Origin of the sequence: Microbispora amethystogenes, assembly GCF_016863015.1 — a bacterium.
Taxonomy (GTDB): Bacteria; Actinomycetota; Actinomycetes; order Streptosporangiales; family Streptosporangiaceae; genus Microbispora; species Microbispora amethystogenes.
The window spans coordinates 1-56,845 of record NZ_BOOB01000024.1 but is presented as its reverse complement, the minus strand read 5'-3'; the positions used below and the strand labels follow the sequence as shown (position 1 = coordinate 56,845).

At 69.3% G+C, this 56,845-nt stretch carries 49 protein-coding genes and 3 pseudogenes (1 of these 52 cut by a window edge); 29 read left to right on the top strand and 23 right to left on the bottom strand.

The genetic code is table 11. The annotated features are described in order from the left end of the window. Positions 1-517 carry the 3' portion of a DoxX family membrane protein gene (locus Mam01_RS17245; protein ID WP_204286337.1) on the top strand. The gene continues 89 nt to the left of window position 1, outside the view, so 517 of the gene's 606 nt are visible here — the last part of the coding sequence; its start codon lies beyond the left edge, outside the window; it ends in the stop codon at positions 515-517. Between the two features lie 435 nt (positions 518-952). Here the strand turns inward: Mam01_RS17245 and adhE are convergent, their stop codons facing one another. Next, entirely contained in the window at positions 953-3,619 is a 2,667-nt protein-coding gene (adhE, locus tag Mam01_RS17240) for a bifunctional acetaldehyde-CoA/alcohol dehydrogenase (protein WP_204286336.1), read from the bottom strand. Positions 3,620-3,954: 335 nt separating this feature from the next. On the opposite strand from adhE, the gene Mam01_RS17235 reads away from it, so the two are divergent. The 6 genes from Mam01_RS17235 to Mam01_RS17210 all read left to right on the top strand — a co-directional run bounded on the left by Mam01_RS17235 (position 3,955) and on the right by Mam01_RS17210 (position 9,786). Continuing rightward, positions 3,955-4,908, top strand: a complete 954-nt coding sequence (locus tag Mam01_RS17235) for an Acg family FMN-binding oxidoreductase (RefSeq protein ID WP_204286335.1) — start codon at positions 3,955-3,957, stop codon at positions 4,906-4,908. Positions 4,909-4,962: 54 nt separating this feature from the next. Further along, complete coding sequence (locus Mam01_RS17230; RefSeq protein WP_204286334.1) at positions 4,963-5,367, top strand: type II toxin-antitoxin system VapC family toxin; 405 nt, start codon at positions 4,963-4,965, stop codon at positions 5,365-5,367. 130 nt (positions 5,368-5,497) lie between these two features. After that, positions 5,498-6,127, top strand: a complete 630-nt coding sequence (locus tag Mam01_RS17225) for an NYN domain-containing protein (protein ID WP_204286333.1) — start codon at positions 5,498-5,500, stop codon at positions 6,125-6,127. Positions 6,128-6,534: 407 nt separating this feature from the next. After that, a complete protein-coding gene (locus tag Mam01_RS17220; RefSeq protein ID WP_204286332.1) occupies positions 6,535-6,684 on the top strand; it encodes a hypothetical protein in 150 nt (49 codons plus the stop codon). 277 nt (positions 6,685-6,961) lie between these two features. Then, positions 6,962-8,416: a cellulose binding domain-containing protein gene (locus tag Mam01_RS17215; RefSeq protein ID WP_204286331.1), complete on the top strand. Its 1,455-nt coding sequence runs from the start codon at positions 6,962-6,964 to the stop codon at positions 8,414-8,416. A gap of 116 nt (positions 8,417-8,532) precedes the next feature. Beyond that, positions 8,533-9,786: a cellulose binding domain-containing protein gene (locus tag Mam01_RS17210; protein ID WP_204286330.1), complete on the top strand. Its 1,254-nt coding sequence runs from the start codon at positions 8,533-8,535 to the stop codon at positions 9,784-9,786. Between the two features lie 198 nt (positions 9,787-9,984). Here the strand turns inward: Mam01_RS17210 and Mam01_RS17205 are convergent, their stop codons facing one another. Together Mam01_RS17205 and Mam01_RS17200 are read right to left on the bottom strand one after the other, a co-directional pair. Further along, entirely contained in the window at positions 9,985-10,263 is a 279-nt protein-coding gene (locus tag Mam01_RS17205) for a DUF397 domain-containing protein (RefSeq protein ID WP_150937325.1), read from the bottom strand. After that, on the bottom strand, positions 10,260-11,123 hold the full coding sequence (locus Mam01_RS17200; RefSeq protein ID WP_204286329.1) for a helix-turn-helix domain-containing protein: 864 nt from the start codon (positions 11,121-11,123) through the stop codon (positions 10,260-10,262). The genes Mam01_RS17205 and Mam01_RS17200 overlap by 4 nt, the downstream gene beginning before the upstream one ends. Positions 11,124-11,453: 330 nt before the next feature. Here Mam01_RS17200 and Mam01_RS17195 point away from each other — a divergent pair, with 330 nt between their 5' ends. Next, positions 11,454-11,879 carry an ATP-binding protein gene (locus Mam01_RS17195; RefSeq protein WP_204286328.1) on the top strand — a complete coding sequence of 142 codons (426 nt, stop codon included), beginning with the start codon at positions 11,454-11,456 and terminating at the stop codon, positions 11,877-11,879. Here the strand turns inward: Mam01_RS17195 and Mam01_RS17190 are convergent. Further along, complete coding sequence (locus Mam01_RS17190; protein ID WP_204286327.1) at positions 11,853-12,518, bottom strand: endonuclease V; 666 nt, start codon at positions 12,516-12,518, stop codon at positions 11,853-11,855. The genes Mam01_RS17195 and Mam01_RS17190 overlap by 27 nt on opposite strands. A gap of 252 nt (positions 12,519-12,770) precedes the next feature. Between Mam01_RS17190 and Mam01_RS17185 the strand changes: the two genes are divergently transcribed. Together Mam01_RS17185 and Mam01_RS17180 are read left to right on the top strand one after the other, a co-directional pair. After that, positions 12,771-13,076, top strand: coding sequence for a hypothetical protein (locus tag Mam01_RS17185; RefSeq protein ID WP_204286326.1), 306 nt, complete (start codon positions 12,771-12,773; stop codon positions 13,074-13,076). 116 nt (positions 13,077-13,192) lie between these two features. After that, positions 13,193-13,681, top strand: a complete 489-nt coding sequence (locus tag Mam01_RS17180; RefSeq protein ID WP_239101384.1) for a GNAT family N-acetyltransferase — start codon at positions 13,193-13,195, stop codon at positions 13,679-13,681. A gap of 59 nt (positions 13,682-13,740) precedes the next feature. Here the strand turns inward: Mam01_RS17180 and Mam01_RS17175 are convergent, their stop codons facing one another. From Mam01_RS17175 to Mam01_RS17155, 6 genes are all read right to left on the bottom strand, one after another. Next, entirely contained in the window at positions 13,741-15,975 is a 2,235-nt protein-coding gene (locus Mam01_RS17175) for a heavy metal translocating P-type ATPase (protein WP_204286325.1), read from the bottom strand. A 26-nt stretch (positions 15,976-16,001) separates the two neighbouring features. Further along, positions 16,002-16,946, bottom strand: a complete 945-nt coding sequence (locus tag Mam01_RS17170; RefSeq protein WP_204286324.1) for a DUF8832 domain-containing protein — start codon at positions 16,944-16,946, stop codon at positions 16,002-16,004. Continuing rightward, a complete protein-coding gene (locus tag Mam01_RS17165) occupies positions 16,943-17,155 on the bottom strand; it encodes a heavy-metal-associated domain-containing protein (RefSeq protein WP_150937364.1) in 213 nt (70 codons plus the stop codon). The genes Mam01_RS17170 and Mam01_RS17165 overlap by 4 nt, the downstream gene beginning before the upstream one ends. Before the next feature lie 162 nt (positions 17,156-17,317). Continuing rightward, a complete protein-coding gene (locus Mam01_RS36725; protein WP_239101383.1) occupies positions 17,318-17,929 on the bottom strand; it encodes an MFS transporter in 612 nt (203 codons plus the stop codon). Further along, on the bottom strand, positions 17,818-18,342 hold the full coding sequence (locus Mam01_RS36720) for an MFS transporter (protein ID WP_239101382.1): 525 nt from the start codon (positions 18,340-18,342) through the stop codon (positions 17,818-17,820). Before Mam01_RS36720 ends, Mam01_RS36725 begins: the two co-directional genes overlap by 112 nt. Before the next feature lie 26 nt (positions 18,343-18,368). Continuing rightward, complete coding sequence (locus tag Mam01_RS17155) at positions 18,369-18,644, bottom strand: heavy-metal-associated domain-containing protein (RefSeq protein ID WP_204286323.1); 276 nt, start codon at positions 18,642-18,644, stop codon at positions 18,369-18,371. Between the two features lie 411 nt (positions 18,645-19,055). Between Mam01_RS17155 and Mam01_RS17150 the strand changes: the two genes are divergently transcribed. Further along, positions 19,056-19,676, top strand: coding sequence for a DUF305 domain-containing protein (locus tag Mam01_RS17150; RefSeq protein WP_204286322.1), 621 nt, complete (start codon positions 19,056-19,058; stop codon positions 19,674-19,676). Positions 19,677-19,725: 49 nt separating this feature from the next. Here Mam01_RS17150 and Mam01_RS17145 read toward each other — a convergent pair whose 3' ends face one another. Then, positions 19,726-20,706 carry a ferritin family protein gene (locus Mam01_RS17145; RefSeq protein WP_204286321.1) on the bottom strand — a complete coding sequence of 327 codons (981 nt, stop codon included), beginning with the start codon at positions 20,704-20,706 and terminating at the stop codon, positions 19,726-19,728. A gap of 148 nt (positions 20,707-20,854) precedes the next feature. Further along, positions 20,855-22,342: a hypothetical protein gene (locus tag Mam01_RS17140; RefSeq protein WP_204286320.1), complete on the bottom strand. Its 1,488-nt coding sequence runs from the start codon at positions 22,340-22,342 to the stop codon at positions 20,855-20,857. 231 nt (positions 22,343-22,573) lie between these two features. Here Mam01_RS17140 and Mam01_RS17135 point away from each other — a divergent pair, with 231 nt between their 5' ends. From Mam01_RS17135 to Mam01_RS17115, 5 genes are all read left to right on the top strand, one after another. Continuing rightward, positions 22,574-24,880 (top strand): heavy metal translocating P-type ATPase, encoded by a 2,307-nt coding sequence (locus Mam01_RS17135; RefSeq protein ID WP_204286319.1) that lies wholly within the window; start codon positions 22,574-22,576, stop codon positions 24,878-24,880. A gap of 168 nt (positions 24,881-25,048) precedes the next feature. After that, complete coding sequence (locus Mam01_RS17130) at positions 25,049-26,698, top strand: ABC transporter substrate-binding protein (RefSeq protein WP_204286318.1); 1,650 nt, start codon at positions 25,049-25,051, stop codon at positions 26,696-26,698. Then, complete coding sequence (locus Mam01_RS17125; protein WP_239101381.1) at positions 26,695-27,630, top strand: ABC transporter permease; 936 nt, start codon at positions 26,695-26,697, stop codon at positions 27,628-27,630. The genes Mam01_RS17130 and Mam01_RS17125 overlap by 4 nt, the downstream gene beginning before the upstream one ends. After that, the gene (locus Mam01_RS17120; protein WP_204286317.1) at positions 27,627-28,577 is read left to right on the top strand and encodes a carbohydrate ABC transporter permease; all 951 of its coding nucleotides are present in this window, start codon (positions 27,627-27,629) and stop codon (positions 28,575-28,577) included. Before Mam01_RS17125 ends, Mam01_RS17120 begins: the two co-directional genes overlap by 4 nt. A 108-nt stretch (positions 28,578-28,685) precedes the next feature. Then, complete coding sequence (locus Mam01_RS17115; protein ID WP_239101380.1) at positions 28,686-29,732, top strand: LacI family DNA-binding transcriptional regulator; 1,047 nt, start codon at positions 28,686-28,688, stop codon at positions 29,730-29,732. Between the two features lie 18 nt (positions 29,733-29,750). Here the strand turns inward: Mam01_RS17115 and Mam01_RS17110 are convergent, their stop codons facing one another. The 4 genes from Mam01_RS17110 to Mam01_RS17095 form a co-directional block, all read right to left on the bottom strand. Next, entirely contained in the window at positions 29,751-31,823 is a 2,073-nt protein-coding gene (locus Mam01_RS17110; protein ID WP_204286316.1) for an RICIN domain-containing protein, read from the bottom strand. Between the two features lie 34 nt (positions 31,824-31,857). Next, positions 31,858-33,801 (bottom strand): alpha-L-fucosidase, encoded by a 1,944-nt coding sequence (locus Mam01_RS17105; protein ID WP_204286315.1) that lies wholly within the window; start codon positions 33,799-33,801, stop codon positions 31,858-31,860. Positions 33,802-33,935: 134 nt separating this feature from the next. After that, positions 33,936-36,038: a cellulose binding domain-containing protein gene (locus Mam01_RS17100; RefSeq protein WP_204286314.1), complete on the bottom strand. Its 2,103-nt coding sequence runs from the start codon at positions 36,036-36,038 to the stop codon at positions 33,936-33,938. An 82-nt stretch (positions 36,039-36,120) separates the two neighbouring features. Next, the gene (locus tag Mam01_RS17095; protein WP_204286313.1) at positions 36,121-38,316 is read right to left on the bottom strand and encodes a cellulase family glycosylhydrolase; all 2,196 of its coding nucleotides are present in this window, start codon (positions 38,314-38,316) and stop codon (positions 36,121-36,123) included. 538 nt (positions 38,317-38,854) lie between these two features. Here Mam01_RS17095 and Mam01_RS17090 point away from each other — a divergent pair. The 7 genes from Mam01_RS17090 to Mam01_RS17060 all read left to right on the top strand — a co-directional run bounded on the left by Mam01_RS17090 (position 38,855) and on the right by Mam01_RS17060 (position 45,443). After that, positions 38,855-39,364 (top strand): NUDIX hydrolase, encoded by a 510-nt coding sequence (locus Mam01_RS17090; RefSeq protein WP_204286312.1) that lies wholly within the window; start codon positions 38,855-38,857, stop codon positions 39,362-39,364. A gap of 248 nt (positions 39,365-39,612) precedes the next feature. Further along, positions 39,613-40,644 carry an inorganic phosphate transporter gene (locus tag Mam01_RS17085; RefSeq protein ID WP_204286311.1) on the top strand — a complete coding sequence of 344 codons (1,032 nt, stop codon included), beginning with the start codon at positions 39,613-39,615 and terminating at the stop codon, positions 40,642-40,644. A 44-nt stretch (positions 40,645-40,688) separates the two neighbouring features. Further along, positions 40,689-41,093, top strand: coding sequence for an arsenate reductase ArsC (locus Mam01_RS17080; protein WP_204286310.1), 405 nt, complete (start codon positions 40,689-40,691; stop codon positions 41,091-41,093). A 250-nt stretch (positions 41,094-41,343) separates the two neighbouring features. Beyond that, positions 41,344-42,036, top strand: a complete 693-nt coding sequence (locus Mam01_RS17075; protein WP_204286309.1) for a hypothetical protein — start codon at positions 41,344-41,346, stop codon at positions 42,034-42,036. 23 nt (positions 42,037-42,059) lie between these two features. Then, the gene (locus Mam01_RS17070) at positions 42,060-43,289 is read left to right on the top strand and encodes a metallophosphoesterase family protein (RefSeq protein WP_204286308.1); all 1,230 of its coding nucleotides are present in this window, start codon (positions 42,060-42,062) and stop codon (positions 43,287-43,289) included. A gap of 71 nt (positions 43,290-43,360) precedes the next feature. Beyond that, positions 43,361-44,806 (top strand): MFS transporter, encoded by a 1,446-nt coding sequence (locus Mam01_RS17065; RefSeq protein WP_204286307.1) that lies wholly within the window; start codon positions 43,361-43,363, stop codon positions 44,804-44,806. Between the two features lie 31 nt (positions 44,807-44,837). Further along, a complete protein-coding gene (locus Mam01_RS17060) occupies positions 44,838-45,443 on the top strand; it encodes a class I SAM-dependent methyltransferase (RefSeq protein WP_204286306.1) in 606 nt (201 codons plus the stop codon). A 233-nt stretch (positions 45,444-45,676) separates the two neighbouring features. Here Mam01_RS17060 and Mam01_RS37675 read toward each other — a convergent pair. Then, positions 45,677-45,790: pseudogene (locus Mam01_RS37675) on the bottom strand (hypothetical protein); the annotation flags it as partial. A gap of 103 nt (positions 45,791-45,893) precedes the next feature. Here Mam01_RS37675 and Mam01_RS17050 point away from each other — a divergent pair. Next, positions 45,894-46,502: pseudogene (locus Mam01_RS17050) on the top strand (sugar phosphate isomerase/epimerase family protein); the annotation flags it as partial. Between the two features lie 76 nt (positions 46,503-46,578). Here Mam01_RS17050 and Mam01_RS17045 read toward each other — a convergent pair. The 3 genes from Mam01_RS17045 to Mam01_RS37360 all read right to left on the bottom strand — a co-directional run bounded on the left by Mam01_RS17045 (position 46,579) and on the right by Mam01_RS37360 (position 52,136). Further along, positions 46,579-50,196 (bottom strand): RICIN domain-containing protein, encoded by a 3,618-nt coding sequence (locus tag Mam01_RS17045; protein WP_204286305.1) that lies wholly within the window; start codon positions 50,194-50,196, stop codon positions 46,579-46,581. Between the two features lie 561 nt (positions 50,197-50,757). Then, complete coding sequence (locus Mam01_RS17040; RefSeq protein WP_204286304.1) at positions 50,758-51,879, bottom strand: hypothetical protein; 1,122 nt, start codon at positions 51,877-51,879, stop codon at positions 50,758-50,760. Positions 51,880-52,013: 134 nt separating this feature from the next. Continuing rightward, positions 52,014-52,136, bottom strand: coding sequence for a hypothetical protein (locus Mam01_RS37360; protein WP_275409017.1), 123 nt, complete (start codon positions 52,134-52,136; stop codon positions 52,014-52,016). Positions 52,137-52,283: 147 nt separating this feature from the next. On the opposite strand from Mam01_RS37360, the gene Mam01_RS17035 reads away from it, so the two are divergent. From Mam01_RS17035 to Mam01_RS17020, 4 genes are read left to right on the top strand one after another with little or no spacing between them, the layout of a single operon-like run. Beyond that, a complete protein-coding gene (locus Mam01_RS17035) occupies positions 52,284-52,421 on the top strand; it encodes a hypothetical protein (RefSeq protein ID WP_204286303.1) in 138 nt (45 codons plus the stop codon). Next, positions 52,418-52,648 carry a hypothetical protein gene (locus tag Mam01_RS17030; protein ID WP_204286302.1) on the top strand — a complete coding sequence of 77 codons (231 nt, stop codon included), beginning with the start codon at positions 52,418-52,420 and terminating at the stop codon, positions 52,646-52,648. Before Mam01_RS17035 ends, Mam01_RS17030 begins: the two co-directional genes overlap by 4 nt. Continuing rightward, the gene (locus tag Mam01_RS17025) at positions 52,632-54,287 is read left to right on the top strand and encodes a ferritin-like domain-containing protein (RefSeq protein WP_204286301.1); all 1,656 of its coding nucleotides are present in this window, start codon (positions 52,632-52,634) and stop codon (positions 54,285-54,287) included. The genes Mam01_RS17030 and Mam01_RS17025 overlap by 17 nt, the downstream gene beginning before the upstream one ends. After that, on the top strand, positions 54,284-55,024 hold the full coding sequence (locus tag Mam01_RS17020; protein ID WP_204286300.1) for an alpha/beta fold hydrolase: 741 nt from the start codon (positions 54,284-54,286) through the stop codon (positions 55,022-55,024). Before Mam01_RS17025 ends, Mam01_RS17020 begins: the two co-directional genes overlap by 4 nt. Before the next feature lie 764 nt (positions 55,025-55,788). Here Mam01_RS17020 and Mam01_RS37670 read toward each other — a convergent pair. Together Mam01_RS37670 and Mam01_RS37665 are read right to left on the bottom strand one after the other, a co-directional pair. After that, positions 55,789-56,106, bottom strand: coding sequence for an integrase core domain-containing protein (locus Mam01_RS37670; RefSeq protein WP_425563123.1), 318 nt, complete (start codon positions 56,104-56,106; stop codon positions 55,789-55,791). Then, a pseudogene (locus Mam01_RS37665) lies at positions 56,089-56,375 on the bottom strand (transposase); the annotation flags it as partial. The pseudogene Mam01_RS37665 and the gene Mam01_RS37670, both read right to left, overlap by 18 nt. On the opposite strand from Mam01_RS37665, the gene Mam01_RS17010 reads away from it, so the two are divergent. Beyond that, positions 56,374-56,640, top strand: coding sequence for a hypothetical protein (locus Mam01_RS17010; protein ID WP_204286299.1), 267 nt, complete (start codon positions 56,374-56,376; stop codon positions 56,638-56,640). The pseudogene Mam01_RS37665 and the gene Mam01_RS17010 sit on opposite strands and share 2 nt — an antisense overlap. A 64-nt stretch (positions 56,641-56,704) precedes the next feature. Here the strand turns inward: Mam01_RS17010 and Mam01_RS17005 are convergent, their stop codons facing one another. Beyond that, positions 56,705-56,839: a carbohydrate-binding protein gene (locus tag Mam01_RS17005; protein ID WP_275409024.1), complete on the bottom strand. Its 135-nt coding sequence runs from the start codon at positions 56,837-56,839 to the stop codon at positions 56,705-56,707. Positions 56,840-56,845 lie beyond the last annotated feature (6 nt).

The window sequence follows — 56,845 nt, the reverse complement described above, 5'->3', positions numbered from 1 at the left end:
GAATGACGAGACGCTCCTCGCCGCCACCGGCGCCGGCCCGGTCCGGTACGTGTGGGCCGCCGCCCGGATCGCGATCGGCTGGGTGTTCCTGTGGGCCTTCCTGGACAAGCTGTTCGGCTGGGGATTCGCCACCCCCGCCGCCAAGGCGTGGATCAACGGCGGCAGCCCGACCACCGGCTTCCTGAAGGGCACCGCGGACAGGACCTTCGGCGACCTGTTCGGCGCCCTCGCCGGTCAGGCCTGGGTCGACTGGCTGTTCATGACCGGCCTGCTCGGCATCGGCGCCGCGCTCATCCTCGGTGTGGGCATGCGCATCGCCGCCGCCGCCGGCGGGCTACTGCTGGTCATGATGTGGGCGGCCGAGCTGCCGCTGACCACCAACCCCTTCATGGACGAGCACATCGTCTACGCCATCGTCCTCGCGGGCCTCGCCCTGGGCGGAGCCGGCGCCACCTTCGGGCTCGGCAGGATCTGGGCCGCCACCCCTCTGGTCCGCCGTTTCCCGATCCTCAAGTGAACCAGGCCTGATCTCACGATCGGCTCCAGTGCCCACCCCCGGTCCCGGGGGTGGGCACTGGCATGTCCGCCCGGGGGTGGGCACTGGCATGTCCGCGATGCGAAACTTCGCAGTGGACGCCACCTACGACGTGCCCGCCGGGATCGCCCGACACCTGCTCGCCGTCCTCCGCGAGGCCCTGTCGAACAGCGGTCCGCCGCACCAGGGCCACCCGCGCCGCCGTCGTCGTCCACGCCGGGGACGGCCGGCTGGTCCTCGTGGTGGAGGACAACGGCGACGGCATCCCAGCCGAGATGACGGATGACAGGAGTGGATGAGTGTGGCGGGCGACGCGGCGGCCCCCGCGGTCGGCCGCGATGTGGAGGCCGAGCGCGGGGGCCAGGGTGCGGCGGACGGGATACAGCGGATGGAGTGCAGCGCCGCGTTGGCGGGTGCCTACTCCGGGGAGGACCCGTAGTAAGCCGCGCGCATCAGCGCCTGCATGTCCTCCAGCATCGGCATCCGGGGGTTGGCCGGCGCGCACTGGTCCTCGTACGCGTTGAGCGCCTGCTGCGGGAGCGCGTCGAGGAACGCCTTCTCGTCGACGCCGATGTCCCGGAACGACCGCTCGATCCCGACCGCGTCGCGCAGCCGCTCGACCGCCGCGGCGAGCGACTCGACCCCTTCAGCCGGAGTGGCCGCGGGCAGGCCCAGCGTCTGGGCGATCTCCTGGAACCGCTCGGGGGCGCGGTAGTCCTCATACTTGGGCCAGCCCGACAGCTTCGACGGGACGGTGCCGTTGTAGCGGATGACGTGCGGCAGCAGGACGGCGTTCGTGCGCCCGTGGGCCACGTGGAAGGTGGCGCCGAGTGTGTGGGACATGGCGTGCACGATCCCGAGGAAGGCGTTGCCGAAGGCCATTCCGGCGATCGTGCCGGCGTTGTGCATCTTCTCCCTGGCCTCCGGGTCGGCCGCGCCGCGGGTCACGGCGCGCTCCAGGTAACGGAAGATGATCCTGATGGCGTGCAGGGCGGGGCCGTCGGTGAAGTCGCTGGCATACACCGACACGTACGACTCGATCGCGTGGGTGAGGGCGTCGAAGCCGCTGTCGGCGGTGACGACCCGGGGCAGGTCGGCGGCGAGGACCGGGTCCACGATCGCGACGCTGGGGGTGAGCGCGTAGTCGGCCAGCGGATACTTCTTGCCGGTCGCGGTGTCGGTGATCACTGCGAACGGCGTGACCTCCGCGCCCGTGCCCGAGGTGGTCGGCACGCACACCAGCCGGGCGAGCTCACCCAGGGCCGGGAACCGGAACGCGCGCTTGCGGACGTCGAAGAACTTCTCCTTCATGTCCGCGAAGACGACCTCGGGGTGCTCGTAGCGCAGCCACATGACCTTGGCCGCGTCCATCACCGAGCCGCCGCCGAGAGCGACGATGGTGTCGGGCCGGAACGCGCGCATGACGTCGGCGCCCTTGTCGACGGTCGCCACGCTCGGCTCGGGCTCGACGTCGTCGATGATCTGCAGCGCCACCCGCTCGGGGCGCCGCCGCAGCACGTCGACGACCCGGTCGACGTACCCCAGGCGGGTCATCACGGCGTCGGTCACGATCGTGACGCGGTGCACGTCCGGCATGTCCGCGAGGTAGCGGATCGCGTTCGGCTCGAAGTAGATCTTCGCCGGCACCTTGAACCACTGCATGTTGTTGTTGCGCCGCCCGATCCGCTTGATGTTGAGCAGGTTGACCGCGGAGACGTTGTTTGACACCGAGTTGTGCCCGTAGCTGCCGCAGCCCAGGGTCAGCGACGGCAGGAACGCGTTGTACATGTCGCCGATGCCGCCCTGGGAGGCGGGGGCGTTCCAGATGACCCGCACCGCCTTGACCCTGGTGCCGTACCTCTCGGCGAGCGCGGCGTCCTCGGTGTGGATGACGGCGCTGTGCCCGAGGCCGTCGAACTCGACCATGCGCTCGGCGAGGACCAGTCCCTCCTCCCGGGTGCGGGCCCGCAGCAGGGCGAGCACCGGGCAGAGCTTCTCTCTGGTCAGCGGCTCGTTCGGGCCGACCTCGTCCACCGGGACGAGGATCAGGGAGGTGTCCGGCGGCACGGCGAACCCGGCCCGCTCGGCGATCCAGTGTGGAGACCGCCCCACGACGTCGGGGTTGAGCCTCGCCTCGGAGCAGGAGGCGCCGCGCGCGGTCACCCCGAACACGAACTCCTCCAGCTTCGCCTTCTCCTCCGGCGTCGCGACGTACGCGTGGAGCCGGGCGAACTCCGCCAGCGCGGCGTCGTGGATCTCCTCGTCGAGGATGACGGCCTGCTCGGAGGCGCAGATCATGCCGTTGTCGAACGTCTTGGACAGCACGACGTCGTGGACGGCCCGGCGCAGCTTGGCCGTCCGCTCGATGTAGGCGGGGACGTTGCCCGCCCCGACGCCCAGGGCAGGCTTGCCGGCCGAGTACGCCGCCCTGACCATGGCGTTCCCGCCGGTGGCGAGGATCACCGACACACCCTCGTGCCGCATCAGCGCGCCGGTCGCCTCCAGCGAGGGCTCCTCGATCCACTGGACGCAGTGCTCGGGCGCACCGGCCGCGACGGCGGCGTCGCGGACGATCCTGGCCGCCTCGGCGCTGCAGCGCTGGGCCGCCGGATGGAACGCGAACACGATGGGATTGCGGGTCTTCAGCGCCAGCAGGGCCTTGAAGATCGTGGTCGAGGTGGGGTTGGTGACCGGCGTGACGCCGCAGACCACCCCGACCGGATCGGCGATCTCGACGATGCCGTCGATCTCGTCGCGGGAGACGACGCCGACCGTCTTGAGGCCGGCCATGCTGTGGGTCACGTGCTCGCAGGCGAAGATGTTCTTGACCGCCTTGTCCTCGAACAGGCCGCGTCCGGTCTCCTCGACCGCCAGACGGGCGAGCGCCGCGTGCCGGTCCAGCGCCGCGACGGACGCCTTCTTGACGATGTGGTCCACCTGCTCCTGAGTGAAGGACTCGTACTCCGTCAGTGCCTTCAGCGCACCGGTCACAAGCGTGTCGATCGCGGCGTGCAAAGTGGCGGGCACATTGGCGGCAGTGGCGGGCACAGCGGGCAGCGCGGCTCCGGTCGGGGAGTCGGTCATCTCGATCACCTCATGGGGTTGGAGCGGCTTGTCACCCTCATCCTTCTGCGGGAGCTTCTTCCGGGCCGCCGTACAAGGACCCCGCCCCCCAGGACCAAGGTCATCGGTTCCGGCGTCGCCGGGCGGGCCTTCCGGGTGCGGGCCCGGCCTGGCAAGAGCGATCGGTCCCTCCATCCGGCGACGGAAGTCCCCACCCGCCGGCCCCTCAGGCCCTGCCGCCGGGCCGGCACGGCGCGAAGACTGGCGACGTGACCAAGCGGTTGAGGTGGTCACGAGCGGAGAGCTCCCCCACCGAGGCGCGTGAGCGCGTCGCGGACTCCACGAGAAGGTGTGCCATGATGCCTCCCTTCGCCACCGATCTCGCCGTCCGGCGGCTGATCGCCGCCGCCGGGCAGGCGCCCTCGGTGCTCAACACCCAGCCCTGGCGGCTCCGAGCGGTCCGGGACGAGTGCGCCGAGCTGCTGGCCGACCCCGGCCGGAGGCTCCGTGTCGGCGACCCTCGCGGGCGTTCCCTGCACGTGAGCTGCGGCGCCGCCCTGTTCAACCTCCGGCTCGCCGTACGGACGACCGGTCACCGTCCGCTGGTCCGGCTGCTGCCGAACACCGCCGGGGAACCCCGGGTCCTGGCCGCCGTCCATGCGTCGCCGTACGGGCCCGCCCTCTCGCGGACCCGGGAGCTGTACGACTCCATCGGCCTGCGCCGGACCAACCGGGAGCCGTTCAGCGAGCGCCCGCTGTCCCGGTACGTGCTCGCCGACCTGCGCCGCGCGGCCGCCTGTGAAGGGGCCGGCCTGGTCGTGCTCGACCCGCGTGCCTCGGCGGACCTTCTGGAGTGCGTCGCCGTCGCCGACGACGAGCTGTCCGAGGACAGCGGCTACCGGGCCGAGGTGCGGGCATGGACGACGGGCGGAAGCCGCTGCGACGGCCTGCCCTCCTATGTGCAGGGCCCTCGCTGCGCCGACGACCCGGCACCGGTCCGCGACTTCGGGCAGCACGGGGGGCGCGAGCCGGTCCACTTCGAGTCCCGCCCCCAGTTGGCGGTGCTCACCACCGCGGGCGACCGCCCCGTCGACTGGCTGCGCGCCGGGCAGGCGTTGCAACGCCTGCTGCTGACCGCGACCCTCCACGGAGTCTCGGCCTCGTTCCTCAACCAGCCGCTCGACCTGCGCGACATGCGTCATCGCAGCGATCCCCGCCACCGGCGCGGGCACATCCAGATGATCATGCGGCTGGGGTACGGCCCCGCGGTCCCCCGCGCCCCCCGCCGCCCTACCACCGAACTGGCGTGACCTCGCAGCAACCGGTAGTGCGGCGAGCCGGTGGTGCTGTGGGAGGCTGCTCCCATGACACGCTTCGTCGTCGACGCTCCGGTCGCCGTCCGGCTCGCGACCGACGGTCTGGCGATCCCACCGGGTCATGCGCTGCTCGCGCCGGCGTTGCTGCGATCCCAGGCACTCGCGCTCGTGTACGGCTCCGTCCGCCGAGGCGACGTCGATGAGCGGACGGCGAGGACGATCCTCGACGGCATCCGTTCCCTGCGCATCCGGCTGCTCGGAGACCGCGTGCTCCAGTCCGTCGCCTGGGAGGTCGCCCACACGCTGGGCTGGCCGGACACGTACAGGGCGGAGTACATCGCGCTGACCCGGCTCCAGGCGGACGCGCTCGTGACGTTCGACGAAGAACTCTCCAAGGCGGCGAGCACGATGGTCACGACCGCTCCCCTGACCCAGCTCCTCCAGACGCCATAGGCACTCCGCAGTGAGTCGTTCACAGCCGCGTGTCCTATCTGACCGACGCTGAAGGAGCAGGGCTCCGGACCTGCGCTCCCATTCGACCAGCTTCAGGCACTCTAACTTTCCGTGACGATATATTCACCCTGTGCTTACCAACGTCTACGTTGACGGGTTCAATCTCTACTACGGCTCCCTCAAGGGCACCCCATACAAGTGGTTGGACCTCGATGCCCTCTCCCGCCGCCTTCTGCCGCGGGACAACATCCGTCGAATCCGCTATTTCACCGCTCGCACAACACCGAGGATCGGCCATAACGGCCACAACCGGCAGGAGATCTACCACAGGGCGCTTGCCACGATTCCGCACTTGAGCATCCATCTGGGGTACTTCCAGCAGACGATCACTCGAATGCCGCTGGCCTACCCGCGACCAGGTGGCCCTACTACCGTGGAGGTGGTCAAGACCGAAGAGAAAGGGTCGGATGTCAACCTCGCCGCCCATCTCATCGCCGACGCATTCCTTGGCGACTGCGACATCGCGGTGGTTGTCAGCAACGACGGCGACCTGGCCGAGCCCATCCGCATCGTTCGCCACCAACTGGGCCTGCCGGTGGGCGTCCTCAACCCCTTCCCCGTAACGCGGCGCGCACGGGCGCTGGAGAGGGTCCCCCCGACGTTCTTCAAGCAGATCCGGCCCAGCGAGCTGCGGGTGTCCCAGTTTCCGGAAGTGGTCCACGACCGACAGGGAAAGATCACTCGCCCATTCGACTGGTGAACCGACGGAGAAAAAACCAGGGCCTCGCCCGATGGACGAGGCCCACGCCCACCCATCGAAATGAGTGGGGCGACTGAGCCCAGTAAACCGATCCCCGAGGGTGTCTGTCAACTCACCGAGAGCAACAGTACTCGCTCTGACCAGGCGGAGCCCGAAGGCCGGACGCCGGAATCCATCGGGAGGCCCGGCCCGCTTCCGGCACCCGCCGACGGTGCGGCATCGCCAAACCTGTCTCACTGCAAACGCGTCCTCACCCGAGGCGTCGACCAGTGCGGCGGCATGCGGCCCTGCACCGTCCGCAGGGCATCGATCTCCCGAGCGAACCAGGCGCGCGCCCGGAGTGACGAGCAGGTCTCAACGTCTACGCCATCCTTAGGCAGGGCTGCGGACTCGGAGAGCATCAGGACGTGGAATGCGACTGCTGGGATCCCGAGCACGTCGCCAAGGTCCTCATGAAGGAGCGCCCGCAGAGCGACACCTTCTATCGGACCCCTGACGAGATCGACGACGAACACATTCGCAGCGTCGTCACCGATTGGTTGTCCGCCAGCGTCTGATGGGCGGGAGCGTCTGGAGGAGCCAACTCCTACGCACTCGTGCAAACGGTCGAGACACGACCGAGCCGTACAAGTAGGAGCTGGGCGACCGCAAGGTTGGAGATCTCGAAAGTTTCAGACGGGGACCGCAACCGCCGGCGGCCTTCACGGGGCTGACCTGACAGGAGACGACGTCTCCTTCGCGCCGTCGCGACATGGCGTCAGGGCGCGTTTGACTCCTGCGTGTTCGCCTTCTTAGCGTCCCGTGGCATCGGCCCCCACCAGGTTGGACGGTTCTATGAAGCTCACGCGCCTGGCCGTCGCCGTCGGCACCGTCATCGCCGCGGTCGCGACCGCACTAGCGTCGTCACCCGGTGCCCAGGCCGCGGCCGGAGACGGGACACCCACCGACTCCAACATCCGCTTCGTCGGCCGCTGGGACACCCGTGACAGCGGCGCCTACGTCCCCGGCTGGGCCGGGGCCTATCTGACCACCGGGTTCACCGGGACCACCGTCAAGCTCAAGCAGCGCAACACCATCGACCTCTACTACAGCATCGACGGCCGCCCCGACGTCTACCTGCAGAACGTACGAGGCACGGTCAACCTCACCGCCACTCCGCTTTCGGCGGGCAACCACACCCTGCGCGTGTCCTACCGGGTGGTGGCCGGCTCCTATCACGGTGACGCGGTGTTCCAGGGGCTGGTGCTCGACTCAGGCGCACGCACCCTGCCCGCCCAACCGGCCAAGGGCATGGTCGAGTTCGTCGGCGACTCGATCACGGTCGGCACCACCACCTCGAAGAACGCCCTCACCGCGTACGGATGGCTGGTCGGCGAACAGCTCGGACTCGACCACATGCAGGTCGCCGAGGGAGGCGCCTGCCTGGTCAGCACCGCCGACGGCTGCGTCGGCCTGGACCGCCGCTTCGTGAAGGTCAGCGCCGCGGACGGGGCCGTCGACCACAACTTCGCCCGCTACCAGGCGGACGTCGTCGTCATCAATCTCGGTACCAACGACGCCGGCCACGGCGTGTCCACGACGCAGTTCCAGGACTCGTACGTCGGCCTGCTGCGCACCATCCGGAGCAAGTATCCGAAGGCCGCGATCCTGGCCCTGCAGACCTTCCGCGGGCGGTTCGTCCCGCAGACCCAGGCCGCGGTGCAGACCGTCAACAACGCCGGTGACCGCAACGTCTTCTTCGTCCCCACCGACGGATGGGTGCCGTCCGACGGCCTGTCCGACAGCGTCCACCCCAACGACGCCGGGCACCGCGCCATCGCGGCCAAACTCGCGCCGATCGTGGCCGCTCACCTCGCTCCGCCCGCCACTCCCAGCCCGACCCCGACGCCCTCCGCGTCGCCCAGTCGCACCCCCTCCCCCTCCCCCACGCCCTCGGCGACGCCCAGCGCCACCCCGAGCGGCCAGGTCGGCGCGTGCGCCGTGCACTACTCCGTGACCAACCAGTGGCCCGGCGGCTTCCAGAGCGAGGTACAGGTGACCAACACAGGCACCAGCACCCTGAACGGGTGGGCGCTGGGCTGGAGGTTCTCCGACGGCCAGCAGATCAGCCAGGGCTGGAACGGCACGTTCACCCAGACCGGCGCGGCCGTCACCGTCACGAACCCCACATGGAGCCCCGCCCTCGCGCCCGGTGCCTCCGCGACGGTCGGCTTCACCGCCAACTCGAACGGCGCCAACTCCGCCCCGGCCTCCTTCACCCTCAACGGCGCCGCCTGCGCGCTTACCTGACGCGACCCGGCCGATCCTGCGGCCACCGCACGACCCCGTGTCTGAGATCCACTTCTGCCCACCACGCCGTGCCGGCCCCCTGACCGGCGGAGCGCCCGAGAAGGAGACAACCGCAGATGAGCATGTTCCGGCGGCGCGCCGCCATGGCGATCGCATCCGCTGCAGCGGTCCTGACGGGGGCGCTGACGTGGGTGGTGGGCGCATCACCCGCCGGCGCCGCCACCGGCTGCGCCGTCACCTACCGGATCACCAACCAGTGGACCGGTGGTTTCGGCGCGGACGTCACCGTGACCAACCTCGGCGACACGATCAACGGCTGGACGTTGACCTGGACCTTCTCCTCGGGCCAGCAGGTCGCCCAGGCCTGGAACGCGACGGTCACGCAGACCGGGGCGAACGTCACCGCCAAGAACGTCGACTACAACCGCACCATCCCGGGCAACGGGTCGGCCAACTTCGGGTTCAACGGCTCGTGGAGCTCCGCCAACCCGGTGCCGGCGAGCTTCGCGCTCAACGGCGCCACCTGTACGGGCGGAGTCACCAGCAGCCCCAGCGCCTCCCCGACCCGCTCCCCCAGCCCAAGCCCAAGCCCGAGCCCCAGCACGACGCCGAGCGCGAGCCCGAGCGCGACACCGAGCACCACCCCGACACCCGGAAAGATCACAGTCTGGCTGGCCGGCGACTCCACCGTCGCCAACAGCTCCGGCGACCCCATCGTCGGCTGGGGCCGCGAGCTCGGCCAGTACCTCACCGCCAACGCCACCGTGACGAACAACGCCGTCGGCGGCCGCAGCATCCAGACCTGGCTGTACGAGTCGGCCGTCACCGGCAACACCAACTCCTCAGGCGAATGCGTTCTCAGCTCGACCGCCTACGCCGCCCGCTGGCAGTCCATGCTCGACGCCTCCACCGGAATGAAGACCGGCGACTACCTGTTCATCCAGTTCGGCATCAACGACGGCTCCCCCACCTGCCCCCGCCACGTCGGCTCCGCCCGCTACCGCGAACTCCTCACCGCCATGGTCCGCGCCGCGAAGCAGCGTGGCGCCAATCCCGTGCTGGTGACCCCCGTGGCCGCGCTGACCTGCAGCGGAAGCACCGCCACGCCCAACCGCGGCTTCCTGACCGAGACCTTCGACGTCGGCTCCGCCACCGGCACCCCGGTCGTCGACCTGCACAAGCTGAGCTACACCCTCTACAACAGCCTGCGCTTCTGTCCGTACAGCGGCGACTACACGTCCGGACCGGTGGGCGCGTTCTTCGCCAACGACCACACCCACTTCGAGGCGTACGGCGCCCGCCAGATCGCGGGACTCGTCGCCGGAGCCGTACGCGACCAGCGACTCGGCCTCTCGGCGTACCTGCGATGACAACCTGAGTCGGCCCGGCGCCGCCACCACGAGGCGGCGCCGGCCGGAACACACCGTGCCGCTCTTTACGGCGTAGATTTTGCCGCTGCGCCGCGGCCGCCCAGAGCATGCCCTGAGCGGCCGGCAGATTCATACCGACGGCATCACAGAGAAGAGGCTCCTCGACAGGGAGCCACCCGGGCCGGAAACGCCCGGGTGTCAGTTCAGGTCGTCGAACTCGCCGTCTTTGACGCCGCCGACGAAGGCACCCCATTCGGACGGCGTAAACGCGAGAACCGGACCGTCCGGATTCTTCGAGTCCCGGACCAGGAACAACCGCCGGGCGTCCGCCTTGTGCTCCGTACCCGCCTCGGCAGCGTCGGCGACGGCGATCTCGACACAGTTCGAGCCGTTGCCGCTACGACGGCTCTTTCGCCATGTGACGCGAGACAGGTACACAGACAACCCCTTGGCTTCTCTCGGCAGAATCGCTCTCATCGGGACCCTTCGGCCAGCCGCGCGATGAGCCGCCTCGACTCGTCGGGGTCGAGCGCCATCGCTCGAAGATGGTCGAAGGCCAGCGAATACCGGTAGATCTCGGCATCGCTTTCGACGTACAGGTTACTTGTCGTGCCCTCGACGTACACCACATTTGGATCGTGAGTTTCTCGGAATTCAAGCAGGGCGAAAGTCCCGGCCGTCGCGGGATGCGCGCCCTTCGCGAAGGGCAGCACCTGGATCGTGACGTTGTCCCGGTCCGCGAACTCGAGAAGCCTTTCGTACTGCTCGCGCATGATCGCCTCGGAACCGACCCTGCGGGTGAGCGCGGCCTCGTCGACGACGGTCCAGAACCGGAGCGGGCTCTCGTCCCGGAGCAGCAGCCGCTGCCGGGTAATGCGCACCTCCATCCGCCGCTCGACCTCGGCCGGGGAGGACATGCCCATAAGGGCGGCACGGATGATCTCCCGGGCGTACTCGTCGGTCTGCAGCAGTCCGTGCACGATCATGCCGTCGTAGCTGCGGATGAAAGCCGCGTCGGCTTCGAGCTGGATGTAGGCCGAGTAGTCGCTCGGCAGCGAGTCCGCGTAGGCGTCCCACCAGCCCCGGGTGCGGGCCGTCCTGGCCAGCGCGTGCAGACCGGCCCGCCTGTCGTTGGCCAGTTCGTAGAGGTCGAGCATGCGGGTGAGGTCCGGCGAGGTGATCCCGACGCGGGCCGTCTCGATCCTGGACACCTTCGCCGCCGACCAGCCGAGGCGCTCGGCGGCGTCCTCCAGGGTCAGCTCCTTGCGTTCGCGCAGCCTGCGCAGTTCACCGGCCAGCCGTCTGCGCCGGACCGTGGGCCCACGCCCGTTCGTCACGGAAACCTCCCCGATCGTCACGCACAGTGTGCCGCCCAAGGAGAGACCCCATCAGGCAAACCAGCGAAGACGCCAGACAAGCAAATTTGCAATTTCACTTGCCTGCGTGCGCCCACGGGATGACCATCGAGGCAAGCAGCTCACGATGGGTTACCGATCAACAACCAAATGCGACCGAGTGGATGCCGCGCCGGCGAGAAGGGGTCGAAGATGCGAACGGGCGACCAGGAAAAGCAGGCCGTACGGCCTGCCTCGTCTCCGCCTTCACCGGGAGGGTGGGCGCCGCCCGAGCCGTACGTCGATCCCGGGTGTGCGGGTCTCCCGCAGCACTTGACGAAGGCAGTGGGGCTGCTGGGGCGGATCGACCTGCCCGGCGAGGCCGCGTCGGTGCGTGAGGCGCGCCACTACCTGCGGGTGCTTCTGTCCGGGACCGCCTACCCGCGGACCGATGACGCCGTGCTGCTGGTCAGCGAACTCGTCGCCAACTCCGTACGGCACTCCGACTCGCGCCTGCCCCGCGGACAGGTGACCGTGGCCGTCACCCGGCGCTCCGGAACGCTCCATGTCGACGTCGTCGACGCGGGTTCGGCCACGAGCGCACCCCGCGTACGGGCCGGCGCCGACGCGGAGACGTGCACGGGCCGAGGGCTGTGGCTGGTGCAGGAACTGGCGGCCGCCTGGGGCTGGCACGAGAGCGAGGCGGGGCGTGTGGTCTGGTTCCAGCTCACGCTATCCAACCCCTCGACGCCTCCGTAGCTCTTCACGTGAGAGAAAGTCCGCCTTGCGGATCGCCTCCGGGAGGCGGAACTCACGGCTCAGCTTGAGTGTCAACTCGGTCGCCTGGTCCAGGCCAACTCGATGGCCAACGGATACGAACACCGGTTTGATGCCGGTCTGCGTACGGAGCACACGACCAAGCACCTCGCCATCGTCAATGATCGGCGACCAGTCACCTCGCTGTGGCCCAGGATCGACAAATTCCATGCCGAAGGGCGACTTCGCCACACCGAACGACGGTAAACCAGTCAACACACCTATGTGACAGGCCAATCCAAAGCGTCTCGGATGAGCGATTCCGTAACCATCACAAACAAGCACATCCGGCCGGCCCGCCAGTTTTACAAGCGCTTCCCGAAGAATGGGGACCTCACGAAACGCCAGCAGCCCAGGGACATAAGGAAAAGTCACTTCACCGTAGGCGATGGCAGTCTCTCTGACCTCAAGTGTCCGCAGCTCTATCAGGACCGCCGCAGCGGCCGCGTACTGGCTGTCGACTTCGTATGAGACGTCCAACCCTGCCACGAATTCAGGAGCAGTCGCACGACTGTCGGCCAAGTCGAGCTGATCTCGGAGCGCCGACTGCGCACACACGGCTTCGGCGACACTTGGGAACATTTCATAGGATTTTTATTTCACTCCGACACAAGCCAGTAACACTGAATACCTAATCTGCATATTCCCAATCCTCTATCATCCAAGGGCCATCCACTGAAACTCGAGTTGCGGATTGACCGGCACTCAAGGAAGCTACATTTTGAATGGCTGGGTCCAGCGTGACGACGTGGTCTATGTGGTGGACCCGGCTACATCTTCGCCTATCCCCACGCCCCCCATCTCGACGGGGACAAGGTCTACAGCGGCTGGACGATGAAGTGGTGCTACGGCACCATTGGCCAGCTCGCCCCCTACCAAGGCGCCTACTACCACGTCGGCTGGGGACCGGCCATCAACAACCAGCTCTGCGCGATGACCCCTGGCGCCGACGGCGGACCGTTCCTCTGGCAGTACAGCAACGCCGACAACCCGCTTCTGCGAGTGGGCTACCTCAATTCCGTCATCAGCCGGGTGCGCGATACCGACGGAAACCAGCGATACGACACGTGGACCGGACCCTACTTTGACGGCGACACCAAGTACCTGTACGACCTGGCCGCCGCTCGCTGGAGTCCCTGAGATCGATCTTGATCCAGCTCGACCGATATGTGATTCAAGTTCATACTTGCTATCGACTCAGGCGTGTAATCCCGGTTGATTGGTCTTCGCCTTGGCCGCCGTGAACTGTAGAGGAGATGGCCGAACTGATCGCGCGTGATGCCCTGGTGCTGATCCGGCGTGCCTGGTCCGGGGACGCCGGGCACATCGGCGACGTGTTTCTCGCCGCCCGGGCCGGGATGACCTACCTGCCCCGCCTGCACTCCGACGAGGAGACCCGGGCCTGGATCACAGACATCATGCTCCCGGCCTCGCAGGTGTGGGTGGCCGAGCTACACGGTGAGATCGCAGGCTTCGCCGGCCTCCGAAGCGGCTGGCTGGACCATTTGTACGTCACGCCCGCCGCCCAGGGGCGCGGCATCGGCACCGCGCTGCTCGGCCACGCCAGGAACACGCATCCCCACGTGCTCGACCTGTACGTGTTCCAGCAGAACGACGGTGCCCGCCGTCTCTACGAACGGCACGGCTTCGTCCTCGTCGAGGAACGGGACGGAAGCGGCAACGAGGAGAACCTCCCGGACGCCCACTACCGATGGCGGGGCACCGGCACTCCGGACGCATCCTGAACCTGCTCCGGGATGTACGCGACCCATCAGTCGCGTACATCCCGGTGGCCGCGGCGGGTTCAGCGAAAGCGGCGGAGCCTGAGGCTGTTGCTGACGACGAAGACGCTGGAGAACGCCATCGCCGCCCCGGCGATCATCGGGTTGAGCAGGCCCGCGGCGGCCAGCGGCAGGGCCGCGACGTTGTAGGCGAAGGCCCAGAACAGGTTGCCCTTGATCGTGCGCAGCGTGCGCCGCGACAGCCGGATCGCGTCGGCCGCCACCCGCAGGTCTCCCCGCACCAACGTCAGGTCGGCGGCCTCGATGGCCACGTCGGTGCCCGTGCCCATGGCGAGGCCCAGGTCGGCCTGGGCGAGCGCGGCGGCGTCGTTGACGCCGTCTCCGACCATCGCGACCGTCCGGCCCTCAGCCTGCAGCCGCTTCACCACGTCGACCTTGCCGGCGGGCAGCACCTCGGCGATCACTTCGTCGATCCCGACCTCGGCCGCGACCGTACGCGCGACCGCCTCGTTGTCGCCGGTCAGCAGCACCGGCGTCAGCCCGAGCGCGCGCAGTTCGGCGACGGCGTCGGCGCTGGTGGGCTTGACGACGTCGGCCACCACCAGCACCGCGCGTGCCCGGCCGTCCCAGCCGACCGCGACCGCCGTACGGCCCGCGGCCTGTGCCTCCCCCAGCCTCTTCTCCAGCTCCTCGGGAAGGTGCTGGGACCATTCCTCCAGCAGGCGGGGCCGGCCGACGAGTACGGCGTGGCCGTCCACGATGCCCTGCACACCGAGGCCCTCGACGTTGGCGAAGTCCTCCGGCGACGGCAGGACGCCCACCCGCTCGGCCGCGCCCCGGGCGATCGCCTGCGCGATCGGGTGCTCGGAGGCGTGCTCCAGGGCCCCGGCCAGCCGGAGCACCTCGTCGTGGTCCTCCCCTTCGGCCAGGTGGACCCCGGCCAGGGTCATCCTGCCCTCGGTGACGGTGCCGGTCTTGTCGAGCACGACGGTGTCGATCGCGCGGGTCGACTCCAGCACCTCGGGGCCCCTGATCAGGATGCCGAGCTGGGCGCCGCGGCCGGTGCCGACCAGCAGCGCGGTCGGGGTGGCCAGGCCCAGCGCGCAGGGGCAGGCGATGATCAGCACCGCCACCGCGGCGGTGAAGGCCGCACCGGCGCCCTCGCCCGTGCCGAGCCAGTAGCCCAGGGTGGCGACCGACAGGGCGATGACGATCGGCACGAAGATGCCGGAGATGCGGTCGGCGAGGCGCTGCACCTGGGCCTTGCCCGTCTGCGCCTCCTCGACCAGTCGCGCCATCTGGGCGAGCTGGGTGCCGGAGCCGACCCGGGTGGCCCGGACGACCAGCCGCCCGCCCGCGTTGACCGTGGCTCCGGTGACGGTGTCGCCGGGCCGCACCTCGACGGGGACCGACTCGCCGGTGAGCATGGAGGCGTCGACCGCCGAGGAGCCCTCCTCGACCACGCCGTCAGTGGCGATCTTCTCCCCCGGCCGTACGACGAAGTGGTCGCCCGCCTTCAGCTCGCCCACGGGGACGCGCACCTCGCGGCCGTCGCGCAGCACGGCGACGTCCTTGGCGCCCAGTTCCAGCAGGGCCCGCAGCGCCGCACCGGCGCGCCGCTTGGAGCGGGCCTCGAAGTAACGCCCGGCCAGGATGAACGCGGTGACCCCGGCCGCGGCCTCCAGGTAGATGTCACCCGAGCCGTCGGTGCGGGCGATGGTCAGGTCGAATCCGTGGGTCATGCCGGGCACCCCGGCCTCACCGAGGAACAGCGCCCACAGCGACCAGCCCAGCGCGGCGATCGTGCCGAGTGAGACCAGCGTGTCCATCGTGGCCGTGCCGTGGCGCAGGTTGGTCCAGGCGGCCCGGTGGAACGGCAGTCCGCCCCACACGACGACCGGGGCCGCGAGCGTCAGCGACAGCCACTGCCAGTACGTGAACTGCAGCACGGGGATCATCGCCAGCGCGATCACCGGCACCGCGAGCACCACGGAGACCAGCAGCCGGGTCCGCAGGGCGGCGAGTTCGTCCGGCTCCGAGGGCGCCTGCTCGGGTTTGGGCGGCTCGGGAAGTCTGGCGGTGTATCCGGCCTTCTCCACCTCCGCCACCAGCGCCTGGGGGTCCAGGCCTTCGGGGAAAGTCACCTTCGCCTTCTCGGTGGCGTAGTTGACCGTCGCGGTCACGCCGTCCAGTTTGTTGAGCTTGCGCTCGATCCGGTTGGCGCACGACGCGCAGGTCATGCCGCCGATCGAGAGTTCGACCGCGCCAGGCGGCCGGTCACCGGTGATGGAGGCCATCACCCCTCCTTTCGCGTCATGCCCGGTCAGTGGCCGGAGTGGGCGTGCTCGGATCCGTGGTCCGCCGTGCCGGTGGGAGCGGCCCCTGAGGGTTGCCCCGCCCGTACGGTGAAGGCGGCGGTGCGCACGATCCCGTTGTGCTGGAAGTCGAGGAAGAGCCGGTAGTCGCCGCGGCTGGGCACCTCGGCGTAGAAGGTGATGCCCGGGCCTGCCGGGGTGACGCCGTCGCCCGGGGCGCCGTCGGGGTGGACGTGCAGGTAGGCCAGGTCGCCCACGCGCAGCGCGACCAGGTGGCCGTAGGCCGCAAGGTACGGCTGTAGGTCGGTCACCGGCCTGCCGTCCTTGCTGATCTCGGCGACCAGCCTGCTCGCCGTACCCGGCGTGAGGGTGCCGTCGAGCCGGACGGTGTATCCGTCCACCGTCACCGTACGGCTGGGCGGCGGCAGCGGCCGGGGCGCGTAGTCGCCGGCGGCGTACAGGTCCGCGCCGAGGGTCAGGCCTTCCCCGCCCTGGGGGACGAAGTCGGCGAAGACCCGATAGGCGCCGGCGTCGGGCAGCGTCAGCGGCACCGACCAGGTTCCGTCACCGGCGAGCTCCGGGTGCACGTGCCGGAAGACCGTCGCGTCGCGGCTCACCACGATGAGGTGCAGCTTCTTGTCGTGCTGCGTCTCGTAGGCGGTCACCGGGCGGCCGTCCGCGGCGTCCACGGTGAACCGGAACTCGGTCCGCTCGCCGGGAGTGATCGTCGTGGTCCGCGGGGTGAGGGTGTAGCCGCTCTGCGACACCTGAAGCCCTCCCGGCACGTGGTCCGCCTTCGGCGCGGCCTGCGCCGGGGTCGCGTGGCCTCCATGTCCGTTGCCTACGGGCGCCGACGGCGGAGTCGCGCCGACCGCGCCGCCGATGCCGAACGCTCCCGCGAAGGCCACGGCGAGGCCGAGTACGTAGGCGCCCATCCGGGCCGGTGTGTTCATGGGTGATCCACCACTTCGTATCCGGCCTCCTCGACGGCGGCCCTGATCGTGGCCGTGTCGAGGGGATTCTCGCTTTCGACTGTCACAAGCCCGGTGGCCAGATCGACCTCGACACCCGTGACACCGGGGACCTCGCCGACCTCTTCCTTCACGGAGCTGACGCAGTGACCGCAGGTCATGCCGGTGACAGTGTAGGTGGCGGTCGTCATGACACTTCTCCTTCGTTTGGCAATCGATCAGTAACGGGAGGGCCGGAGGCTTCCCCGACCTTTATGTCGCCCTTGGTCGGTCCGTTGCCCCTATTCAACACCCTACCCCCCTAGGGTATTTCCCGGGCCCACCGCTGCCCGGGGCGGACCCGCTCGACCGGCTCACACCTGCACGGACGTCTCTTCGGCACCCACAGCGGCGGGGGTGGCCGGCTTCGGCCCGCGCATGAGCAGCAGGGTCAGTACGGCCCCTGTCACTGCCACCACCGCCGCGCCGATGAATGCGGCCTGGAAGCCGCCGGTGAGCGCGGCCGGGCCGTCCGCACCTCCGGTCGCGGCGAGCGCGGTCATCACGGCCAGGCCGAGCGCCGAGCCGATCTGGTAGGTGGTGTTGACGATTCCCGAGGCCAGCCCGCTCTCCCCCGGCCGCGCGCCGGACATCGCCGACATCATCGCGGGGATGTAGGCCAGGGACATGCCGACCGCCGCGACCAGCGAGGCGGGCAGCACGTCGGCGACGAAGGTCCCGTCCGGCCGGACCAGGGACAGGCCGGACACCCCCGCCGCCAGCACGGCGAGCCCGATGACGATCAGGGGCTTGGCGCCGAACCGGCCGAGCAGCCGGGCGGTGATCCCGATCATGAATATCATGATCGCGATCGTCATCGGGAGCAGGGCCGCTCCGCTGGGGAAGGCGCTGTAGCCCAGGACCTGCTGCAGATAGAGGTTGAGGAAGCACCACATCGGGATCCAGGCGGCGCCCAGCAGCGCCATCGCCAGATTGGCGACGGCAAGCCCGGGGTGCGCCAGACGGCCGGCGGCATGAGCGGCTCCCGGATCACGCGCTGCACGAGCGGGAACAACGCGAGCAGCACGACCGCCCCCGCCAGTTCCAGCAGCGTGGCGGCCGAGCCCCGGCCCTGCTCGGGCGCCCGCACGATGGCGAACACGGCCAGGGCGATCCCGGCGGTGACGGCGACGCCGCCGAGCACGTCCACCGACCCGCGCCGACCGGCGACCGCGGGCAACAGCGCGGGTACGGCGAGCAGGGTCGCCACACCGATCGGGATGTAGACGACGAAGACCCACGGCCAGCTCAGATACTCGGTGACGACTCCGCCGAGGAACACCCCGGCGGTGCCGCCGGCCGGCGCGGCCGCGCCGTACAGGGCCATGGCCTCGCCCAACTCCCGGGCATCGTGGGCCTGAACTCTTAGGACTGGCCGGCCAGTGTGTAGCCGGCCTGCTCCACCGCGGCGCGGATCTCCTCGTCGGTGAATCCCGAGCCGCTGACGGCGACCGCGCCGGTCGGCAGATCGACCGTCACGCCGGTGACGCCGCCTACCTTGCCGATCTCCCCGGACACCGACGAGGCGCAGTGGCCGCAGGTCATCCCGCTCACCCGATAGACCCTGCCGTCCGCCGTACCCGTCTCAGTGACCACCTCGGCCTGAGCCGTCTCCGTGCCGCACGCGCATGCCGTGCACATGTCGTCCTCCTTCGCCTAGTACCCCTAGGGGGTAAATACGGAGCGACCGTAACATACCCCCATGGGGTTTGTCTTCCCTGGTTCGCTCCCCGAAGGGAGCCAAGTGGTACACCTCTCGGCGTGGTACAGCCGCCACCAGAGCCGTCCGGCAGGGAAAGCTCGTGGGTGTCGCCCATCCGCAGGTCAGGTCCAGAAGCGATTCATGGGCAAGCAATGGGATGACGTCGCGAGGCGATGCGGGGAACCCACGGATCGCTGGGTAATGTCGCCACTGTCACTACAAGAGTGTGGCGCGCAGTCGCGCTCCGCGACTCTGCGTGATCCGGGTGGGGAAGGCGCGCTCAACGAGCGTCCGCCGTCGAGCTCTGACGACCTGCCATGCCCATACCCGCACACGGAGAGTGTTCGTCCATGAAGCGTCTTGCCGTTCCCGCCGCCCTGATCTCGACCGGCCTGCTGGCCGGTGCCTGCGGCTCCACGGACACCGCCACCCGCGAGGTGTCCTCCATGTCGTCCACGTCCGCGACACCGGCCGAATCGCGGACTCCTGCCACCAGTCCGGCCGCCGATCACAACGAGCGGGACATCTGGTTCGCGCGGATGATGATCCCGCACCACCGCCAGGCCCTGGAGATGGCCAGGCTGGCTGAGGGGCGCGCCGCCGGCGGCAAGGTCAAGGAGCTGGCGAGGCAGATCGAAGCCGCCCAGGATCCCGAGATCCGGACGATGACGGGCTGGCTGGAGAGCTGGGGCGTCGAGGTCCCCGGCGAGGACGGCATGCCGATGGACCATATGGACCACGGCATGCCCGGAATGATGTCCCGCGAGGACATGAACAAACTCAAGGGCCTCGAAGGCGCCACCTTCGACAGGGCGTTCCTGACGATGATGATCCAGCACCATGAGGGCGCCGTCACCATGGCCGAGGAGGAGCAGGGCGCCGGCGTCTACGAGCCGGCCAGGCGGCTCGCCGGCTCCATCATCACCAGTCAGTCCGCGGAGATCAGCACCATGAGGAAGCTCCTGAAGTAGGACTTCCGGGCGGGTGGGCGATGATTCCGTCGCCCATCCGCCTCTGGTGTCAGCTCGACGTGGGGCACTGCCTGCCGAGTTTGGCGACCTTTCCGGAGAAGGCCTTCGCGTGCCTCAGCTCGTCCTTCGCGGTGCCGTTGAGCACTGCGGCCACCTCGGTGTCGCCGGCGGCCGAGGCCTTCCGGGCGAAGCCCGGGTACATCCGCGTGCCCTCGTACGTCTCCCCCTTGATCGTCGCGCACAGGTTCGTCCCGGTGTCGCGGACCGCACCCGCCAGGTTCGCGTGCGCGGCGAAATGCTCGGTGCGCTCGACGGCGGCGGTGCGGTGGAACAGCCTGGCGAGCCTGGGCTGCCCGGTCTCCCGCGCCCGGTCCCCGTAGAGGGTGTATTTGGCGTAGGCGAAGGCCTCGCCCTTCATCGCCGCCCGGAGGTTCTCCAGGGTCCTGGACGAGGAGACCTTGGCCGGGCCGGCCTGGATCTCCACCGGCTCGGCCCGTACGTCGGTCGGGATCGTCGCCCCGGACGACGGGTCGGTGATGGCCTTCCGCGCCTGGCGGAACTTCTCCCGGTGCCTGGCCTCGTCCCGGCCCACCTCGGAGAAGAGCCTGGCGGCCTCCTGGTCGCCGTCCGCCCTGGCCTGCCGGGCGAACTTCTTGTACATCGTCGTCGCCTCGTACGACTCACCGCCGATGCTGTCGCGGAGATTCGCCGCGTTGTCGCCGACCAGGCCGATCAGCTCCGCCTGCTCGGTGAAGTGCTCGCGTAACTCGGTGTGCGCGGTGTGCCGGTACAGGTTCGCGACATCGGGCAGGTTCTCCCGGTCGGCCTGCTTGGCGTAGGCGCGGTAGGTGACGTTCGCCAGCGCCTCGCCCTTCATCGACTTCGTGACGTTGGTACGCGTGGACGGGTCGACGTCGTCCGAACGAGGAGCGGACGCCGCCATCGCGCACCCGGCTCCCACGGACAGAAGGACGACCGTGCCCGCGGTCGTGAGCGAGATTCTCCAGCAGACGAGACCTCGGGTTTCCATGTGACCCCCCGATGAGCGTGCGGTCCGGCACGAGCAGGGCGGTTTCCCGCGTGGTCACCAAGTCGCTACGGAACACCAGCCCTTCTGACGGTGATACCCCGCCGGCCGAATCCCCGGGACTCGCGGTGGTCAAGGATTCGGACGCCGGTCAGGACCGCCGGCCACCGGCGGCGCGGCGAGGGAGGTAGGCGGTGTAGCCGGTGCCCCGGAGCCGGTGGGCCCTCCACGCCTGGACGTAGCCGGGAGGCGGGGAGCTTCTGTCGGCGAGCGCCGCGGTGGGTTCGGTCGCGGCGCGGCGCAGCAGGGCGGCTTCGGTGATGTTGCGGTTGTTGCCGCTGACGTCGGCGGAGGCGCAGCCGGCGTAGTAGCCGATCGGCTGCGAGTGACTGCCGGTGACCAGGCAGGGCGGGCGCAGGCCGAGGCGGCGCAGTCCGTCGGCGACCGCCCGGTAGCGGTCGGCGGTGGCCCGCGCACCGGCGGTCCTCTCCTGGAGCACCTCGTACTGCACCGTCAGGTGCGCGACGAGCAGCGCGGCCAGGACACCCGCGACGACGACCCGGCCGGACACCGGACGGACGGCCCGCACGGTACGCGCCGCCAGCGTGGCGACGAGCAGGGCCAGCAGGGCGTACACGGGCAGGAAGAAGCGCGGCGCGGAGTAGCCGATGAGGAGGAGATAGGGGACGCTCAGCGCGGTGGCGCACGCCGCCGGCAGCACTGTCTCGGCCGCCCGCCCGGTGCGCAGGGCCACCGCGCAGGCCGTCAACGCGAGCACGGGGAGGGCCAGCCACCACAGCGTGAGCGCCGGGTGCGTCAGCGGGACCGCGCAGGGGCGGCACAGCAGAGGCCCGTTGAGGCTTCGCCAGGCGTCTCCCCCGGCCCAGTGCAGGCCCATGCCGCCTTCGGTGGCGCTGGAGGCGTGCAGGCGGGCGCCGACGCCGCCCCATCGCACGTACGCCTCGGCGACCCATTGGGCGGCGCCCGCGGCGAGCCCGCCCGCGACGGCGAGGGCGGGGGCCGGGCGCCGCCAGGCGGGCACCACGCCGCAGGCGGCCAGCAGCGGCGCCGCGAGCCAGACGCCGTCGGAGAACCGGAAGAGCGTGGCCGACGCGACTGAGCCGCCCAGGCCGACGAGCACGCCCCAGGAGGCGCCGGGCCGCTGGGCGCGCAGGAACCAGCCGGTCGCCGCCACCGCCGACAGCGCCACCCACAGGTTGGGCATGGCCTGGGGGCCGTACAGCACGGTGACCCACAGGCCCGCGAACAGCAGGGCGGCGAGCGCGGTCCGGCCGGGCCCGAGCAGCGGGCGCCAGACGCGGTACGCCGCGTAGAGCGCGACGGCCGACAGCAGCGCCAGCACGATCCTGATCACCGGGGTGGAGCCGGTGACGGCCAGCACGGGGGCCGCCAGGAAGCTGATCCCCCGCGAACGCGGCGCGCTGAAGTAGGCGGCCGGATTGCGCGGATCGACCTGGGATAGATACACCGTCTCGTCCCAGCCGAGCCCGAGGAGAGGCGTGACGAGGGCCAGCTGGGCCGTCCCGTAGCCCGCGGCCACGAGGGCGAGCCACGGGATCCGCCCACGCGTCCGGCCCTCCGCCCCCTCCCGCGGCCGGACCGCGGCCCGGATGGTCATGCGCCGATCACTTCGCCGTACGACGGCCGGATGGCCCCGGCCAGGCACAGGAGAAGGGAAGTGGACATCGTCCCCCCGGAACGCGGGCCCATTCGGATCACAGCAGCCTACCGTCGGCCGCGGTTGCCGAGTGGTGACGGTTCGGGGGCCGTTCGGCACTATTCGCCGGCCCGCCGGGGCTGTCGGATGGAGGCGACACTTCGGCGACACTTCCACGCGTGGAGGCTCGACATGCCGTGTCCTCTCGGCGTCCTGGGTGATCGGTGGCGTGAACAGGCGTTCCTGGTGGCGACCGGCGGCGCGCTGGTGGGCGGTGGCGCGGCCTGGCTGGCCGGGGCCACGGCCGTCGCTGACGGGTTCTGGACGGCGGGGACCGCGGTGGCCGTCGTGCCCGCCGTGGTGTGGGTGGCCGCCGCGGTGCGGAAGGGGCGGGCGGGTGTCGACCTGATCGCGGCGCTGGCGCTGGCCGGGACCCTGGCCGTCGGGGAGCACCTGGCCGGGGCCCTGATCGCGCTGATGCTGGCCACCGGGCGGGCGCTGGACGCGGCGGCGGAGCGCCGCGCGTCACGCGATCTGCGTGCGCTGCTGGAGCGCGCGCCGCGCTCCGCCCGTCGCCGCAGCGGCGACGACGTGGTCGTCGTCCCCCTGGCGGACGTACGGATCGGGGACGTGGTGGTGGCCGGCCCCGGCGAGGTGGTGCCGGTGGACGGCCGGATCCTGACCGGGCCGGCGATGCTGGACGAGTCCGCGCTGACCGGGGAGTCCGCCCTGGTGGAACGCGGCGCCGGCGAGGCGGTCCGCAGCGGCGTGGTCAACGCCGGCGCCGCGGTCGACATCGAGGCGACGGCGACCGCCGAGGACAGCACGTACGCGCAGATCGTCCGGCTGGCCGAGCAGGCGGGCGCGCAGCGGGCGCCGGTGGTGCGGCTGGCCGAGCGGTACGCCGCCTGGTTCCTGCCCCTGTCGCTGGGGGTCGCCGGGGCGGCGTGGTGGCTCAGCGGGTCCGCGGTGCGGGCGGTGGCGGTTCTGGTGGTGGCGACCCCGTGCCCGCTGCTGCTGGCCGCCCCGGTCGCGATCGTCTCGGGGTTGTCGCGGGCCGCCCGCCGGGGCGTCGTCGTCCGGGACGGCGGAGCGCTGGAGCGGCTGGGGCGGGCCCGCACCCTCCTGCTGGACAAGACAGGCACCCTGACCACCGGCCGTCCGCGGGTACTGCAGGTCGTCGCCGCCCCCGGCCGTACGCCCTCGGAGGTGCTGCGGCTGGCGGCCTCACTCGACCAGATGTCCGCTCACGTGCTGGCCGAGGCGATCGTCGCGGAGGCGCGGGCCCGCGGCCTGGCGCTGCCGGCGCCGCGGGAGGTGACCGAGGAGCCCGGCCGCGGGGTCGCCGGCACGGTGGACGGGCGGCGCGTGACCGTGGGCAAGACGACGACACCGCTCGACGCCCGGCCCGGCTGGGCTCGCGCGGCCGACAACCGGGCCGCCCTGGACGGCGCCGCCGTCGCCTGGCTCACCGTCGACGGCGCGCTGTGCGGTGCGGTCCTGCTGCTGGACCCGCTGCGGCACGACGCTCCCCGTACGCTGCGGCGGCTGCGCTCGGCGGGGATCGGCCGCCTGCTGATGCTGACCGGCGACCGCGCCGAGCCCGCCCGGGAGGTCGCCGCCGTGGTCGGGCTCGACGAGGTGCGGGCCGAGCAGTCGCCCGCCGACAAGGTCGCCGCGGTCAGGGCGGAGGCCGCACGGGCCGTGACGGTCATGGTCGGCGATGGCATCAACGACGCCCCGGCGCTGGCGGCGGCCGACGTCGGGGTGGCGATGGGAGCGCGCGGGTCCACCGCCTCCTCCGAGGCCGCCGACGTGGTGCTGGTCACCGACCGGGTGGACCGGCTCGCCGACGCCATGGAGATCGCGGTGCGCACGCGGCGCATCGCCGTGCAGTCGGCCGCGGGCGGCATGGCCCTGTCGCTGGCGGCCATGGTGGCCGCGCTGCTGGGCCTGCTGCCCCCCGCGGCCGGGGCGCTGCTGCAGGAGGGGATCGACGTGGTGGTCATCGTCAACGCCTTGCGTGCCGTGCTCCCCCGGCCCGGCGCCGGGCCGGTGCTGGAGCCGGCCACCGAGGACCTGATCCGCCGCTTCGCCGCCGAGCACGACGATCTCGCCGACGTGCTGGACGCCGTACGCGACGCCGCGAGCCTGCTCACCGTCGAGCACGGGCCGCGCGTGCTGGACGCCGTACGGGAGGTCGACCGGTTGCTGACCGAGCGGTTGCTGCCGCACGAGTACGCCGAGGAGCACGAGCTCTACCCCGCGCTGGCCGGTCCCCTCGGCGGACGGGAGGCGACCGCGACGATGAGCCGGGCGCACAGCGAGATCGACCGCCTGGCCCGCCGGATCGGCACGCACGTGAGAGTCGCCGGCGCCGCCGGCCGGTTGCGGCCCGAGCAGCTGGAGGACCTGCGCGCCTGCCTGTACGGGCTGCACTCGGTGCTGCGGCTGCATTTCGTCCAGGAGGAGGAGAACTACTTCTCCCTCGCCCCCTGACCGCCAGGACCGTGATTCTTTCATCGAGGGACAGTCGTCCGACCAGGTCGTCGAAAATTTCGTTTATGTCGTGTTCTTGTTCTTCCCGAAAACGGGTCACTAGTCTCGCGGCGACGGAGAAGCGCTTCGACGACCTCGAAGGGGACGGCCCCCACTGTGAGACCCGAGTTGAACCGCAGAAGCTTCGTCGCCCTCGCCGCGGCGGCTCCCCTGCTCGCCGCCTGCGGTGGCGGGGCGCGGCAGAAGGCCGGCGCGAACACCGGGGCGGGCCTGCGAGCGGCGTTGCCGGCCTACGTGCCCAGCGGCCCGGTCAGGCCGGACATCCCGTCCGTGGCGGGCGGAGCGGGAGCCGCGACCGATCCGGCCTTCCTGACCTACCCCTCCAGCCGGGTCGCCACCGTCCGGGGCACTCCGGGCAGGGGCGGGAGCTACACCGCCGTCACGCCCTTGTGGGGCACGGTGCCACCGGCGGGAAACTCCTTCTACGAGGCCATGAACACGGCCCTCGGCGTCACCCTCACCATGAAGCCGGCGGACGGCAACAACTACAACACGATCGTCCCGACGATGACGGCCGCCAGGCGCCTGCCCGACTGGATCCAGCTGCCGACCTGGTGGAACTCCATCTTCGACGTCGGCGGGCTGGCCGGGACGCAACTCGCCGACCTCACGCCCTACCTGGCGGGCGACAGGATCAAGAGGTATCCGAACCTCGCCGCCATCCCGACCGGCGCCTGGCAGACCGGAGCGTGGGGCGACAGGTTGTACGGCATCCCCTCCTTCTCCAGCGACTTCGTCGTCGCGGGCGCCGTCTTCCACCGCCGGGACATCCTGGAGGCGAAGGGAATCACCCCCGGCCAGGTGCGGTCGGCCGACGACCTGATGAACCTGGGCAAGGAGCTGACGGACGCCGGACGCGGCGTCTGGGCCTTCGACGACGTGTGGACCTATCTCTTCCCCGCCTGGAACGTCCCCCTGACGTGGGACGTCCAGGACGGGAGGCTGATCCACAAGTACGAGATGCCGCAGTTCTTCGAGGCGCTCGACTGGCACCACCGCCTGGCGCGGGCGGGCTACCTGCATCCGGACGCCGTCGCCGGCCGGAACGCGGACGCCGCCACCCGCTTCTACTCGGGCAAGGTGCTGATCAGTGGGGGCGGCACCGGCGCCTGGAGCCTCGCCGACCACCAGTCCGGCACCGCCGCCGACGCGGACTACCGCCGCGGCGCGTTCGACTTCTTCGCCGCCGACGGCACGAGCCCGCCTCGCGTCGCCATGGGACCCTCCACGAACGTCGTCAGCTATCTCAACAGCAGGCTGCGGCCGGACCAGATCGAGGAACTGCTGGCGGTCGCCGACTATCTGGCCGCCCCCTTCGGCTCGGCCGAGTACACGATGGTGAACTTCGGGGTCGAGGGCGTCCACTTCACGATGAAGGACGGGGTCCCGACCGCGACCGAGGACGGCAGTAAGTTCGTCCAGGCGATGACCTTCCCGTTCCTGGCCTCGCCGCCCGCCGTGATCAGCAACCCCGGCGCCGCCGTCGTCACCAGGGACCACGCCGCCTGGCAGGCCGCCAACGTCAGGGCGCTCTACAAGCCGGTCTTCTGGAACATGAACATCGGCATGCCCCGGTCGCTGTCGGCGGCCGATGCCGCGCAGGCCGTCGAGGACGCCGTCAAGGACTGCTACCACGGGAGAACGAAGGTCTCCGAGGTCCAGGCCGCCGTCTCCACCTGGAAGACCGGTGGCGGCGGCGACCGGCTCAAGCAGTGGATGACCGACAACGTGCTGGACAAGTACGGCACGGGCCGGTGACCACCCCTCACCCGCTGCAGGAGCGTCCGGGCCGCCGGATCAGGCCGCGGCGCGACCGCTCCCTGCTGATCATGGTGGCTCCCGCGGTCGTCCTGCTGCTGGTCTTCAACTACGCCCCGCTGTTCGGACTGTTCACCGCTTTCCAGTACTACGACCCGCCGGTCGGGGTCGGGAACAGCGAGTGGGCGGGCTTCGACCAGTTCCGCCGGCTGTTCGCCGACCCGTTGTTCTGGGGCGCGCTCCGGAACACGCTCTGTCTCAGCCTGGTCCAGCTGGTCCTGTTCTTCCCGATCCCGATCGCGCTGGCGCTCCTGCTCAACTCGGTGCTCAGCGTGCGGGTGCGCACCTTCATCCAGTCGGTCGTCTACCTGCCCCACTTCTTCTCGTGGGTGCTGGTCATCACGATATTTCAGCAGATGCTGGGTGGTGCGGGCGCGCTCAACCAGTTCCTGCGCTCGCACGACCTGCAGACGTGGGACATCACCACCGATCCGGGCACCTTCGTGCTGCTGGTCACCTCCCAGGTCGTCTGGAAGGAGGCAGGCTGGGGGATCGTCGTCTTCCTGGCCGCTCTGTCGGCCATCGATCCCGGGCTCTACGAGGCAGCGGCCGTGGACGGCGCCGGACCCTTCCGGCGGATGTGGCACATCACCCTTCCGGGTCTGCGCGGAGTGATCGTGCTGATGCTGGTGCTCCGCCTCGGCGGCGCGCTCTCGGTCGGGTTCGAGCAGTTCCTCATCCAGCGCGACGCGGTCGGCCACGAGACCGCGGAGGTGCTGGACACCTATGCCTTCTACTACGGCATCGGCACGGCCGACTACAGCCTGGGCGCCGCGGCCGGGCTCTTCAAGAGCGTGATCTCGCTCCTGCTCATCTGGGGCGCCAACAGGCTGGCGCATTCCTTCGGCGAGGACGGGTTGTACCGGAGATGACCAAGGTGTTCACCATCGGAACCCGTACGAGTGCGCCGACGACGCCGCGAGCGCGGCGCCCGCCCTGGCAGGAGCGGCCGACCGTCGCGGGCCGGTCCGCCAAGGGCCTCTCCCTCGGCGGGGTGCTGGCGGTCATGCTGGTCCCTCTGTGGATCGTCGTGGTGACCAGCCTGTCCACTCCCGGCGCCGTCAACCGGGCCGGCGGCCTCGTGATCTGGCCGGACGGCCTCACCTTGCAGGCGTACCGGGAGATTCTGACCGACCCGACCGTACGCACCGCCCTGATGGTCAGCCTCGGCATCACGGTCGCCGGCACGGCGTTGTCCATGGTCGTCTCGGTGCTGTGCGCCTACGGACTGTCGCGGCCGGGTTCGCCCGGGCACCGCCTCGTCCTGGCGCTGCTGGTCGTCACGATGTTCGTCAGCGGCGGGCTGATCCCCACCTTCCTGGTGGTGACGGGCCTCGGCGGCTACGGGCGGTGGTGGGCGCTGGTCCTCCCGAGCGCGGTCTCGGTCTTCAACATCCTGGTGCTCCGCGCCTTCTACACGAGGACCTCCGCCGAACTGGTCGACGCGGCGCGGATGGACGGCGCGGGCGACTGGCGGATCCTCTGGTCGGTGGTCCTGCCGGCCTCGCGCGCGGTGACCGCGGTGATCGCCCTCTTCTACGCCGTCGGCTACTGGAACTCCTTCTTCACCGTCATGCTCTACCTGCCGACCGACAGCGAGAAGTGGCCGTTGCAGTACGTGCTGCTCACCTATGTCAACCGCGGGGCCGGGATGCCGGGATCGGTCAACGCGGGCTTCGGCATGGCGTACGCGCGGACCGCTCCCCTGTCGACGCAGATGGCGGTGGTGGTGCTGACCCTGGTGCCGCTCCTGGTCGTCTACCCGTTCGTCCAGAGGCACTTCCGTACGGGGGTTCTCACGGGCGCGGTCAAGGGGTGAAGCACCCGGCCACCACGGGTGCCAGAATGGCTCCAGACCGTCGCGTCGAGGCCGGTCGACTCAGGCGGACGGCGTGACGGACGTGCCGTTGACGAGGGAAGGGCGAACGTGACGGACAACCGATCGGACGGACCCGCGGCCGACGAGCAGAGCTCGCAGGGCGGCGGGCCGGGGTCGGTCACCATCGCCTACATCGCCGAGTCGGCCGGGGTCTCGATCCCCACCGTGTCGAAGGTGATCAACGGGCGCTCGGGGGTGTCGGCCCAGACTCGCGCCCGGGTCGAGGAACTGGTCACCCAGTACGGATACCGCAAGCCGAGCGGAAACCGGAGCAACATCGTGGAACTGGTGTTCCGCGAGCTCGAGAGCATGTGGGCCGTGGAGATCATCCGTGGGGTCGAGCGGGTGGCCCGCAAGAACCGCGTCGGAGTCATGGTCTCGGAGTTCGGCCTCCGCGACTCGGTGGGCATGTCCATCGACGACACGGTCGGACGCCGCCCTCAGTGCGTCCTTTCGGTGGCGCAGCTCGCGCAGGCCGAGCGCGACCAGCTGACCGCGAAGGGCATCCCGTTCGTCGTCTTCGACCCGATCGACGAACTGCCGGACGACGTGCCGTTCGTGGGCGCCACCAACTGGAGAGGCGGCCAGGCGGCGACCCGGCACCTGATCGAGCTGGGGCACCGCCGCATCGCCATGATCAGCGGCCCGGATCACCCGTTCTGCCGTGCCCGGCTGGCCGGCTATCTCTCCGCGCTGGCCGAGGCCGAGCTGCCCGCCGATCCCGGCCTCATCGTCCGCACCCTGCTCACCCGCGAGCACGGCTACGCCGCGGCGCGCGACCTGCTCTCCCGGACCGACCGGCCCAGCGCGATCTTCACCGCGAACGACCTGCAGGCGCTCGGCGTCTACCAGGCCGCCCGCGAGGCGGGACTGTCCATCCCCCAGGACCTGAGCGTGGTCGGTTTCGACGACCTGCCGGTCGTGGCGTGGGTCGACCCGCCGCTGACCACCGTTCACCAGCCGTTGAACGAGATGGCGGCCGCGGCGACCGAGCTGGCGCTGGCCCTCGGGCGCGGCGAGGAGATCACCCAGGTCGGACTGGAGATCGCGACCACCCTCACCGTCCGCGAGAGCACAGCGCCCCCGAAGCGCTGAGCACTCGCCGTCACCGCGTCAGCTTCGGGTCCACTTCTGGTTGTTCGCGCCGGTGCAGGACCAGATCTGCACCTTGGTGCCGTTGGCGGTGCCAAACGCCGAGACGTCCAGGCACTTGTTCGCGCCGACGGCGGTGATGGTGCCATCGGAGTTGAGGCGCCACTTCTGGTTGTTCTGGCCGTTGCAGTCCCAGATGATCACGCTGGTGCCGTCGGCCGTGCCACCGCCGTTGACGTCCAGGCACTTGTTGCCGTACACCCGCAGCTCACTCGCGCCGGTCGCCGCCCACTGCTGGTTGACGCCGCCGTTGCAGTCCCAGATCTGCGTCTGGGCGCCGTTGGTCTGGGAGACGTTGGCGACGTCCAGGCACCGGCCCGAGCCGACGCCCTTGATCGGGCTCGCCGGCGAGGTGCTGCCGCCGGGGCGGCGGTACAGGCCGACCTCGGCGATGGCGGGATTGGCCCGTGCGCCGGTGATCCGCAGCCTCACCTGGCTGGTGCTGACGGGAGAGGCCAGGCGGATCAGCTTCTTGTGCCCGATCGTGGTGTCGGTCGCGATCTGGGTCCAGGAGCTGCCGTTCCACGAGTCGAGCGCGAACGACCTGGTGCGCTGGCCGATGTTCAGGTCCTCCTGCACCGAGATGACGTCGAAGGTCCGCGCCGACGGCAGGGTCAGCACGAGCCCGCCGGTCGTGCCGGTCGGCTGCCAGGAACTGTCCAGGTTGCCGTCCTGCGCGAGGTTCGGGGTGTGACCCGTGCTGCTGGAGGTCCCGCTGTCGTTGGCCACGCCGGCCCCGGCGGCCAGGTTGGTGGCGAACGTCTGCGACACCGTGGTGCCGAACTGGGAGAGGGTGTCGATCGCCGACTGGTCCAGCAGGCCCTGCCGGTTGGGGGAGATGTTCAGCAGGAAGTTGCAGTTGCGCCCCACCGACCCGTAGTAGATCTCCAAGAGTTCGGTCGGGCTCCGCCAGGTCTCGCCGGTCTGCCAGAACCAGTTGTGGCGCGCCGACAGCGTCCCGTTGCACTCCGCGGGGGACCACCGCAGCACGTTCCACGCACTGGTCCCGTCCGACTTGCGCTGGGACAGCACCGCGTCGCTGCCCACGTCGGCGGCGGTGTTGAACCCCGGCACCGGCAGCGCGGTGTCGGCGGCGGTGGCGGGATCGCCGTTGGTCGGCACGACCGACCACTCCGACTGGCGCGCGTAGCCGTTCTCGTTGCCGACCCAGCGCACGTCCGGCCCACCGTCGCCCTCCATGACCGCGTTGGGCTGCAGCCTGCGGGCCATGGTGGTCCAGTCCCTGAAGTTGTAGGGCTGGTTGCGGCCGGTCGGGTTTGCGCCGTCCAACCACAGTTCGTCGATGCCGCCGTAGCGGGTGAACAGCTCGTAGAGCGTGTTCTCGAAGTAGGTGTTGTAGTCGTCGGAGTTGAAGGTGAACGTCACCCCGTTGACGATCTCGGAGGAGTCGGTCGGGATCGTCACCTGCCTGGAGGGGCTGCCGTTGGCGAACTTCCCGCCGGGCTGGTTCTCGTGCAGGTCGGCCGGCGAGACGTACAGACCGGCCTTCAACCCGTACTTGTGCATGGAGTCGGTGAAGCTCTTCACCACGTCACCCTGGCGGCCCTGCCAGGACGAGGACGCGACGCCGAAGTTGCTGTACTTGGACGGGAAGAGCAGGAACCCGTCGTGGTGCTTGGCGGTGAGGATCGCCCCCTTGAACCCGGCGGCCTTGATCGCGGCGGCCCACTGGTCGGTGTTGAGGCCGGTGGGCTGGAACGCGTTCGGGTCCTCGGTGCCGGTGCCCCACTCCCGGCCGGTGAAGGTGTTGATGCCGAAGTGGATGAAGTTGTACTGCTCCAGCCGTTGCCAGGCCAGTTGGCGCGGCGACGGCACGATGTCCGCTGCCTTGGCGATGATCGTGGCGGGCGAGTCCGACGGCGCCACCGGCGCCACCTGGACCGAGGCCGCCAGGGCGGGTGCGGTCGTGGCCAGGGCGGGCACGACCAGCCCCACAAGGGACAGCGCTGTCAGCGTTCTCGTGGCGAGGGCGCGCATCCTCGGCGCGCGCCCGGGCTTGTCGGGGAGGTGCATGGGCGGTCCTTTCCGGAACATGCGGGGTGCGGCGTCAGCTTCGGGTCCACTTCTGGTTGTTCGCGCCGGTGCAGGACCAGATCTGCACCTTGGTGCCGTTGGCGGTGCCAAACGCCGAGACGTCCAGGCACTTGTTCGCGCCGACGGCGGTGATGGTGCCATCGGAGTTGAGGCGCCACTTCTGGTTGTTCTGGCCGTTGCAGTCCCAGATGATCACGCTGGTGCCGTCGGCCGTGCCACCGCCGTTGACGTCCAGGCACTTGTTGCCGTACACCCGCAGCTCACTCGCGCCGGTCGCCGCCCACTGCTGGTTGACGCCGCCGTTGCAGTCCCAGATCTGCGTCTGGGCGCCGTTGGTCTGGGAGACGTTGGCGACGTCCAGGCACCGGCCGGAGTTGACGTCGCGCAGGGCGCCGGTCGTCGTGCTGGGAGAGTTCTTCATCGGCCCGTTGAAGGTCAGTTTCACCACGTACGCGAGCGCCGAGTACGGCTGGCCGGGCAGGGTGATGTGCAGGCCGGAGCTGTCCTGGGTGCGGGTGGGGAGATTGACGTAGGTGCCGGCGGTGCTGCCGATCAGCTCGGCCCTGCTCAGGTTGGACAGGTCCATCCTCCCGGTGGCCAGCGAGGCGAGGTTGAGCGTCGAGCCCGGCCAGCCGAGCACGGTCGCGTACAGGACGGTGTTGTCCTTGCTGCGGGTGTAGCGGATGTCCTGCGGCGTGCCGGCCCGCGGCTCGACGAAACTGCCGCCGCCCATCTTGGTCGGGCCCTCGCCGTAGGTGGTCCAGGCGCGGGTGGCGTAGATCGACTCGCCGTTGCGCTTCAGGTAGCCGCCGATGGCGTTCAGCAGGTCCTTCTGCGTCTGCGGAATCGAGCCGTCGGCCCTGGGCGAGATGTTGAGCAACATGTTGCCGTTCTTGCTCACCCGGTCGATCAGCGCGTGGACCAGTGCGGCCGGGCTGTAGTACGTGAGTGTCGGGGTGTAGGACCACGAGGGGTTGCTGACGGAGTCGTCGGTCAGCCAGTAGGGGGAACGGATGTCGGCGGGGCCGCCGCGCTCGTAGTCGTACACCTCGCCGTTGGTGTTGAAGCCGTCCTTGTACGCCGCGACGACCTCCTTACCCCACGCGTTGGCCTGGTTGTAGTAGTACGACAGGAAGTTGAGCCGCTTGGCCTCGTCGACGAGGTAGAGGCCGCCGTCCTGCCAGATCATGTCCGGCCGGTACCTGTCGACGACCTCCTTCAGCTTGTCGTACCAGAGCTGCTGCTCCTGGGCGTTGGGGAGCTGCCCGTACAGCTTCTTCAGCGTGGTGGTCGGCTGGGTGGGCACGTGGTCGTAGTAGCCGGTGAAGTTGTACAGGTGGTGCAGGGAGACCATGAACTTCACGTTCTTGGCGCGGATCGCGTCGGCGAACAGGCCGACCAGGTCGAGCTTGGGCCCGCGGGCGACCGAGTTCCACTCGTTCACCTGGCTGTTCCACATGGAGAAGCCGTCGTGGTGCTCGGCCACGGGACCGGCGAACTTCGCGCCGGAGTCGGAGACCAGTTGCGCGAACTCGGCGGGGTCGAAGTTGCCACCGGCGGACTTGAGCTTGGGCGTGAACTGCACCCAGTTGCCCGCCTTGTCTCGCGCGCCGTCGATGAAGTTGTGGTACGGCCACACCGAGGGGTCACCGTAGACGCTCTTGTGGTGGTTGTTCTCGCTTGAGCCGTTGATGTACATCGTGCGGGGGTACCACTCGGTGCCGTACTCCGGCGTGGCGAAGGCCCCCCAGTGCCAGTAGACGCCGAACTTGGCGTCCTGGAACCACTCCGGGGCGGCCGGGTGCTGGTCGACCGACGCCCAGGTCGGCTCGTAGACGGAGGGGGCGGCCGTGGCCGTGCCGCTCAGGGACGGAGCGGTGAGCAGGGCTCCGGCGAGCAGGGCGGTGCCGGCGAGAGCGGTTCGCCGGCGTAGCCGGGACAGCGTCGAGGGGGGCATGTCGTCTCCTGATCATGGGATTGGGGTCGTATCGATTCGATGATGGCGAAGCGCCGATCTTGGACAGCTGGGGAGGACACGTGTTGCTCGTACGACCGGGCGGTGCGGGCCGGACGGCCCGCACCGCGGGCGGGTCAGTACGAGTAGGTCGTGGTGCAGACGGTGCCGTTCAGGGTGAAGGAGGCGGGCGGCGGGTTGGCGCCGGTCTGGTTGCCGACGAACCCGAGGCTGACGGTGTTGCCGGCGTTCGGAGCGAGGTAGGTGTTCGAGCCGGCCGGGGTGACGACCACGTGGCTGCCGTTCGTCGAGAAGGTGCCGTTCCAGGTGCTGTCGGAGACCGATTCGGTCGTGGCGGGGAAACTGAACGCCAGCGTCCACCCCGTGATGGGGGTGGGACCGGTGTTGGTGACGCTGATGTTCGCCACGAAACCGCTGCCCCAGCCCGTCGCGAGGGTGTAGGTGACGGCGCAGGTGCTGTCGCGCGGCGTTCCCGTGACGAAGGTGACCGGCGTCGAGGGCATCGAGAGATGGCCCTTCTGGTCGACGGCGAGCACGTTCAGCGTGTAGGAGGTGCCGGGGACCAGGTTCCGCGCGGTGAACGAGGTCGAGGTCGACTCGCCGAGCAGCACGCTGTTGGTGCCGAACTGCTGGTAGACGGCATAGCGGGTGACGGCGCCGCCGGTGGACGGCCGCCAGGAGATGGTCGCGGTGCCGGCGGTGACGTCGCTCGCCACCGGGCTGCCGGGCGCGGTCAGCGTGGTGCTGACCGGGTTGGTGGCCGACGGCGTGAGCTTGAGCGTCACGATCGAGTACGGCGGGATGACCTGCGTGCTCGCGGTGCCCTGCTTGGACGTGGCGATCGCGGTGTAGCCGGAGCCGAGGGTGTGGACGGTCGGCGTGGCATCGCTCGGGGTCCAGCCGTCGTAGCCGAGGTGGACGGTGTAGGCGTTGCCGGGGTCCTGGTTGACCAGTTCGACGCTGAGGCCGCCGTCGGTGTTCCGGGCCGCGTGCACGGTGACGAGCCGGTTGTCGGAGGCGGCCTTGACCAGCGTGTCGCCGGGCAGCGCCACCCTGCTGAGCATCTGCAGCGCGTAGTAGGGCGCGAACGGCGTGTTCAGCGGTGGTTCGCAGACGTTGTCACTGTTGCAGTTGCCGCTCGACAGCAGGCCTCCGTCGCCGTACGACGTCGTCCCGTCGGGCGCGGTGGTGACGTCGCCCATGCCGTTGCGGGTGTCCCAGTAGTCCACGGTGAAGACGCCGTTCTCCAGCGCGGCGAAGTAGACGTCCGCGGTGAACAGGCCGCCGACCTGGGTGTCCGACTGGTAGTTGGACGAGGTCTCGGTCAGCGCGATGCCGATGTTGGGGCCGTTCCGGCCGGCGTACTGGTCGATCTGCCGCCGTACCTGCTCCAGCTCACCGGGAAGCAGCCGCACCTGCTGGAGGACGTCCGCGGCGGTGGTGTGGTTCGGGTAGTAGTGCATGATCACGAAGTCGATGTACGGCCCCGCGATCGACAGCACCGTCTGGTTCCAGGCCGCGGTGTCCCCGTCCCCCACGACGCCGTCGGGCCAGTTGCCCGGATCGGTGACCACGGCCCCGATCTTGATGGTGGGATCGACCGCCTTCATCGCCCGGGCGTACTCCACCACGTTGTTCGCGTACGTGGCCGGCGTCTTGCTCTCGTGGTAGTCGAGCTCCCAGTCGGCTCCGTAGTGACCGTTGCCGAAGATCTCGTTGCCGATCTCCCAGTACTTGACGCCGTACCCCTTGGTGATGTTGGCGTACTTCACCCAGTCGGCGGCCTCCTGGGCCGTGCCGGAGCCGTAGTTCGCTATGAGGATCGCCTGCGCGTCGATGGCCTTGACCGTGCCCATGAACGAGTCGAAGTCCGTCCCCGGCGCGACGTAGCCGCCGCCGGAGACGGTGCTGGTCTTCCAGTGGAAGCCGTCTCCGTACGAGCCGCCGGGATACCGCATCATCCGCACGCCGGCCTTGCCGAGAAGGTCCACCGACGCCGGGGTGTTCATGTTTCCGTCCCACACCGCCTGGTTGAGGCCGTACGCGGTGCCGGGCACGGTGCCGAGGCCCTCACGGGCGTTGACGGTGACCTCGACGGCCGGGGTCGCCGCCTGGGCCACGGTGCCCGGGCTGGCGAGGACGGCACCGGCGAGTGCCACGGCCGCGCCCATGGCGAGCCGGCGCCGCCGGCCGCGACCGCGGAGAAACGACAGGTCCACTGGTTCTCGCTTTCTGGAGTTCGCCCGCGCCGGAGACGGGGGCCGCGGCCGATGTGGCCGCGACCCCCGTTCGGTGTGTTGGTCAGGTGGTGCTTCCGGTCACCGTGGTGCCCGACTTGGTGATGTAGTAGGTGATCTTCGTTCCACTCCAGAAGTGGAAGGTGAGGGTGACGCGGCCGTCGTTGACCTCGGCGAAGAACTCGGGTTTCAGGATGATGGTGTTCGCGGTGTAGTCGGGCTGGAAGCTCGCCCAGAACTCCTTGTACGAGGTCCAGTTGGCCGGTCCGGCGGGGCTGCCGTCGGCGTACTTGGCCTCCATCGTGGCGAGCTGGTCACCGCGGAACTGGGTGGGGATGGAGAACGAGGACGTCGTGCCGGTGGCGGCGGCCTGGGTCGGCGGGTCGGAGGTGATGATGCTGATCTGCCAGGGCGCGCCCTGGGAGAAGCGGGCCTCGATGGTGGCGTTCACGCCGTAGGCCCGGTTGCCGGCCAGCCGGGTGAGGGCGGCCGCGGTGAGGGTCAGCGTGGTGCCGGACACGGTGTAGTCCGTGCCGTTCACGAGGTTGGTGCTGCCCTGCCGCAGGCCCTGGAACGAGGTGCCGTTGAGGTTGAGCGTGAGCGACCTGGCGGTGATCGTGCCGCTGCGCGGGAGATACACCTGGTCGGAGGAGGCCGTGCCGGATCGCACGGTCCAGCTGGCCTTCATCATCTCGTAGATGCCCTGGTCACGCCATCGCAGCGCGTTGCGCTCCAGGAACGAGCCCGCGTCCCAGAGCATGGTGGTGAGCTTGCGGATGCGGGCGTTGTAGCCGACGGCCTCGATGTACTTCAGGAACTCGCCGCGTTCGATGATGCCGGGCCGGGTGTAGTCGTAGGCGAGTAGCGCCCACTCTCCGATGATCACGGGGATCCCGCGGGACACGAACGTGTTGTACACCCGGTCGAAACCGCCGACCAGGTCGCTCTCGACGTTGCTGTCGTAGCGGGTGCCGCCGGCGATGTTGGCGCTGAACGGCCACCACCCGTAGAAGTGCACCGTCGCGGCGAGGTTGGGGTCGCGCAGCTGGTTGAAGGTGCCCGTCAACGCGTCCAGCCGGGCCTGCTCGGAGCTGGTGTAGAGGGTGGGCAGCACGAGCAGCCGGGTGGCGTTGCCGCCGCCGGACGCGCGCACCAGGCGGACGAACGCGGTGTTGAGCTCGTTCAGCACCTGGTCGCTCTCGCTGTCTCCCGAGGTTCCGGTGAACTGCGGCTCGTTGATGCTCTCGAACACCAGCTTCTGCGAGTAGTCACGGAACGTGCCGGCGAGCTGCCGCCACAGCGCGTTGTACCGGTTCATCACGGTCGTACGGTCGCCGGGGTACCCGTTGATCCACTGCCAGGAGTCGTGATGCAGGTTGATCATCACGTAGAAGCCCTCGGCGAGCGACCAGTCGACCACCTGGCGGACGCGGCTCAGCCAGGCCGCGTCGAGGGTGTAGTCCGGCGCCGCACCGTGGTGGTTGCTCCAGGTGATCGGGATCCGGATGCTGTTGTATCCCTGGGACCGCACGTAGTGCAGCATGGCCTGGGTCGTCGGCGGGTTGCCCCACGACGTCTCGTCGGGGATCGCGTCGAAGGTGTTGCCCAGGTTCCAGCCGGGCTGCATGGCGGCCACCCTGGCCATCGCGTCGCCCGGCTGCGGGGACGCCGAGGGCGAGGGAGACGGCGACGGGCTGGGCGACGCCGAAGGCGAAGGCGAAGGCGAGGGGGACCGCGACGGGCTCGCGGACGGCGACGGGCTGGGGGAACGCGACGGGCTGGCCGACGGCGAGGGGCTCGGCGACGGCGAGGGGCTCGGCGACGGCGAGCCGACGTTCCCGGTGCACGTGACGCCGTTGAGCGCGAAGGCGGTCGGCGCGGTGTTGGCGCCCGACCACGACCCGTTGAAGCCGAAGGAGACCGTCGCGTTGGTCGCGATGGCCGCGTTCCAGCTCACGTTGACAGCGGTGACCTGCGCGCCCGACGAGGTGATCGTGGTGTTCCACGGCTGGGTGACCTGCTGCCCGGAGGGGAACGTCCAGGTGAGCTTCCATCCGTTGATCGGGTCACCGAGGTTGGTGACGCCCACGTCGGCGGTGAAACCGCCCGGCCACTGAGAGGTGACCGCGTACGCCACGCGGCAGCCCGCGGCCGCCTGGGCGTTGACGGCCGTCATCACCCCCGCCGGCAGCAGTACGGCCAGGGCGCCGGCGACCATGCCCACCCACAGCCGCGCTCTGTGTAAGAGCCGCAGATTCAAGAGTGGCCTCCTTTGTCTTCTCTCACAGGTCTTGTCGTGGCGGACGGCAGGCTGCGTGGGATCGCTCTCGGCAGCCGCATCAGGACGTGCCGATGAACGTCGGAACATGGGTGTCACTACCGTCGAACCGGTTCGGGTACGTTGAGACGCGAAAGTAGGTCGATCTCAGCTACGCAACAACAAGTTGATATGGCGCGAAACATAGCATCGCGATTTGCGGGAGTCGTCCCCTGCCTCATCGCCACCGAGTCGGCACATGGGTAGCCCAACCAGGGCGATCCTGGTGGAGAGGGTCGCGCTCCTTTCCCGCTCCACGTCAGCGGCGTGATCACCGCTCCCCCGCCATCTGTTCACGAGCCACGAGGGACAGAACGCCAGAAACTTTCGCGAACCGGAAGCTGAAAGTTTCAGTTGCAGGTGACCGCCGCGGCGATCACTCAACCGCTCCCCCTGTACGCCGCTTGTGCGCCCTCGGGAACGCTCCGGTGACGGATTCCTTCCCTGCCTCGCACCGCCGCCTCCCCCTAAGATCGGCAGGGTGACCGTCCCCGCCACGCGAGCCAGCGCGCGCGTTCTGCTGGTCGACCGCGACGATCGGCTCCTGCTCTTCCGTTTCCGGGCCACCGACGATCTGCCCGCCTCCCACTTCTGGGCCACGCCCGGCGGCGGTGTCGAAGACGGGGAGACCCTTGCCCAGGCGGCGGCGCGCGAACTGTTCGAGGAGACCGGTCACACCCTCGCTCCGCAGCGACTGGGCCCGGTGGTGGCCGTCTCCTCCGGGCCTGCCCGGTTCGGCGAGTTCACCCTGCAGGCCGTCGACTCGTTCTTCTTCACCCGCCTCGACAGCCTGACCCTGGCCCCCCTGGACCTGGAGGCCCACGAACTCGAGGCGATCGCCGGGCACCGCTGGTGGACCGTCCACGAACTTCAGACCACCTCCGACCTCGTCTTCCCCGTCGGCATCGGCGCGCTTCTGCCCCGGCTGCTCGCCGGCGACCTCCCCGCCGAGCCGGTGCAGCTGCCCTGGCGGCCGTCCGTCACCCGCTGAGGTCCCCGAGAGCCTCGGAGCACGCGAAGGCGTCCCGGCGCTATTGCCGTCGGACAGACGAACAGCGATCATGAACTCGGAGTGACGAAACGGTGAACGCCGAACAGGCGGCGGCGCCCGATGCGCCGGCTTCGAGAATCGCTTTTCCTTCCGACGTGTAGTCCTGCTGACGTGTGGTCCGGCCCAGCCGTACCTCTTGCCGCGCGCGCTTTCCCTCACGAGCACCACTACCCCCCGGAGGCAGACGCATGGAAGTGCTCGTACTCTTGCTCGTACTCCTACTCGCCGCCGCCAACGGAGCGAACGACGTGCCGAAGGGCGTCGCCACGCTCGCCGGCGCGGGTGTGACGAAAATCCGCACGGCCATCGCATGGGGCACGGTGGCCACCGCCCTCGGCTGCCTCGTCTCGCTGACACTGGCGTCGAAGATGACCCAGCTCTTCTCCAAGGGCATCGTCTCCGCCACGCCAACCCCGGCTTTCACGGTCGCGGTGCTGATCGGAACCATCTTCTGGGTCGTCCTGGCCACGGTCCTGAAGTTGCCCGTCTCCACCACCCATGCCCTGGTGGGCTCGCTTCTCGGCGCCGGGAGCCTGTTCGCCGGCTCCTCGGTCGAGTGGAGCGGACTGCTCGGGAAGGTCGTGCAGCCGCTGCTGCTGAGCATCCTGGTCGCGTACGCCATCTCGGCCGTGCTGGGAATCATCACCCGGAAGGTCGTGACGATCCGTACCGCGAGAAGGGAAAGGGCCCTGGCTCCGGTCCCGGACGGTGACGCGGCGCCGGTCGCGACCGTGACGGAACAGGCCGAGCCGACCAGGGCACAGCAGGCCATCGGGATCGCCCACTGGGCGACAAGCGGCCTGGCGAGCTTCGCCCGGGGCCTCAACGACGCCCCCAAGATCGTTGCCATCGGCTCCTTCGCGCTGGTGGGCGGGATGACCCCGACCGGCCTGCTGTTCGCCGTCACCGCGGCCATGGCCGTCGGAGGTGTCGTGGCGGGCTCCCGCATCGCCAACCGGCTCGCGTACTCCGTCATTAAGATTCCGCACGTCGAAGGTTTCACCGCCAACCTCACGACCGCGAGCCTCGTCGGACTTGGTGCCGTACTGGGCCTGCCCATGTCGACCACGCAGGTGTCGGCGGGAGCCATCTCCGGCATCGCGGCCAACGATCTTTCCAGGCTCAACAAGAAGACGGTCCGTGACCTCCTGATCGCATGGTTGTGCACACCGCCCGTCGCCGCCGCCGTGGCCGCCGGGGCGTATCTACTTCTCTCGTGACGCGGCAGATCTGCCCGCTCCCCGAGCGATCGAAGGGACCAGCCATGCCCCCGATGCCCAGCGTCCTGTTCGTGTGCGTGCACAACGCCGGTCGTTCCCAGATGGCGGCCGGTTGGCTCGCTCATCTGGCCGGCGACCGCGTCCAGGTCCGTTCAGCCGGGTCGGCGCCCGCGGAGCGGGTCAACCCCGCCGCCGTCGACGCCATGCGCGAGGTCGGCATCGACATCGGCGCCGCGACGCCGAAGCTCCTCACCGCCGAGGCCGTCCAGGCGGCCGACGTGATCATCACCATGGGCTGCGGTGACGCCTGCCCGGTCTTCCCCGGCAGGCGGTACGAGGACTGGAAACTCGACGACCCCGCCGGGCAGGGCATCGACGCCGTGCGCGTGATCAGGGACGAGATCCACGACCGGGTGAAGGTTCTCCTGGCCGAACTGCTGAAGCCCTGACGCGCCCGGCGCCCGGGCACGCCTCGTCGGCGCACCCTGCCCGGAGGATCGGTTCCGGCAACAAGTTGCCTGGCAACTTGTTGCCCGCAACCGGCGCTTCACCGATGACCTGCACAAGAACGAGAGTGATGACATACGGCCGGTCTCTTTTGGGCGACGAGACCGGCCCGCACCGACGGGAGAACCAGGTCACCCCGCGAGGCGACGACGTCCTGTCTCGCTTACCTGTCCTACGACTCGGGAGATCCTCATGCAGTTCGATCACTCTGCGGTTGAGCAGGTTCTGGCCAATGTCGAAGAGCTCGGTCTCGTCAGCGAAGTGGAGCGAGGCGAGATCCTGTCCGTGCTCACACCGGAGTTCCCCTACGCGACCATGCTGCGGTACACCGATTCGGTGCACGCCCACGTCAAGGTCGACGACGTCGACGCGCTGCCGCACGGCAAGCTCAAAGAACTCGGCTATCGCCCCGAGAACGCCGAGCCGGGATACATCAAGTACTCCACGGACGCGGCGATCAATCTCATCTTCTCCTCGATCCCCATCTCGCAGGACGACAACATCCCCGGGGCCGTCACGCTGTCGAAGCCGTTCATGGACCATGTCGGCATCGACATGCGGGACGAGGCCGCGCAGACGTTCGAGGCGTTCGAGGAGGTGCCGGCGCGGGCGGCGGAACTCGGGTGGCGCGAGGTCCCGCAGGGAGGCTCGACCCCTGTCCACTGCTGCCACACGCAGGTGAAGTCGAAGCACTGGGTCTACCCCCCGGAGACGTGGCGGGGCTGGCGGCGGCCGATCGAGTTCGCCTTCGGCACGCTCGTGATCTTCGACAAGAAGATGGGATGCGACCTCCGCCCGCTTGACCCCGGTCACCCTCTGGCGCAGCAGAGTGCTCCGTGCTGCGGCGCGCCCGCCGCCGAGACCGCCGACGCGTCAGCCGAGTAAGGGGGAAAGACGAGGCCGGGCGAATGAGGATCGCCGTCTGCGGTGGTGTCTATTCCAATCCCTGGGCTCTTCGTGCGTTCATCGACGACGCCCGCCGGAACCACGCCGATCGCCTGTACTGCCTCGGAGATCTCGGCGGGTACGGCGCGGAGCCGGACGCCGTATGGCCGCTGCTGACCGGCAACGATGTCATCTGTGTGGCCGGCAACTACGACGTGGCCATCGCGTCGGGTGCGGAGGACTGCGGCTGCGGATATCGAGACCCCCGTGACCAGGAATACGCCGAGATGATGTACGACTTCACCCTCCGCACCACCAACCGCCGCTTCGCGGCGTGGATGGGGACGCTTCGCACGGAGCGGCGGGAGAAGCTGGATGGCTGCGACGTGCATTTCGTGCACGGCTCGACCACGGGCCTCAACGATTTCTGGTGGGAATCGCTGCCCGAGGCGGAGCATCGCCGCCGAGTGGAGGCGAGCGGCGCCGACGTCATCATGTGCACGCATTCGGGACTGCCCTGGATCAAGCGCATCGGAGACTGTCTCGTGGTGAACGTCGGGGTCATCGGGCGGCCCGCCAACGACGGTGACCGGCGTGTCCGCTACGCCCTGGTCGACATCGATGACGGAGTCGCGCGAGCGCGGATCATCCGCCTGCACTACGACTGGCGGTCACACGCCGAGGCGTTGCGCCGGGCGAAGTTCCCCGAGGCGTTCGCCCGCACCGTGACCACGGGCTGGTGGACGACCTGCCTCGAGGTGCTGCCGACCCGCGAAAGAGCCAAAGGACGTTTCCACCTGTACGACTCCAGCGTCCCCCGGCTGCTGGAACCTCTCGGCCTGGGCGAGGACGCCTGGCCGGACCCCGATCCCTCGATTCCCGTCCGATCCCTGTGGGGCTCCCCACTCCTGCCGGATCACATCTGGTACACCCGCCCACCGATAGGGGTCGACGACCTGACCGAGGCCGCGGCCGGCTGTGCGATCTCACACGTGCGGCCTTCCGACGGGCACTCCCCCGTCATGCGCTATATCGGCGAGGCACGCCGGCCGCTCCCGGAGCTGACCCTCACGGATCAGGGCTGGTCATGGCACCCGCGGCTCACCTCCGAACCGCCGTTCCTCGCCCATCCGGCCGAGATACCGCCGCTCGCCGCTTTCGTCGACGCCGCCCGAAGCGGAGCGGTGGAGGTTCTCCTCGAGGAACTGCAGGCGCAGAACCTGCTGCTGCCACCCAACTACTGCGCCGGCTGACTGAGTGCCGCCGGCCGGCCATCGTCCGGCGACGTAGCCGTACGCCCACGTACCGGTTCCAAAGGGAGAGCATGACCACCTCACCGGACGCCCTCAGCGCGGAGTCGATCGGCACACGACTGGATCGGCTCCGCTGGAGCGGCACCCATCTGTCCATCCTGATGGCGCTCGGCGCGGGATGGCTCTTCGACTCCTTGGAAGTCAACCTCGTCGGCAGTGTCATCAATCCACTCAGCGAGCATTTCCAGGCGACGGTCGAGCAGTCGTCCCGGATCTTCTGGGTGTGGTTGCTCGGCGTGCTGTTCGGAGCGCTCGCCGGAGGGGTGCTCGCGGACCGGTTCGGGAGGCGCCGGCTCTTCCTGGTGACTCTCCTGTGGTACAGCGGATTCACCGTACTGACCGCCGCCAGCCCCAACCTGGAGGTGCTCTACGTCCTCCGCTTCCTGACGGCGCTCGGCGTCGGAGCGGAGTACGGGATCATCAACGCCGCCATCATGGAGTTCATGCCGGCCCGCGTCCGAGGTAGGAGCGCGGCCGCGGTGATGAACTTCTGGTCCATAGGCGCCATCGCGAGCGGTTTCATCGCCTTCCTGCTTCTCAACACCTTCGCCCTCGCCTCGGCCGTCTCGTGGAGATACGGCTTCGCGCTCGGCGGGATCCTGGCGCTGCTCGTGTTGTTTTTCCGGCGCCGCCTTCCCGAGTCTCCGCGGTGGCTGGCCGCGCAAGGACGGGTGGAGGAGGCCGAGGCGATCCTGCGGAGGATGGAGCGGAGGGCGGGCGTCGACCCCGACGCGTCCGTCCCCGGGGACGCGCCCGAAGCCCCCGCGACGACGCATCGGTCGGCCCTCGCCGAACTGGTCCGCCGCTATCCTGGGCGCCTGCTGCTCGGCTGCGTGCTGGACCTCTCCGAGGCTTTCGGGTACTACGGGCTCTCCGCGCTTCTGTCCATCGTCGTCCTCAAGCAGGTGCACTACACGGACGCGGAGATTCCCTTCTTCTTCATCCTGGGAAACGTGGGCGCCCTGATCGGGGGCATCGGCATGACCCTCGCGTTCGATCGCCTCGGGCGACGATGGTCGGTCGGCACCTTCTACGCGCTCGCCGCGACGGGCATCGGCGTGCTCGCGGCGGCGACGTCCACCGGCGACAAGGGCCTGGTCCTCGCCGCCACCATGCTGGCGAACGCCGTCGCCACGGGAGCCTGGACCGCCGCCTATCCGACCTTCACCGAACTGTTCCCCACGCACCTGCGAGCCGCCGGCATCGGCACCAGCGTCGCCGTCGGACGGATCGGCGCCGCCTACGGGGCTCTCTACCTGCCGACCCTGGCAGTCCAGATCGGCGCCACGGCGAGTTACGTCCTCATCGCGGCCTTCTGGAGCGTCGGGGCCATCGCCATGATCGTCTGGTCCGTTTCCGGCGGCGTCGACGGAGCGCGGCAGCCTCTCTCCGCGCTGAGCGCCGGGGCCCGCGGCCCGGCCGGCCTGAGCCCGTCCGCCGGCCCCCTCACGAAGTAGGCGGGCTCCAGGCGTCCGGGAGAATGCAGGTATGGCTGAACAGAGCATCTGGATGCGGAAGGTCGCCGCCGACCCCGATCACTCCACCTGGTTCATCGAGCGCTTCCGCTCCATGGCTCGCGCCGGTGACGACCTCGCCGGAGAAGCCCGCCTCGTGGACGCCATGCTGCCGCGCCACGCCCGCATCCTCGACGCCGGCTGCGGATCCGGCCGGGTCGGCGGCGCGTTGGCCGAGGCCGGGCACGACGTTGTCGGGGTCGACGTCGACCCGGCTCTGATCGAGGCCGCCGAGCAGGACCACCCCGGCCCGCGATGGCTGGTCGGCGACCTGGCCGAACTCGACCTTCCCGCGCAGGGCGTCACCACGCCGTTCGACGCCGTCGTCTGCGCGGGGAACGTGATGACGTTCCTCGCGCCGACCACCCGTCGTGACGTGCTGCGGCACTTCCGTACGCACCTCGCGCCGGACGGCCGGGCCGTGATCGGCTTCGGCGCCGGCCGCGGTTACGAGTTCGACGAGTTCTTCGCGGACGCGGCGGCCGGCGCGCTCGAGCCCGACCTGCTGCTGTCCACCTGGGACCTGCGTCCGTTCAGGAAGGACTCGAGCTTCCTGGTCGCGCTCCTCCGCCCAGCCTGACAGGCGCGAACCGTCACCGCGGCTTCGGCGAGGGTCTGCCGCATCTCGTTTGGCGGCGTCACACGCCTCATGGGCCGGTGCACCCGCAGGACTGCACGGAGGGCGTGTCGCCTGCCGGCTAAGCGCGCTGGAACTGCCACCAGTTCACGTTGAACAGGTAGCCGCTCCCGCCGGTGTACTTGATGGGTTCCCGTCGCACCCGTGACCGTACAGGAGACCGTCGTCCAGTTCTGCCAGCCATCGGTGCCGGGGACATCGCACGTGCCCACCTGCGGCGCTCCGGCGGTGGTCATGTTGATCGTCGGGATGGTGCCGTCGGCGTTGTACGCGAACTTCTCCGCTGCCACCGAACGGGTGAATCCGCCGCCGCCTGGCAATGCGCCATTGTGGTAGAAGAAGTACGAACCGCACGTAGTTGCTGTGCCTGATCCGTACGGCCTGCGGGTGGCCGACAACCGTGCGGCGATCGACGAGGCCGCCGCCCTGGACGCCGCCTGCCTGGCGCTGGTCGTGGGCGCGCTTCCCGGGGTCTCCCCCGGCGGCTCTCCGCGTCCGGGCTTCAGCCCCGACCTGGCCGAGGCGCGGATCCGGGTCGCCGAGGCGCTCGCCCTGCTGGCGCCGTACGCGGCCGATCGTGGTGTGCGGCTCGCGCTGGAGCCGCTGCACCCCATGTACTGCGCCGACCGCGCCGTGCTGTCCACCCTCGGCCAGGCGCTCGACCTTGCCGAGCGGTACCCGGCCGAGCAGGTGGGCGTGGTGGTCGACTCCTTCCACGTCTGGTGGGACCCCGAGGTGCCGACGCAGATCGCCCGGGCCGCCGGCCGGATCGCGAGTTACCAGGTGAGCGACTTCCTGGTGCCGCTGCCCGCCGACACGCTGCTCGGCCGCGGCATGATGGGCGACGGCGTCATCGACTTCGGGCCGCTCACCAGCGCGGTGGACGCCACCGGCTACCGCGGCGACATCGAGGTCGAGATCTTCAACGCCGACATCTGGGCCGCCGACCCCGACGAGGTGCTCGCCACGATGAAGCGCCGTTTCGCCGCGGCGGTCTGGTGAGGCCGAGACAGTACTCGGTTGCCGGTTGCCGGTTGCTGGTGGGCGGTCAGGCGTCGGATCGGCCCTGCCGTGTCTGTCACTGAGTGACCGGGTCGAAGGCCCACAGGTCCACCGGGAGGCCGGGTGCGCGTGCGCTGAGCGTCAACGGCTGGTTCTCGCCGTGACCGGCCAGGTACACGCTCTCGCCGGAGGCCGTGTGGTTGCTCAGGAACATCCCCGTCCCGTTGAACGTCGCACACCACTCGTAGCCGTCGTCGTTGGGGCGGAAGGTGTTCAGCGTGACCTTGTTGCCGTCCTGCGGCAGTGCCTGAGTCGCCGTCGCGTTGACGTACTTCCCGCCGTAGGCCAGGTAGTAGCAGTAGTCATCGCCGGATTTGTCCGCGTAGATCGTGGTGAACCCTTCGTTGCCCGCTTCCGTGTCGTAACGCACGTCCACCGAGGTGCCCTCCTCAGTGCGGCCGTCCGCGACGGTGACCATCAAAGGCGGGTTGGACTCCTTGAGCAGGATCTCGTCCACTCTCGGCGCCTCGGTGACGGGGTCTTGGAGGAACCAGCGCTGGGCGGCCGAGTTGTCGAAGTCGCGAGCCGCCAGCGCCTCACCGCTGCCGAGAGACGTGAGCATCTGGTGGCTGACCATGTTCTCCAGGGTCCACGTTCCGTCGCCCTGATCGACGGGGAGCCAGAGCTGGTTGGTCTCCTCGTTCGGGCTCAGCACTGTCCGCGCGTCGCGGGCGCCGTCTCGCTGACCCAGATAACTGTTGCCGTCGACGGCGATCAGGCGGTAGTAGCCGGGGAACTCGGGCACGACGTCCAGGCTGAACGTCTGCATCGGCACAGCGGCCCGGTTGAGCGGCTCGTCGGTGACCTGGGAGGTGTAACCGCCGTAGGTGGCCACATTGGTGGTCCTGGCGTTGCGGAGCACAGCCCGCGCCGGAAGCCGCTTCACCGGCCGCGACCTCTCCCTCGGGGGTTCCGGCAGGTTGCCGAACTCGAACAGGACAGGATAGTGGTCCGACCTTACTTCCTCGTCAGCCCGGGCTATTCCCGTGGCGCGGGGTGCGTTGTCGCCGGTCGGGGCGACCGCGTAGTCGAGGATTCTCGGCGTGATGGCCTGCGGCTGCTCGGGCTCGGGATCCAGGGGGTCCGGGACATATGGCTCAGGGTCCGGCCGAGTCGGATGGGTCGGCTGCCCCACGGACGAGGCCATCACCTGCCACTGCCCGGGTTCGTCCCGGGCGAGCCGGTCGTACAGGGAATTCTGTGCGCCCGGATAGGGGAGGCGGTTGTAGTCGCCGAGCGCCACCCAGGGCAGCGGCGTGTTGTTCGGGCCTGCGGTGGCCATCCGGGCCCGGATGTTACGCAGTAGCTGGGGATCGTCGTTGCCGCTCCCCGACCACCCGTGCACCGTGAAGTAGACGACGCCGTCGACGCGGACACCGAGCGCGGGCCGGCTCGTGGCGATTCCGTTCCCGTCGACGAACCCCGGGACGACGTACACATCCTCCGGGGCGACCTGGCTGGCGGTTGCTATGGCCAGGTTGACGCGGTTGACCCCGTTGGGGGATGTGTCCGTGTTCAGCCAGTACAGATAGGCCGCCGGTCGGCTCCGGGTTCCACTGATGCGGTACTGCCGGACCGGGGGGCGTATGGGGTTGCCCACGTAGTCGAGCGCCCGGGTATAGGCCGTCTGCTGGATGTCTCCGGCCTGCCCCAGCCACCTGTCGCCTGTTTCGCCTCCAGGCGGAGAGCCGGCCTCCTGCAGGAGCATGATGTCGGCCTGGTATCTCTCCATCATGCCGAGCACGCCCTCGTCGTACTTGGATTCGTACTCGCCGGCGTCGTTGGTGGTGCCCGCGCCCTGCATGTTCCAGGTGATCACCTTGCGGCTGTGGTTCTGGCGGGGGTCGATCTCACCGCCGGTGTCGCGCAGGAACAGCGAGTGCCGTTTGCCGACATCGAGGGTCACCACTCCCTGCCCGCTGTAGTCCAGTTTCTCCCGTCCGGTCCAGTCCGCGATCGCCTGCCCGTTCTGGCTCAGCGGCCGGAACCGGCTCGGGTCGGTGTTGCCGGAGCCGAACTGGAAGGCGGTACCGGTTCGCGTGCCGTACGGCGCGTACCGTACGAACGGTCCGCCCTCGGTCTCCTGCTTGATGAGGGTGTTGTTGTAGAAGACGTTCTGCGGACCTGAGGAGCCGGCCCATTTGCCGGCCTTGGGGCCGGCCGCCCACCAGATCGGATACCAGGTGCCCTCGTCCATCTCGCCGCCCTCGCCGCCGCAGTTGGCGGTGCAGCTCGCCGAGCGGTGCTCATAGGGAACCGTCACCGTGTTCTGCTCGAAGAGGTTGTGATGTTCCCAGCCGCCGTGGAGGTTCAGGTCCGCGTCGAGGTCGTTGCGGAAGGCGACGTTACCGCTGGCGGACCACTGGAAGGTGAAGTGGCGCAGGTTGCGGCTGATGTTGTAGGCCCACAGTGAGTCCCACACGCGACTGCCGCGCAGGTAGCCGTTGCCGCCCTTGCCCTTGTTCCAGGCGCCGTCGAAGCTGTTGCGCTCTATCTGCACGTTGCGCGCCGCCTCGGTGACGATCGGGTGTGACCCGGTCATCTCGGCCTTCAGCCCGCGCGCCCAGCTGTTGGCGGCCCATTTGAAGACGATGCCGTGCATCGCGTACTCGGGGGCCAGGTTGCCGTAGTTGTTCTTGGCCTGATCGGGCGTCAGCGAGTAATGTTCTTCGCCGCCGATTTTCGGCAGGCCGTTCATGTCCTGGGTGAAGGCGAAGTTCTCGAAGCCGACACCTTCGACCACCTTCAGCGGGGTGACCTTGCTGGCGTACGGCGTGCCGCTGCCGTTCAGCGGTTCGGAGCCGTCCGATTCGGAGTTGACCGGCAGGTCCCACTCCAGCGGCCGGTCCAGCGTGATCGTCCTGGCCGTGGCATCGATACGGGTGATCCGGAACATCTCCTGGCGCATGTGGAGCGCTTCGATCATGCTCGGGTCGGTGACGCCCTGCTGCGCGTAGAACTTCTTGCTGTTGGCCGCGCCGACCCAGGTATAGCCGCCTAGTCTGAACTTGGTCATGTCGGCCTTGGCATCGAGCCGCACGACGTTGCCGCCCTCTCGGGCCGAGAAGCCCGGATCGCCGGTGGCGGCGGCGAGCTTGAAGCCGGAGGCCCAGTGCTGGTTGATGCTGCCTTCGAAGAGGTCCTTGCGCATGGGGAGACTCGAGGCATGCTCCCAGTCGTCCTTGTACCGGGTCGCTATTTCCCGAGTCTGGACCCGGAAGATGCCACGGCCGGGCCATATCCAGCCGCCGTTGCCGATGTCGGGGGCGGTGCCGGCCGACATGCTGTCCTGATCCCAGCGGCCGTTGATCGTCTGGTCGTAACGGGTGCTGAGATCGGGCCGGAACACCAGGCGGGTTCCGCCTTCGCCGGAGCCCTTGCCCTTGATGACCAGGTAACTGGCGTCGACGTAGATCTGCTTGGATATGTCGATCCGCCCGTACGGCAACTCGATGAGCGAGAGCCGGTGGAAGTTCGCGTTCGGCGAGCAGTCGCTCTTGATGTCGTCGATCGCCCTCTGCAGGCCGACGGTGTCATCGATCCCGTCGTCCCCGATCACCTCGTACTTGGAGGCGAGCTCGCCCGGAAACATAAGGCAGGAGGCAGCACTGGTCAGGTCCGAGTTGGTGGGCAACTCCTGACCACCTCGGTATCCCACACGCGACCAGTCCGGCAGACCAGCAGGCGGGGTCCCACGGTTGGCGTAACTCAGATCCGGTCCGGGCGCCCCCGGTCCGGCAGGCGGCGGGGCTTCCGCCGCGGCGGGTGCGGTCACAGGCGCCGCAGGAGCGAACGCCGACGCTGCCGGGGTGATCCCCGGCGTCAGTAGTAAGAGCAGCAGGCCGGACACAACGGCCGCCGCTGGTCGAACCGGTCTCACACGACCTCTTCTTCGAGTCATTGTTTCGTCCCTGCACATGGGGTGAAAGTCAGTCGGAGCGCGACCGCATGTTGTGTGGCGCGGCGGAACGTGACGTGATCTCGGCGTGGTTGAGCGCGCCTGGCGACCGAGGTTCGTCGTCATCAAATGAGAAGGACGGTCTGACGCCGACGCCGGGCATCGGCGTCAGGACCGGGCGGCTGGGGTGGGGTGCGCCGGCCAGGCGCGAACAAGACTCCTACCTGCCACGCTTTGAGGTCTTCGCAGGAACGGCGGCGACTCGTGGCGACGCCGTCCGGCCAAGCGTCTATCGGCTCACCACTGCGGGGGCGACGGCGTGGGCATTGCCGCGAAGTCGTAGACCTTCTTCCACAGCACTCCACTCTCGCCGCCGCCCGAACCGTTGATGACGTAGTAGAGATCAGTACCGGCTATCACGGCCAGCGGAGTCCTGCCGGGTGAGAGTGCGAAGCTGTTCTCTTCGTAATATCCACTCCACCCCCCGTCGCGCGAAATGATGTAACTGCCGATGGTGTTGTCGCGGTCCTCGGTGAGGGTGATGACGCCGTAACCGTTTCGGGAGAGCGCGACGGAGGGGCCATTCCTCGTGTAGCCAGGGGTGCCTGTGGCATAAACCCGGAACGGATTCGTCCAGTTGCCGGTCCCGTACCGCTGCCGCGACATGTACACATAGTTGTCGGTACCCGTGAAGGCGAGAACGACCTGGTTCCAGGGAGCAGGGTCGTTGTTGTCGGTGTCCACCTGGGCGGCCAGTCCCGGCGCGTCCTTACTCTGCGCGCCCGGAACCACGCTGGGAGCGCCGTAGGTCGCGGTTTTGCCGTTGTAGTACATCGTCCAGATGTCGTCGTTGGACTGGCTGTTCCAGGCGAGCATGAAGGAGTTGTCGGGGAGCGCGGCAGCCGCCACGGGCTCGGTGTTGGTGGTGCGCGTGTCGTTGGGGATCCTGGTCCAGTCGGGCAAGGTGCTGGGCAGTTGGTAGCTCGCGCTCAGCTGGATGCGGTGCTGGTAGACGTGGCCCTCGGTACCGGTGTGGAAGATCCGGAAGTTTCCGCGGATCCCGTCGTCGGTCCAGATCACCCTCGGAGGCGTCCACGTCTGCGCGTTGGGCAGCGAGTACGCGGGCCCGTTGTTCAGCGAGATCCAGATGGAGTCGTTGTCCGCACCGCGCCAGGCGTGAAGGATGTTGCCGCGGTTGTCGCGCGCCTCCCCCGGAGTGGACCTGCTGGTGATCCGCCCGCCGGCATAGGTCACCGGCTGCCAATCGGCTCCCTCGCCGGGAAAACCCCAGGAACTGGTAGAAGCGCCACCATCCTCGGCCGGGGTGCTGATGACTTCGGTCGAGGGGTCATCGGCCAAAGCCGGTCCTGTCATTCCACTCAGAGCCGTGGTGGCAGCGGTCAGCGTCACCGCCGCCATCCGGAATAACCTCTTCCTGTTGACCATTTGTTCTCCCGAATTCGTCGTCCGGATCGACCTCCATCGCGCCCTTGGGTGCGGAGGCAACTGACCATAAAGACAAGACGGGCATATCGCGTGTGACATGACGCTCGTCACATCACGTCAAACCGCAGGGATCTGGGCTCGCCGAAGTCGATGCGCAGCGACTCGACCATGGCCATGGCGTTGTCGACGGTGAAGACGTCGGCGGCGGCGAGAACGCCGGCGGCGCTCATGCGCGAGATCTCGACCGTGGGAAAGCTCGTCGAGTGCGGATCTTGTCACAAGTGCCGGGACTGTTTTGTCTTAGCTGGCGATCAGGCCACATCACTGAACGGGGGAAGTTGTTGTGACCGCGTTGGCGATGGCCGCCGAGTTCGACGATGTCGCGGGCTGAGCCCGCCTACGCGCTCGCTGCCCGCCAGGAGTCCTTCGCCCGCCTGTTCGCCACCGGCCAGATCGCCGTCCGTCTGACCCACGCGGTCAGCAGGCCGGCCGTACAACCCATGGAGGAGACATGAGTACCCCGAACGGGGAGAACGAGTTCCTGTACGAGCTCCACGTCGAGATCGAGGAGGAGCTGATCACCGCCGAGGCCAGCCACCCGGAGGAGGAGATGGGGCGGCCGGTCACCGAGTGGCCGTACGACCCGACGGACGTCGAGCGCGAGAAGATCGCTCTGCGGGTGCTGCGCGACTCGGTCGAGGTGCTGGAGGACGGCTCGCGGCCGGGTGGCGACGTTGCCTGAGCCGCGGATCGACACGCTCGCCAGCCTCCGCGAGCACCTGCAGTGGGCGATCGAGCTGGAGCACGCGACGCTGCCGCCGTACCTGACCGCGCTGTACTCCCTCGACCCGGAGCGCAACCCGGCGGCCGTCGAGGTGGTGAGCAGCGTCTTCGTTGAGGAGATGCTGCACCTGGCACTGGCGGCGAACCTGCTCAACGCCGTCGGCGGCGCCCCGCGGCTCGACACGCCCGAGATGCTGCCGTCTCACCCCCGCAAGCTGCCCCACAGCGACCTCGAGCTGTCACTGGTGCCGTTCGGCCCGGAAGCGCTGGAGATGTTCCTGCGCCTGGAACAGCCCGCACCGCCCGGCGCCCCGCCGGAGGACGACAACTACGAGACCATCGGGCAGTTCTACGCCGCGATTGAGCAGGGGTTGCGCTACTTGTGCGACACGCTCGGCGAGAAGGAGGTCTTCTCCGGCGACCCGGCCCGGCAGGTGAGCGGCGACCACTTCCGCCATACCGGCGGCAGCCTGGTCGCCGTCACCGACCTCGCCTCCGCGCTGGGCGCGCTTGAGGAGATCGTCGAGCAGGGGGAGGGCACCGCCCGCAGCGAGGTCTGGGACGGCGACCAGGACGAGGTCGCCCACTACTACCGCTTCATGGAGCTGAAGCTCGGCCGCCGCTACCGTCGCGGGGACACCCCTGAGTCCGGGCCCACCGGCGAGAAGCTCTCGGTGGATCTCACCGGGGTGTTCCTCCCGACACCCAACCCTGCGGCTCGCACCGCGCAGGAGGAGTTCAACCACACCTACTGCGCGATCCTGCACCTGCTGGAGGTCGCCTTCAACGGCAGCCCGAGGATGCTCGCCGTCGCTACCGGGGAGATGTACGCACTCAAGGCCCAGGCGCAGGAGCTGATGCGGCTGGGCAGCCCCACCTTCGAGTACGTCCCGCCCGAGCTGCGCCGCTGGAGCGCGGGCGACCACCGGCGGATCGTCGTGCTCCGCAACGGGCCATATGTCGTGTACGGCCGCATCCCCCTGCGGCGCAAGCGGAAGATCGTCTCCGCCGAGCAGAAGAACGCGCTCACCTGGAAGACCGGCGAGCCGCTGGAGACCGAAGAGACCTACGCGCTGTGCCGCTGCGGCCATTCGCGCGCCAAGCCGTTCTGCGACGGCACCCACGCCGTGATCGGCTTCGACGGCACCGAGGCCGCGCCGATGCGGTCCTACCGGGAGTTGCAGCACGTGCACGACGGCGTCGGCATCTCCGCGCGGCGGGTGGGCGAGCTGTGCATCCACGCCGCCTTCTGCATCGGCCGCGCCAGGCCCATCGCCAAGATGCTCGACGACACCGCCGACAGCGACGTGCGCTCGGACATCATGGGCCGCATCGATCACTGCCCCTCCGGCTCCTACAGTTACGCCCTCGAACGCGGCGGAGAGACGATCGAAGCCGACCTCCCGCGCGCCATCTCGGTGCTGGAGGAGGAGGACGGCCTGGCCAGCGCGCTGTGGGTGACCGGCGGCATACCCGTCACCCGGTCGGACGGCCGGCCCCTGGAGACCAGGAACCGGATGACGCTGTGCCGTTGCGGCCACTCCGGCAACAAACCGCTGTGCGACGGCACCCACCGCGAGATCGGCTTCCACGAATGAACAACCAGAAAGGCAATCCCGTGAAGCAGCCCGTCATCCTTCTCGTCCACGGCGCCTTCGCCGAGTCGGCCAGCTGGAACCGCGTCATCCAGCGTCTGCACAGCAACCAACTCACCGCGGTCGCCGTGGCCAACCCGCTGCGCAGCGTCGAGGGCGACGCCGCCTACCTGCGCGACGTGATCGCCGGCATCGGCGCTCCCGTGGTGCTGGTCGGCCACTCCTACGGCGGCATGGTGATCAGCCAGGCGGCGGCGGGCAACCCGGCTGTGCGTGCCCTGGTCTACGTCGCCGCCTTCTCTCCCGAGCCCGGCGAGAGCGCGCTGTCGCTGTCGAGCAAGTTCGAGGGCAGCACGCTCGGGCAGGCGCTGCTGCCGTACCCGGTGGCCACGGGCGGCAACGAGTTCCGCATCGATCCCGCCAAGTTCCACCACCAGTTCTGCGCCGACCTCGACGACGAGGAGGCCGGGCTGATGGCGGCGACCCAGCGGCCGGTGACCGAGCGGGCCCTGTCTGACGGCCTCTCCGTCGACCAGGCGCCTTGGCACACAATCCCGTCTTGGTTCGTGCACGGTGAGAAGGACCTCAACATCCCTGCCGCCGCGCTGCGCTTCATGGCCGAGCGCGTGGACTCGCACGGCACCCGCGAAGTCGCCGGCGCCTCCCACGCGCTCGCGGCCTCCCGGCCCGACGCCGTGACCGCGACCATCCTCGACGCCGCAGACCACGCGCGAGGCTGACCCGGCTGGCCGTCAACCTGGCCCAGTCGGCGCGCGTGCGGCGCGAGTCCTACATCGGCCCCTGGCTGCCGGAACCCGTCGGCACCAGCTTTGACCCATCGTCGGCGCGGAACGCGGCGAAGCGCTGGAGCCGGCCGTCCTGCTGGTGATGGAAAGGCCCAACCCCACCGAGCGCGCCGCGTAAGTCCTGCGCGAGGCCTTCGACTACCTCTACCCGCAGATCGCGGAGATCCTCCGGCTCACCCCCGGTCAATGTCAGACAGATCGTGAGCCGCGCCCGCGCCCTGGAGAAGCTCTTCGCCGCCGACGTCGTCAGCTCCTCCGACGGCGACGGCTCAGGGGATCGTCGAAGTTCCCCGTGCCGGGCAGCGAGCGGGTGGCCAGGTTCGTGGCCGCGTTCTCGCCATGGTTCTGGCCGGGCGCAGGTGAACGACCAGGTCCCTTCCACGGACCACGACTACGCGAGCACAAGAAACGGAAAAGCCGTGATCACTTTGTCGTGATCACGGCTCCGACCTGCTAGAACAGTGTCGGGACGGCGGGATTTGAACCCACGACCCCTTGACCCCCAGGCAACCCAACTGGCCCACCCTTGCAGCACTAAAGCCACCCTGAGCTGGGAAAACAATCCCTGCTAGTCCGTCACCATCCGCACACGTCCGGGTGCGTGGTCACTCAGTTAGTCACTCAAAAGGCCTCGTCACCCTCGGCTCTCCCGGGCGCCCCCGCCGGTGTTCTGAAGCGCTCCGGGTTGGGTGGAGGCTCTATGGGCTGACTCCAGCCGGTTGGGGCTGGTGCTGAGCGTAGTCGTTGGTCTCGTGTTCGGTCGGCGGGATATGCCCGATTGCGGTGTGCAGGCGCTGATGGTTGAACCAGTCGACCCATTCGGCGGTGGCTACCTCGACGTCGGATAGCCCTTTCGAGGGCTTACGTGGCTTGATTGGCTCGGCCTTGTATAGGCCGATCTGCGATTCCATCAGCGCGTTGTCGAGGGCGTCGCCCACGGTGCCGATGGAGGCGTCGATGCCGACCTCTATCAGGTGGGCGGTGAAGGTGAAGGAGCCTAAGGACGCCGCCTTCAAGATCTCATCGGCGCGTCGCAGCTCAGCGACCTCCGCCCGCAGCCGCTTAATTCCCTCGGCGCCTCTGCCGTAGTCGTTCCCGGCCGCTGGCCTGCGTCGATCTCGGACCGGCGGACCCACGTGCGCACCGTCTCAGCCGCGCCGATACCCAGCTTCGCCGCGACCGCCTTCATCGCGGCCCACTCCGTTGGGTAGTTCGGGCGGATCTCGGCGACCATGCGTACCGCACGCTCGCGAAGCTCTGCCGGGTAGGCGGGCGGACGTGCCATGACTCGATCCTCTCAGGGAATCGAGCCTCCATCAGACCCCGAGCGCTTCAGTGAGCGTTACCGGCCCCACGCACGCCGCCCTATTGACGGCGCGTTACCGGCGGCCAGGAGGGCGTTCACCCTCGACCCCGTCCACGAGGGCAGGTCCATGGCCGGGCTGATCGACCTCGTCCGCGACGGCGACATCCCCAAGGGGGCCAACGTGCTGTACGCCCACCTCGGCGGCCAGCCCGCTCTCAACGCCTGCAGCGGCGTCCTCCGCTGACGCGCTCTGGCGGTGGGCCGGTGGTGCCCGTCCGATGCCTCGGACGGGCACCACGCCGGTTCGGTTACTTGGTGATGGTGATGGTGTCGACGTCGAACAGGGAGCCCGCTCCCCCGGTGAAGACCAGGAACAGCGGCCCGGAAGCCGACCCGCTCAGCGTGGTGGACACGGTCGTGAAGGTATCCCAGTTCCCGGTCACCGGGAC

Excerpts from the sequence above, each read along its gene's own strand:
- Mam01_RS17070 (WP_204286308.1), top strand. The coding sequence starts at position 42,060 with ATGAGGATCGCCGTCTGCGGTGGTGTCTATTCCAATCCCTGGGCTCTT.
- Mam01_RS17230 (WP_204286334.1), top strand. The coding sequence starts at position 4,963 with ATGACACGCTTCGTCGTCGACGCTCCGGTCGCCGTCCGGCTCGCGACC.
- Mam01_RS17120 (WP_204286317.1), top strand. The coding sequence starts at position 27,627 with ATGACCAAGGTGTTCACCATCGGAACCCGTACGAGTGCGCCGACGACG.
- Mam01_RS17110 (WP_204286316.1), bottom strand. The coding sequence starts at position 31,823 with ATGCACCTCCCCGACAAGCCCGGGCGCGCGCCGAGGATGCGCGCCCTC.
- Mam01_RS17175 (WP_204286325.1), bottom strand. The coding sequence starts at position 15,975 with ATGGCCTCCATCACCGGTGACCGGCCGCCTGGCGCGGTCGAACTCTCG.
- Mam01_RS17105 (WP_204286315.1), bottom strand. The coding sequence starts at position 33,801 with ATGCCCCCCTCGACGCTGTCCCGGCTACGCCGGCGAACCGCTCTCGCC.
- Mam01_RS17035 (WP_204286303.1), top strand. The coding sequence starts at position 52,284 with ATGTCGCGGGCTGAGCCCGCCTACGCGCTCGCTGCCCGCCAGGAGTCC.
- Mam01_RS17190 (WP_204286327.1), bottom strand. The coding sequence starts at position 12,518 with ATGTTCCCAAGTGTCGCCGAAGCCGTGTGTGCGCAGTCGGCGCTCCGA.
- Mam01_RS17085 (WP_204286311.1), top strand. The coding sequence starts at position 39,613 with ATGGAAGTGCTCGTACTCTTGCTCGTACTCCTACTCGCCGCCGCCAAC.
- Mam01_RS17010 (WP_204286299.1), top strand. The coding sequence starts at position 56,374 with ATGACTCGATCCTCTCAGGGAATCGAGCCTCCATCAGACCCCGAGCGC.
- Mam01_RS17170 (WP_204286324.1), bottom strand. The coding sequence starts at position 16,946 with ATGAACACACCGGCCCGGATGGGCGCCTACGTACTCGGCCTCGCCGTG.
- Mam01_RS17150 (WP_204286322.1), top strand. The coding sequence starts at position 19,056 with ATGAAGCGTCTTGCCGTTCCCGCCGCCCTGATCTCGACCGGCCTGCTG.
- Mam01_RS17040 (WP_204286304.1), bottom strand. The coding sequence starts at position 51,879 with ATGGCGGCGGTGACGCTGACCGCTGCCACCACGGCTCTGAGTGGAATG.
- Mam01_RS17075 (WP_204286309.1), top strand. The coding sequence starts at position 41,344 with ATGCAGTTCGATCACTCTGCGGTTGAGCAGGTTCTGGCCAATGTCGAA.
- Mam01_RS17060 (WP_204286306.1), top strand. The coding sequence starts at position 44,838 with ATGGCTGAACAGAGCATCTGGATGCGGAAGGTCGCCGCCGACCCCGAT.
- Mam01_RS17210 (WP_204286330.1), top strand. The coding sequence starts at position 8,533 with ATGAGCATGTTCCGGCGGCGCGCCGCCATGGCGATCGCATCCGCTGCA.
- Mam01_RS37360 (WP_275409017.1), bottom strand. The coding sequence starts at position 52,136 with ATGAGCGCCGCCGGCGTTCTCGCCGCCGCCGACGTCTTCACCGTCGAC.
- Mam01_RS17080 (WP_204286310.1), top strand. The coding sequence starts at position 40,689 with ATGCCCCCGATGCCCAGCGTCCTGTTCGTGTGCGTGCACAACGCCGGT.
- Mam01_RS17145 (WP_204286321.1), bottom strand. The coding sequence starts at position 20,706 with ATGGAAACCCGAGGTCTCGTCTGCTGGAGAATCTCGCTCACGACCGCG.
- Mam01_RS17155 (WP_204286323.1), bottom strand. The coding sequence starts at position 18,644 with ATGTGCACGGCATGCGCGTGCGGCACGGAGACGGCTCAGGCCGAGGTG.
- Mam01_RS17205 (WP_150937325.1), bottom strand. The coding sequence starts at position 10,263 with ATGAGAGCGATTCTGCCGAGAGAAGCCAAGGGGTTGTCTGTGTACCTG.
- Mam01_RS17030 (WP_204286302.1), top strand. The coding sequence starts at position 52,418 with ATGAGTACCCCGAACGGGGAGAACGAGTTCCTGTACGAGCTCCACGTC.
- Mam01_RS17065 (WP_204286307.1), top strand. The coding sequence starts at position 43,361 with ATGACCACCTCACCGGACGCCCTCAGCGCGGAGTCGATCGGCACACGA.
- Mam01_RS36725 (WP_239101383.1), bottom strand. The coding sequence starts at position 17,929 with ATGGCGCTGCTGGGCGCCGCCTGGATCCCGATGTGGTGCTTCCTCAAC.
- Mam01_RS17185 (WP_204286326.1), top strand. The coding sequence starts at position 12,771 with ATGAAGTGGTGCTACGGCACCATTGGCCAGCTCGCCCCCTACCAAGGC.
- Mam01_RS17135 (WP_204286319.1), top strand. The coding sequence starts at position 22,574 with ATGCCGTGTCCTCTCGGCGTCCTGGGTGATCGGTGGCGTGAACAGGCG.
- Mam01_RS17215 (WP_204286331.1), top strand. The coding sequence starts at position 6,962 with ATGAAGCTCACGCGCCTGGCCGTCGCCGTCGGCACCGTCATCGCCGCG.
- adhE (WP_204286336.1), bottom strand. The coding sequence starts at position 3,619 with ATGACCGACTCCCCGACCGGAGCCGCGCTGCCCGCTGTGCCCGCCACT.
- Mam01_RS17235 (WP_204286335.1), top strand. The coding sequence starts at position 3,955 with ATGATGCCTCCCTTCGCCACCGATCTCGCCGTCCGGCGGCTGATCGCC.
- Mam01_RS17140 (WP_204286320.1), bottom strand. The coding sequence starts at position 22,342 with ATGACCATCCGGGCCGCGGTCCGGCCGCGGGAGGGGGCGGAGGGCCGG.
- Mam01_RS17020 (WP_204286300.1), top strand. The coding sequence starts at position 54,284 with ATGAACAACCAGAAAGGCAATCCCGTGAAGCAGCCCGTCATCCTTCTC.
- Mam01_RS17165 (WP_150937364.1), bottom strand. The coding sequence starts at position 17,155 with ATGACGACCGCCACCTACACTGTCACCGGCATGACCTGCGGTCACTGC.
- Mam01_RS17180 (WP_239101384.1), top strand. The coding sequence starts at position 13,193 with ATGGCCGAACTGATCGCGCGTGATGCCCTGGTGCTGATCCGGCGTGCC.